Source organism: Binatus sp. (SeqCode), assembly GCF_035272065.1.
Classification (GTDB): Bacteria; Desulfobacterota; Binatia; order Binatales; family Binataceae; genus Binatus.
This window is the reverse complement of the sequence record NZ_DATEQZ010000027.1, coordinates 1-56365: the sequence shown is the minus strand read 5'-3', so window position 1 is coordinate 56365 and position 56365 is coordinate 1. Positions and strand designations below refer to the sequence as shown.

Sequence of the window (56365 nt, the reverse complement as noted above, 5' to 3'; positions counted from 1 at the left end):
TTCTTCGGCGCCTCGCGCGTCGACTCCGAAGTAGAGCATCACATTCACGAATCGCCGGCCGTAATGACTATTCCGCTGATCGTACTGGCTATTCTCGCGACAGTTGGCGGATGGGTAAATCTTCCCGACGGATTGCTGTGGGGAAGCACGTTCGTGCGATTCCTCGCGCCGGCGGTCGGCACCTTCAAACCGGTCATCGAAGCGAGCCCGACCTCCTTGTCGCTCTTCGCGAGCGCCGCTTCGGGCCTCGGAATCTTACTTGCTTACATGTTCTATCTGCGCCTGCCGAGTTTACCGTTCCTCCTCGCGTGGCGGCTGAAGGCTCCTTACGACTTGCTACTCAACAAGTACTACATCGATGAACTATATAACTTCATCGTCACGCGTCCGCTGTTCTGGGTATCGAACAATGTGCTCAACCGCGCGATCGACAGCTTCGTGATCGACGGCGCCGCCGATGGTGCCGGACTCGCCGTTCAGACTGGAGGACAGGTGGCGCGGCGCGCTGAGACCGGCAACGTCCAGCACTACGCATTCGTTTACCTGCTCGGCGCGTTGGGTATCGTGGCTTACTACCTGTTCCTGGTGACTGGCCGATGAACGGCGGCTTGCTCACCGCTTTGATTTTCCTGCCGCTGATCGGCGCGCTCTTCATTCTGATGCAGAGCGAAGAGCGCGCGATTTGGAACTCGGCTTTCATTTTCTCGCTGCTGCCACTTGCGTTGAGTTTCTATGTCCTTGCGAAATTCGATCTGCACATGGCGGATTACCAGTTTGCCGAACAGTATGACTGGATTCCCGCATTCGGGATTACATACCACCTCGGTATCGACGGGATTAGCCTGTTCCTGGTTCTACTGACTACTATCTTGATTACTCTGTCGATCCTCTACTCCGGCGGCGGAGATATCGAGGAGCGTCCGCGTGAGTTCTGCTTTTTCATGCTCGTGCTGGAAACGGGACTGCTCGGCGCGCTGCTCTCGGTCGATCTGTTCCTGTTCTACATGTTCTGGGAAGTGATGCTGATTCCGATGTACTTCCTGATCGGCATCTGGGGGCACGGCCGCAAGATTTACGCCGCCATCAAGTTCGTATTGTTCACGATGGTTGGGTCGCTGCTGATGCTGGCCGCGATCCTGTACCTCGTGTACCAGGCGCACGAGCATTTCAACCGCACCAGCTTCGATTTGCCGTTGCTCTACCAGGTGCCGCTCACCGTGACCGAGGCGCGCTGGCTGTTCGCGGCGTTCGCGCTCGCGTTCGCGATCAAAGTCCCGATGTGGCCGGTGCATACCTGGCTGCCCGACGCTCACACCAACGCGCCCACCGCGGGTTCCGTGATCCTGGCCGGCGTGATGCTCAAGATGGGCACCTACGGCTTCCTGCGTTTCGCGATCCCGCTGTTCCCCACGGTCGCCGTCGAGGCGATTCCGCTGTTCATGGCGCTGGCCGTGATCGGGATCATCTACGGCGCGCTGGTCGCGATGATGCAGCCCGACCTCAAACGCTTGATTGCCTATTCGTCGGTTAGTCACCTGGGGTTCGTGATGCTCGGAATATTCGCGCTCAACCCCGAGGGTATCGACGGCGCGATTTACCAGATGCTTAATCACGGCGTATCGACCGGCGGATTATTTTTGCTGGTCGGGATGCTTTATATGCGCCGCCACACGCGCGAGATTTCCGAGTTTGGCGGCCTGTGGAAGCGCGTGCCCGTTTACGCCGCGGTCTTCATGGTCGTGATGCTCTCGTCGATTGGCCTGCCCGGGCTCAACGGTTTCGTCGGCGAGTTTCTGATCATGCTCGGCGCGTTCTTGAGAATCAGGCTGGCTACAGTTTTCGCAGTCGTGGGCGTGATCCTGGGCGCGCTCTACATGCTCTGGACCTACGAGCGCGTGATGTTCGGGCCGATCACCAAGGCCGTGAACGAAACGATCAGCGATCTGAGCGGTCGCGAGATTGCCGTGATGGTGCCGGTGATCGCGCTGATGCTGTTCATGGGACTCTTCCCGCGTCCGCTGATCAGCCGGATCGAACCGTCGGTGACCGCAATGCTCGCGAGAGCGAATTTCGCGCAGGCTCGTCTGGAGATTGAACGACAACCGAATCTAACGGCTACTCTGCCGAAACTGAACCGCGAACCTGAAATTGCGGCGGCCGCACGATGAGTCCTTTCAACCTCGCCGCGATCAACTTTGTCTGGCTGCCAATCCTGCCGATGGTTGTCGTCGCAGTGGCCGCGATGGTGGTGCTGTTGGCCGGGGTGCGCGTTGACGACAGCGAAAGCGAAGGCCTGGGACTGGTGACCCTCGCGTCGCTGGGCGTTGCGTTCGTGTTCACGCTCGGAATCGTCGGGCAGTACGGCATCGCTTTTGCCGGCGCGATCTCGATCGACAGCTTCTCGGCATTTTTCGAGCTGGTGATTTTGATCGCCGCCATGTTCACCGTGATGATGTCGCTCGACTACGCCGCCGAGAACCATATTCCCGGCGCCGAATACTACTCGCTGCTGCTGCTCTCCGCGCTCGGCATGATGCTGATGGCGACGGCCGGCGACCTGATCGTCGTCTTTCTCGGCCTCGAGACGATGTCGATCCCGGTTTACGTGCTGGCGGGAATCATGCGCCGCAACGCGAAGTCGAATGAGGCGGCGATCAAATATTTTCTACTCGGCGCGTTCTCGACCGGTTTCCTGCTCTACGGAATCGCGCTGGTTTACGGCGCGACCGGTACTATCAAGCTCGGTCCGATTCACAACGCGCTTGCTTCCGGCGCGCTGGGATCGAACCCCCTGCTGCTGCTCGGCATCGGCCTGATGGTGATCGGTTTTGGCTTCAAGGTCGCCGCCGTGCCATTTCATATGTGGACGCCGGACGTCTACGAAGGCGCGCCGACGCCGGTGACCGCCTTCATGGCGGTGGGTGTGAAGCTTGCCGCGTTCGCCGCCTTTGTTCGCGTCTTCCTGGTCGATCTCGAATCCGTCGGTGCACATTGGCAGACTGTGTTGTGGGTAGTTGCGGCACTGACGATGACCGGCGGGAATCTAATCGCCGCCGTCCAGACCAACATCAAGCGGATGCTTGCATACTCCGCCATTGCACACGCGGGCTACCTGTTGCTGGGGATGGCCGCGGGAGTGCGATCGGGCCCGGCGATTCTGTACTACCTACTCGGTTATGCATTCACGAATCTTGGCGCGTTCTCAGTAGTAATTGCGCTCGAACGGCGCGGAGAAGTAGGTAATCAGATTAGCGACTTTCGCGGACTGGCGGCGCGCCAGCCGTTGCTTGCTGGTGCGATGGCCATCTTTCTATTGTCGCTGACCGGGGTTCCTCCGATGGCCGGCTTCGTCGGCAAGTTCTACATCTTCAGCGAGGCGCTGCAGCAGGGCTACGTCGGACTGGTAATAATCGCAGTACTCAATAGTGTAGTCTCTGCATATTACTACTTTTATGTACTAGTCGCGATGTATATGCAGGAGGGCGGAGTCGAAGTCGAGCGACTGAGCAGTCGTCCTGCGCTGGTCGCGGCAATCGGGCTGGCAGCGCTCGCTACAATCTTGATTGGAGTTTATCCGCAGCCGTATATCGCGTCCGCCGCCAACGCTTTTCATTCCGCCGGCGGCGCCGAGGGAATCCACGCCGCCGCGCTCGGCCAGTAGTGCGGATCTTTCGACCGCCGTTACTTGCGGCGCGCGGGATTCTTCGACACGAGCTTCTTTGCGGATTTCTTCGGCTGCTTCGCCGGCGCCCTTGGCTTAGTCGCAGCCTGCTGGCTGGTCACGCCGCCCGCGTAAGCGTCGGCTTCGATCTCGATCATCATGTGTGGATTCGCGAGCCGGCGCACTTCGACAATCGTCGATGCGGGCGGCGAGTCGGCAAAGAATTCCTTGTGCGCGCGCGCCACTTCCGCGAAACGTCCCATGTCTGTGACGAACATCCGAGTGCGAATCACGTGATGCATCGCGAGACCCTCGCGCTCAAGAGCCGTGCGAATATTCGCGAGCGCCTGGCGCGCCTGCGCGTACATCTGGCCCGCGCCGACGATCAGCCCGCGCTCGTCGGTGGCCGTGGTGCCCGAGACCGCGACAACGTCGCCGGCCCGCACGAGGCGCGAATAGCCGGCGATCGGCTCCCACGGCGTGTTGCTCGAGATTCGCGAGATCGCGCTCATCGTAATCTCCCTCTCCGCTAGCGAAGTCGTACGCGCGCGCGAGTCTATTCTTAAGCGTCGCGACCGGGGTAGGCCTCTTCGAGTTCCCGCGCCACCGAGCGCATCGGCGGACCGACCAGCCGTCCCGACGGCATCAGCCAGTTGCGAATTCGCGTGAGCGTCGGCACGCTCGCGGTCGGACGCTCCGCGCTTCGCACCATGTCGAGTTCGTGCTCGACGATTTGAGAATTGTGCCGATTTGCGAGCCCTATGCCCGCGAAAATAACGCGCCGCTCTTCCACCCTGCTACCTCCACCTCATCCGCCCTAAGGCGCCAAATGCTGATCGAATGATACAGATGCCCACGAAATAGTCAAAAAATTTCTTGCACGCGGACTGCGGGCCGCTCGCGCCGACGGACTGTGAATACCCGGCAAAACGCGCGCTTGAAGTTACGCGGCGCCTGTCGTATTCTTGCCCCGTTTCAAATTTCCGCGCTCAAGTGAGCACCGACCAACCAAGGAGAAAGCGATGCGCAAGGTCCTGCTTCTGGCACTAGTTTCGATGTTCTTCGCGACGGCTTGCACTAAAACCGAAGAGACGGCTCCAGCCCCCGAAGCTTCCGCCTCGGCTGCCGCGAGCGAAGCCGCCAGCGCCGCTGCCGCTCCCAGCGCTGCGGAGGCGGCAAGTCCGGCTGCCCCAGCCAGCCCGGCCGCGCCGTAATTCACTTCGTTTCCTGAGCGGGTTCCCGCGCGCCGTTTAGAGCCGTCGGCGCGCGGGAGACTCGCTGACCGCGCTCCCCGGGGAAGAACCTTGACTCGGACCCGCTTGGGTTTCCGCCAGTGCTCGTCAAGCATCATTTCCGAGACTCCAGCAGCTACTGCTCCTCGTCAGGCTCCTTCTCATATCCGCCGCTGCTTTCCACGGATTCTGTTGACGCCTCAGGCGCGGCGTGAGGCTCTTCGCTGCGAATTATCTCGACCGCGCGATGCGCCGCTTCTCCCGCAAGCTTCTTCAGTTCCTCGGATTTCCGCGCCAGTTCCGCCGTTGTGCGCGATAGCTCCGACCTCAGCTCCGCGGACTTCTTCGTGTACTCCGCCTTGAGCTCCGCAATCTTCGCGAGCGCCTGCTGACGGGCCGCGTCGCGCTTGCCGGCGGCGCCCAGCGCCGATTTCAGAGCTGAGGCGAGCTTGCGGCCCTGGTCGCGCAGCGCCGCCATCTGCGACGCGAGTCGCGCGCGAGCTTTTTGCGCCTCGCTCTTGACGCGCGCCTCGATCTTTCGCGCCCTTGTCTCGCGCTCGAGCCTGACCCTCAGACCCTTGACGGTCTTGCGCAGTTGCTCGAGTTGCTTGTGCGCGGGGTTCGCAGCCTTCTTCGTCCGCTTCACCGCCTTTTTCTTTGTCGGCATCCGTCCCTCCGTTGCAAAACGTTTTTTCCCCATTTCCAGCTAAGTCCCGTTCGAACAATAGATCAATGCGGAGTCAAAGTTGGACACTTCGGGTTGGTCTCTCTGCACGACGCTAGTGCTACGATGCGTTCGCAATGGCGACCACCGTCCCCAAACCCGCCGCTCCTTCCGACCAGCTGAAGCCCGGTCTCTCACTTTTCGATTCCGTGACCCTGGTGGCCGGCTCGATGATCGGCTCGGGCATCTTCATCGTCTCTGCCGATATCACGCGCCAGGTCGGCACGCCGGCCGCGTTGCTTCTGGTCTGGCTGGTCGCCGGCGTGATGACGATTGCGGGCGCACTCGCATACGGCGAACTCGCCGCGATGATGCCGGCTGCGGGCGGCCAGTACGTCTATCTGCGCGAGGCCTATGGCGGGATGTGGGCGTTCATGTTCGGCTGGACGCTGCTGCTCGTCATCCAGACCGGCACGATCGCGGCCGTCGCGGTTGCGTTCGCGCGGTTCGCCGGCGTCATGTGGCCGGTGCTCGGCTCGAGCCTCTGGGTCGGCGCCGGCGGCGCGGGACTGTCGGGCGAACGCGCGGGCGCGATCATTGTGATCGCAGTTCTCACCGCCGCCAATCTGCGCGGCCTCGACATGGGCAAGTGGCTGCAGAACTCTTTCACCACCGCCAAAATTCTCTCGCTCGGTTTGATCGTCGTCGTCGGATGCGTGCTGCTCCCTAATCCAGTTGCGACTCATGCAAACTTCGGCGGCTCGACCGCATTCTTCGGCAGCCCGTCGATGTCGATCGCGGGAGCGGGCGTGTTCGGCGCCGCGATGGTCGGTGCGCTGTTCTCGGCCGACGCGTGGGCGAGCGTCACCTTCGCTGCCGCCGAGGTCCGCAATCCGAAACGCGATCTCCCGCTTGCGCTTGCGTTTGGAACGGGCGTCGTCATCGCGCTCTACATCCTCACCAACGTCGCCTACCTCTGCGAGCTGCCGGCGACGGGAACTGCGGACGCGGCCAGCGTGGTGGGACGCGGGATCGCGCACGCATCGAGCGACCGCGTCGCCGCCGCCGCGATGCAAGTAGTGTGGGGCGGCGCGGGCGCGAAGATCACGGCAATCCTCGTGATGATCTCCGGCTTCGGATGCGCCAACGGACTGATCCTCACGGGCGCGCGCGTCATCTACGCGATGTCCCGGGACCGCGTCTTCTTCGCCGCCGCCGGACGCCTCAATCGCGCGAGCGTGCCCGCCGTCGCGCTCGTTATGCAGGGAATCTGGGCCGCCGTTCTCACCTTGTCGGGCACTTATTCCGAACTGCTCGACTACGTGATCTTCGCGCAGTTGATGTTTTACGTGCTGACGGTGTCTGCCGTATTCGTGCTGCGCCGGCGGCTGCCGGGCGCGCCGCGTCCCTACCGCGCGTGGGGCTATCCGATCGTGCCGGCGCTCTACGTCCTCGCGGCCTCGGCCCTGATGATCGATCTGTTGATCCTGAAACCCCGCTTCACCTGGCCGGGACTGCTGATCGCGCTGAGCGGCGTCCCGATCTACTACTGGACAACCCGCTCTCGTTCCGCGCGGCGATAGTTACTGGTTTCGCTGGACGTCGGGACTTGAATTGTCGGGACTTTCTTCCGTCGTGGTAGGGAGCGGCGCGCCCGCCTGCGCGCAGTCGGTCTGCCCCAGCTTGCCGCCGCGGAACTCCTGCACAATCGAAGTCAGGATGTAGGTGCTGCGCTCGGGCGACTGATTGCCGGCGAGCTTGAACAATTCAGCCGCGTTGCGTGCCGCTTCGGTGGCATCGTGGTCGTTCTTCGGCAGTCCGTAGATCTGAAATACCTTGCACAGCGATTCGATCCCGTCCTTTCGGTCGCCCTCGGTAATAGGAGCGTTCGAACCCTGTGCTGACGGCGCGGATTCGCTCGTTGCGCTTGTCCCGGCTAGGTCGCGCACCACTCCGCGAAGAAAGGAAAAAATCAGAAACAACACGACTAGGGCGGCGATCGCCCGTCCTGCCCGCTGACCCGCGGAAAGTTCGCTCCATGGGAGCAGCTCGAATCCGCCCTTGCCCGTGCCGCCCCCGCCAGGAGCGGGCGTGCGAATCGTCGGCGTGCGAATTTCGGGTTTGTACGGCTTAGGCTGCGGCGATGTTGCGCGTGTCTGTGGCGAAGGAGCGGGCTTGCCACTCGGCTTCGGCTGAGGCGACATCGGATCACTTGCCGGCCTCGCCAGCGGAGTCGCGCAGTACCCGCAGAATGCTGTGCCCTCGGGGTTATCTTTGCCGCACTGCCCGCATGCAGGCATCAAATTACCTTGGCCATATCTGCAAATTTTCGCGGAACCAGCGAACCAGCCCCCAGGCAGTTGTTCCCAGCCCCGTCTTTCCCCCTACCGCAAAGTCTTTGGCTGTCCGACGAGGCACAAGCCATAATCGGCGACTCTACAAGTATGAAAGCTACAGCCGCGGCGCCCAAAGTCAATATGGCTGACAAAAATTCACTGCGCGACAAATTTGCTGCTCCTAGCTACTTCATCGCTCCGGCTCTCTGATTTGCTGGACGCCCCAGGCATTTCTGCAACCATTTTTCCGCGGTCGGAACTGACGAAAGATCCAGTTGGATGTACCGCGCAATACTCATAACCGACGCCACGTTCAGATCCGCAATCGTGAATTCTTTGCCTAGCAGGTACTCCGACTTCCGCAGATGATCGTCGAGCACCTTCAGCGGCGCCTTCAGCTTCTCGACCGCCGCAAGCGCCACCTTCTCGTCACGCTGCGCGGCCGGCAGCATGATTCGATGCTCGAAAATTTCGATCAGGCGCGTTTCCACCTCGGTCATGCCCCAAAGGCTCCACTGATAGCATGCGCCATGACCCTCGACGGTTGAGGGCCACAGGGGCGCCTTCCCGCATTTTTCCGCGACGTACAGATTTATTGCCATCGACTCCCACAGGATCGTCCCGTTGTCGTCGAGCGTCGGAACATGCCCGTTCGGATTTACTTTCAGGTACTCCGGTTTTCGCGTCTCGCCCACCAGCACCTGCTCAAATTTGACGCCGGTCTCTTCCAATGCCCACAGGCTTCGCCCCGCGCGCGACATCGAAGATCCGTACAACTTGATCATCCTGGTTCCTCCAGTTTCCCGGTCAATTCACATCGCGCCGCTCGGATGCATTTCCATTCCATGCATGCAACAATCGATCGCGATGTCATTACGCCATGCGAACCGCCCGTTCGCAATTGTTGCGATACTGCTATTCGCGGCAGGCATCGCGCGCGCACAAGAAGGCGCGGTGCCGATCCCCGATTCCTCATACAGCGACGGCGCCAATAGCTATCAGTCACCGACCGACCTGCCGATGCCCGCGCCGGACGATCCGACTAATCCTAACACTGTGACAATTCCAATTCCGGGTGGCGGCCAAATTACGGTTGACGGTCCCGACGCGCCTAGCGACACGTCCCTGCCAATCCTGCCAGGCTCGCAATGGGGCACACAGCAGCAAACCCCATACTCGCACGATGTCGGCCCGATTGGGCCGTAGCGCGGCTCGAACCTTCAATAGGCCGCTTCCAGAATCTTAACCAACTGCTCCGGCATCACGTCCGCCCCGACGGTATTCGCTCGCTTCACTTCTTCGAGGACTGTCCCCGCGATTCGCGAGATCTCCTCGCGCGGCACGCCTACATCACGCAGCCGCGTCGGCACCTCGAACTTGCCGATAAACTTTGCCGTGCGATCGGCGCATTCCATCGCCGATGAGCGCGGACTGCGCGCGTCGAAGCGCACGCCGAATCCGTCCGCGATCGGCGCGAAACGATCCGCGGCGACATCGGCCATAAAGCGCATCACATGCGGCAGCGTGATGCATGACGTGATGCCGTGCGGGACGTTCCACATCGGTCCGATCTGATGCCCCAACGCGTGCGAGATTCCGCCGCGCGTGTTCGACATGCCGAAAATCGAGAGCCACGCCGCGAGCTGGCATTGCACGCGATGCTCGAGTTCGTCATTGCCATGCGTTTGCAACGACGGCAACAAATGCGCATTCAGCAGTGCGATCGCCCGCGTCGCGAGCGTGTCGGTGACAAGCTGATGGCGCGTCGAGTATGAACCCTCGACCGCGTGATCGAGCGCGCGCATCCCCGTCGACGCCCACAGCCATGCCGGCGTCTCCGCAGTCAGCGCCGGATCGAGAATTACCACCCTTGCTTGCAGGCGCGGGTCGGCCACTCCGCCTTTCACTTTGGTGGATTCGTCGGTGACGCCGCCCGCCGGCGTGAACTCGCCCGCCGACAACGTGGTCGGTATCGCGATATGCAGAATCTCGCCGCCGCCCGCATCCGCTGCAGCCGCGCCCGCGAAATCGATGGTGCGCGAGCCGGCGCGGCCGCCCATCAACTGCCACGCCGCGTTCTTCACTGTGTCGATCGGACTGCCGCCGCCGAAAGTCACCATCGCATCGGCGCCGACTCGACGCGCCTCCGCCACCAATTCCGTGACGGTATGCGACGGCACATGCTGCGCCGCGCCTGTGAACACTCCCGCCAGCGGGACGCCGGCCGCGCTCTTGACCTTGTCCAGCAGTTTCGAGCGGCCGAGCGTCTTGCCGGTCACGATCAATGCGCGCTTCGCCCCGCGCCGCGACAATTCGTGTCCGAGCGATTCGACTTTGCCGACACCAAAGACAACCGTCTCGAGCCGCGTGAAATGATACTCGCCCGAAGTCGTGTTCAATTTTTTTCTCCTTACTCCCCAAAATCACATTTTGGTGCTTATCGCTACCGAAAGCACGGCCCCGACGCTTGCGATGCCAATCGAACAGGGCGGACACTGGCACAGCCACTTTCGATTGTTACTCCCGCATTCGATCGCTTTTACAAGGACAGGTTAAACATTGAAACTACGGCACACTGCCGTCGCGCTCGCGCTTCTGGGCTGGTATTTGATGATGCCGCCGCAAACCAAGTTCTGGTGGATCGGCGCGCAACGCTCCGATGATACGGCCCCGCTCAACCGGTGGACGAATACCCAGTCGTTCGACAAGGCGCAACTATGCGAGGCGGCTCGGATGTCTACTCGGGTGCAGTCTGGAGCAATATGCGTTGCCACCGACGATCCTCGCCTCAAAGGCCTTTAGTACTTGAGGAACAACACAAAAAAGTGAGTGGGCTGGTTTTTGTGATACGATCGCAAGTACCCTCACCTACCGGCCGCGATACGACCGGCCGCCGCTCCCGTACGTAACGGGCGCGGTAGGATTAGCTTCGTCAGGACGACACAAAAAAAGTTCTAACCGGACCCTACGAGTACTCAGGGTAAACTCCGCCCGCATCCTTATCTTAATACTGGGTGCAGGGTCACCCCTGCTTACGGATTGATTATCACTAGAGTGCCGGTGGGGAGCAGGCGTTTCAGTTCTTCGACGTCTTCGTCGTCCACTGAGATGCATCCTGTGGTCCAGTTGACGTCGCCGCTGTTCAGCAGTGGATTGTCGGTGCCGTGGATTCCGATTCTGCCGCCCACTCCTACCGGATGGCCGTCTTCATTCGGCACCTCGCCGCCGTCGCGTAGTTGCTCGTAGCGATGGCGGTCAATGTCGTTCGGATAGTTCAGCGTAAGGAACCAATCCCAGCGGCGGCTCGGGTGCCTCCCGATGATTGTGTAAACACCCTCGGGTGTGCGCCGGTCTCCCTCCCACAGTTTTGTGCCGGGCTCGAAGCTGCGCCCGAACACGGCGTGGTAGTCCTTAAACAGCCGGCCCTTGTAGTAGACGACGAGTCGGTGGCGTTTTTTGAAAACATTCACCGACCAACTGAGCGGATCCATAAAAGCGATATCGCGCGTCTTGTCGAAGAGAAGCTGACCCGGAGTCGGCACGCGATCGGTGCGGACTCCGTCGATTTTCACCTGCGGGAGCGGAGTTGGGGTCGCCGTAGGCGTGGCCGTCGGAACCGGGGTGTCCAGGACATCGGGCGGCGGGGGGCCCGGTATCCCCGAATTGACGTACTTCTGGTTTGGACTGTAGTAGGGAGCCGGCGGCTGTACGCCTGCTTTCTCCGCGTCGTCCGCGGTGATCGGCGTGATCGATTGCGCGACCGCCGGGGCGGGTCCGGCGAGCGCGGGCCCGACGGCACACGTCATAGCTATTGTCGCGGCAATCAAGGCGCCGGCAATCGATCCGGCAATCCTGCCCATCAGCTCCAGCAAAGCTCCAGCATCGCGGTCACATTATCCATTTTGTGAACGCTTGGTGCGAAGGTCAATTGTACAGTACCGTCAATCTCCCGGGAGCTACATTCGATGGACAACAATCTTGCGCGCGCGATGGCCGGTTTCACCACCGGAATATACGTTTTGACCACGCAGGAGAATGGGCGATGCCACGGGATGTCGTCGTCGTGGGTGGCGCAGGTCTCGGGCGAGCCGGTGATGTTCACGGCGGCGGTCGATACTGCGCACTTCAGCAACGGCGTGATCGTGAGGACAGGTGCGTTCGGACTGAACGTCGTGGGACACCGCGGGCGGGAGCTCGAAGATTATTTTTATTCACCGCGCGCGCGCCGCAACAACAATCTCGACCGGATCGAATTCGAATCGTCACCGACGCTTGCGGTGCCGTGGCTGAAACTCGCGATGATCGCTCTGGAAGCCCGCGTGATCGACAGCCGGGTCGTGGGCGACCATACGATTTTCGTCGCGTCGCCGGTGAATGTGCGCGTGAGCGCGAACGATCGGCCGTTGACGTCGCTCGATCTCGACTACGTTTATCTCGGCGGCCGGCAAGTCTTTGCTCGCGATCGCTCGGGATGGGACTGACCCGCCTCACGCTAGGCCCGCTCAAGCCCTTCTAACATGGACGAAGTCCCGCTCCCGCGGAGGTGCCGATTTCTTTTTTCTTGATACTGGGTGCAGGGGTCACCCCTGCCTTTGACCGTCGGCAAAATCGTTTGATAGCATCCGCGCGCGGAGAGATTTGGATGCCAATCGAAAAGAACGAACTGCGGCGCGTGATGGGTCATTTCGCGACCGGCGTTACCGTGATCACGTCGATTCGGAGCTCGGGCGAGCTGCACGGCCTGACTGCCAACGCGTTCACGTCAGTCTCGCTGATTCCGCCGCTGGCGCTGGTCTGCGTGGACAAGAAGGCCGAGAGCTATCCGTGTTTCGAGGAGAGTAAAGTCTTTACCGTCAACGTGCTGGCGTCGGACCAGGAAGCGTTGTCGCGCAAGTTCGCGGTCAGCGGCGGCAACAAGTTCGAAGGCGTCAGTTACAAAATCGGCGCGAACGGCGCGCCGATCCTCGACGGCGCGCTCGCCTACCTCGAGTGCAAGGTGACGACCGCGATCGACGGCGGCGACCATACGATTTACCTCGGCGAGATCGAGCAGGCCGAAACTCCGCACGAGGGCAAGCCGCTGCTTTTTTTCCGCGGCGGCTACCGCGAGCTTGGCGACTAGCTCGCATACGCCATCGTGAGCGCTCCGGCACGACTACCCGGAATTAGCGTTTTCCTGCCATCGCATAACGAGGAAGGCAACGTCGAGCGCGTCGTGCGCTCGTGGGTCGCCGAATGCCCGCGCGTCGCGGATGACTTCGAGGTGATAGTGGTTGACGACGGCAGCCGCGATCGCACCGGCGAGATCGCCGAACGACTCGCCGCGGAGGACTCCCGCGTCAAGGTCGTGCGTCATCCGGTCAACCGCGGCTACGGCGGCGCGGTGATCTCGGGAATCCGCGCGGCGACCCAGCCCTACGTGCTGCTATGCGACGGCGACGGGCAGTTCGATCCGTCAGATCTGGAGCGTCTGACCCCGTTTGTCCCCGGATACGACGTAGTTGCCGGGCATCGGGTGCGCCGCGCCGACCCTCTGATGCGCAGAATCAACGGCAAGGCGTGGACGACGCTGGTCCGGGTTCTGCTCGGCATCACGATCAGCGACATCGATTGCGGCTTCAAGTTGTTCAAGCGCGAAAAGCTCGACGGGATGGAATTGCGCGCGCATGGCGCGATGATCTCGACCGAGCTGATGGCGCGGCTGGCGGGCCGTAACGCAAAGGTAAAAGAGGTGGACGTGCAGCATCTGCCGCGCCTGACCGGCGAGCAATCGGGCGCGAATCTCAAGGTGGTTGCACGGGCGTTTAAGGAGCTCATAGCGCTATATCGCGAGCTTAGAGCCGAGCGGGAAGGGCGGACGCAGGACGGTTCCGCGCAGCCGTGAAGAGGGACCAACGCATACGCAAAGCGGATAGACGATAGACCGATTGCGTCATCGCGGCGTGCTCTCCCGAGAAATTATGGCATTGTTCCCTCAACATCTTGCCGTCACCCCGATGGCACAGGTATAGCAATAGCCTAGTCACATTGCGGCCCATTAAGGGACCGCCCAGATCAAGGAGATCCACGAGTATGAAGCGCACCCTTTCAGTTCTTTCCGCAGCTTTCTTCGCCGCCGCGTTGGCGATGCCGGCTTTTGCCCAAGCCCCGGCTGCGGCACCTGCGGCGCCCGCAGCGGCAGCCCCGGCGCCCGAGGCGAGCATGGCAGCCCCGGCTGCGGAATCATCGCCGGCGGCGACCCCCAAACATCATCACCGCCATCACCACAAGGCAGCCGCCGCGAGCAGCGAAGGCGCGATGGCGTCACCGGCGGCGGAAGCATCGCCGGCCATGGCTCCTCCAGCCAATCCGTAACAGCTTGACGGATAATTCGACAGGGCGACCGCACGCAGCGGCCGCCCTGTTTCGAATCGCCTGAGGAACTTCGATCCATTAAGGGTCGGGGGGGCACAGTTTGGCTTTGCCTCCGGCGTTCGGTCGGTCGCGCGAACCCGGATTTATCCGGAGCGCGGCAGGCACGACGCCTTTTCTTGAGCGCGCAGCGTTGCAAAACGCGCTGCGCGTTTTTTTGTGGCGAAGATTCCTGCTACCATCAAATTTCTTCCCGCGGGAATCACGGGTCCGCGAGGGGATAATAAGTTGTTGGGCTTTCGGCGTTCGAGCATTTGTCTTGTCGCTCTGATCGCGCTGGTATTCCAGTCGCCGATCAGCGCGCGCGCGAGCGCCAAAGACAGTTCTTACGATGAGCAGGTTTGCGATCCGCTGGCTGACTATTTTCTGGGCATGGAAGATTATCCTGAAGCAATCCGCCGTCATCGCGTAGTGATCGACGACGATCCCGGCAACGCGCTCGCACACTATCATTTGGGTTTCGCGTACGGCGTCGTCGGCGAGCATCGCCAGGAACTCGCCGAGTATCAGAAAGCGATCAGCCTCGGCCTCGACGATTGGCAGTTGTTCCTGAACCTCGGCCTGCTCTATCTCGAAGGCGGACAGACGCGAGACGCGACTCAAGTGCTGCGGCTGGCCGCCCTGCTCGGACCGGAGCGACCCGAGACGCATTTCAACCTAGCGCTCGCGTATGAGCGGCGCGGGGCACTCGCACAAGCCGAGCAGGAAGCGCTACTGTCGCTACAGATCGATCCGAGTCAACCGGACGCGCGCAACACGCTCGGCGCAATTTACGCCGAGGAAGGCAACTACGTCAGAGCGAGCCAGGAATGGAACGAGCTGGTTGGTGAGATTCCCGATTACACGCCCGCGCGGACCAACCTCGCGATTCTGCAACACGTCGAGAGCGGCGGCGGCTCGAAGGGCGCGGTCGACTCCCGCGGTTTCATTCGCGTTCCCTAAGCGCGGCGAATCGGATCACGACAGACGACAAGGGCACGTGATGGATTTGGGGAAGTGGTGGAATTTGTCGGGGTGGCGTCAGGCGGTCGCTAGTCTGAAATTGGTATCATCGTTCGGCCTGGCAGTAATATTGAGCGCGGTCGTCGTGCTGGCGGCGTCGCCGGCGGACGCGACTGCGCAATGGCGCCGGGTGCATAAGCCGGTTCATTCGAAGCGGGCTGCCAGGGCGGCCACTTCCCGCGGACCTCTCTACAAAGGCGCGCTGCTCGAGGATGCGGACAGCGGCCGCGTGCTGATGGCCTACAACGCCGACATGGAGTGGCCGCCGGCCTCGATGGCCAAGATGATGAACCTGCTGGTGGCGCAGGAGCAGATCAATGTGGGCCGTTTCAGCGGCAACGATCTCGTGAGAATTTCCGAACGCGCCGCGCATACCGGCGGCTCGCGCGTCGGCCTGAAGGAGGGCGACGTCTATCCGCTGCGCGAACTGATGAAGGCGGCGCTGGTCAAATCGGCCAACGACGCCGCGGTCGCAGTCGCGGAAAAGATCGGAGGATCCGTCGAGGCGATGGTCCGCATGATGAACGCGCGGGCGCTGCAACTCGGGATGACCCATACGGAGTATCAGACTGTCGATGGGCTGCCGCCGCGTCCGACCCATGATGCGGACCGCACGACGGCTTACGACCTCGCGATCGTGGGCCGCGCGATCATCCGCGAAACCAACCTGCTGATGTGGTCGAGCCAGGAGAAGATGGATTTCGATAACGGCGTCTGCATGCTGAACAACACCAATCATCTGATCGGGCATTTCGAAGGATGCGACGGGCTCAAGACCGGCTTCACGTTCCAGGCGGGCTTCAACGTCACCACCACGGCCAAGCGCGGCGACATGCGGCTGATCGCAGTGATTCTTGGCGCGCCATCGAATGCGCAGCGCTTTGCGCAAGCGGCGAAGCTGATGGAATGGGGCTTCGATCAATTCACCGCGGTGTCGCTGCTAAAGTCCGGGCAGCCGCTGCCGGTCCATGTGCAGGTTCATGAGGGTCCGCTCATTCAGCCAGTCGCGTCGAGCGAACTCAAACTCGTGGTGCCGAAGGCCGACGCCTCGGCAGTGAGGCTTGTGTACGATATACCGCCCGCGGTCGACGGGCCGGTCACGACGGGTGAGCCGCTTGGGCGAGTGATCGCGCAGGACGAAGGAACAGTAGCAACCGAAGTGATGGCGATAAGCCCGATCGCGTTCACCGCCCCACATACATTATCGGGCGAGGCGTACAACGCGTCCGCGCCGCCGTCGACTAATCCGAACCAGGAGAACCAATGAAGGTAGCCTCGAAACAGCGAAACCGGCGCAATCGCAAACTAGCGCGCAAGAAAAAGAGCGACCCGCATCAGGCAAAGTCCCGCCTGCGCAAAATGCGCCGCACCAGAATCCGCGGCAAGTAGTTCGCAAGCGCGTCGCGATGTCTTTCGATGGGCGGTCCTTGTCGGGCCGCCCGTTCATTTGTGACGCAGGAAAAAATGGCAACTGAAAGACGCCAGTGCATCGGGTACGTCGCGCTCGTCGTTCGTGACTACGATGACGCAATCGACTACTACACGAAATCGCTCGGATTTAAGGCCGTCGAGGACACCGCGCTTGGCGGTGGCAAGCGTTGGGTACTCCTTGCGGCGCCGGGATCGGTCGAGACGCGATTGTTGCTGGCCAAGGCGTCAACGCAGGAGCAAATGGCGCGAGTTGGCGATCAAACCGGCGGCCGGGTTTTCCTCTTCCTTCACACCGACAATTTCCAGCGGGATTACCGCGAGATGATCGCTCGCGGCGTTAAGTTCTGTGAAGCTCCTCGCGACGAATCGTACGGCACCGTCGCGGTGTTTGAGGACCTCTACGGCAATCGATGGGATTTGCTGCAACTGCGACGCTAGGCACCCGTTATTTTCACGCATTTGTTGGCAATCGTGCCGCGCGAAATTGACAAAGGTTGCGGCGGTCGGTTACCAATGTATGTGCCCCTCGGATCGACAACCTCGTATAGCGGAGAAAGTTTCTGGCCGATGTCTCGGTGATTGCCGTCGTACCGGCGCGGTACGGATCTTCCCGCCTGCCCGCAAAGGCGCTGGCGGAGATCGCGGGTGTGCCGATGGTGGTGCGGGTGTGGCGGCAGGCGTCGAAAGCGAAATCCATTGCGCGCGTGATCGTCGCGACTGACGACGAACGAATCGCGGCGCCCGTACGCGCGGTGGGCGGCGAGGCGATGATGACCTCGCCGGCGCATCAGAGCGGCACCGATCGAATCGCCGAGGTCGCATCGAAGATCAGCGGCGACGTGTTTCTGAGCGTGCAAGGCGATCAACCGTTCATCTCACCGGCCGACCTCGACGCGCTTGCCGAGGCGATGTGCTCCGACGCGTCGATTCAAATGGCAACGTTAGCCACGCCGATCATCGACCTGCTCGAATGGACTGATCCGAACAAGGTGAAGGTCGTGTGCGGTGCTGACGGGAACGCGCTATACTTTTCGCGAAGCCCGATTCCACATGCGCGTGACGGCGGGATGCCCAAAGAGGCGCTCCGCCATATCGGTGTTTATGCGTACCGGCGCGACTTCCTCATGAAATTCGCCGCCCTTCCGATGGGTGTGCTGGAGCGAATCGAAAAGCTCGAGCAGTTGCGTGCGCTGGAGCATGGTTACGTTATCAGAGTGATTAAGTCGGTGGCGCCGTCGCTTGAAGTAGATACCGCGGACGACCTTAAACGCGCCCGCGAGGCGGCCTCGGATTCAACTCGTTGAGGATGGGGAGGGAATCAGCGTGGAGAGGGGAAAGACGAAATTTATTTTTGTAACGGGCGGCGTGGTCTCGTCGCTCGGCAAGGGCCTGGCCGCCGCCTCGTTGGGCGCGCTGCTCGAGGCGCGCGGGCTAAAGGTCACGATGCTCAAGATGGATCCATACATCAACGTGGATCCCGGCACGATGAGTCCCACGCAGCATGGCGAAGTTTTCGTAACCGACGACGGCGCCGAGACCGATCTCGACCTCGGCCATTACGAGCGCTTCGTGCAAACGCCGATGGGGAAGCGCAACAACTGCACCACCGGCCAAATCTACGATACCGTCATTCAGAAAGAACGGCGCGGCGATTACCTCGGCGCGACCGTGCAGGTGATTCCACATATCACCGACGAGATAAAAAGGCGCATCCTCGCCGCCGCTGAGGGCTCGGACCTGATCATCGTCGAGATTGGCGGCACGGTCGGCGATATCGAGAGCCTGCCGTTCCTGGAAGCGGTGCGCGAGTTCCGCTGGGACCTCGGCCGCGAAAACGTATTGTACGTGCATCTGACCCTGGTCCCGTACATTCCGACCGCCGGCGAGCTCAAGACCAAGCCCACGCAGCACAGTGTGAAAGAGCTGACCGGCCTCGGGATCCAGCCCGACATCCTGCTCTGCCGATCCGATCGTCAGCTCGAAAAGAAGTTCAAGGCTAAGATCGCGCATTTCTGTAACGTCGAGGAGAACTGCGTGATCTCGGCGCCGGACGTGCCGACGATCTACGAAGTGCCGATCCGCTTTCACGACGAGGGTTTCGATCAGCGCGTGTGCGAGAAGCTCAACATCTGGACCGGCGCGCCTAACCTCTCGAAGTGGCGGCGAATCGTCAAGACCGCGCAGAATCCGAAGGTCACCGTCAACGTCGCGGTGGTCGGCAAGTACGTCAACCTGCAGGATTCGTACAAGAGCCTGCACGAGGCGATCGCGCACGGCGCGATCAGCAATGAGGCGCGGGTCAATATCGATTACGTCGATTCCGAAGAGCTGGAAAAGCAAAACGTCGAGGAGCGGCTGGCGGATGCTCACGCGATAATCGTCCCCGGCGGCTTCGGCGAGCGCGGCACCGAGGGCATGATTCGCGCCGTCCGCTACGCGCGCGAGAACGGCGTGCCGATTCTCGGCATCTGCTACGGCCTGCACATGATGGTGATCGAGGCGGCGCGCGACCTGCTCGGCCTCAAGCGGGCGAACACTTCGGAGAACGCGCCCGACTCGCCCGACCGCGTCATCGACATCATGGAATCGCAGAAGGACGTCTCGAAAAAGGGCGGCACGATGCGCCTCGGCGCGTACCCGGCCGTGCTCACGTCGGGCTCGCTGGCGGCGTCACTCTATCGCAAGGCGCGGATCTCGGAGCGCCATCGCCATCGCTGGGAAGTGAACAACTCGTATCGCGAGCGGCTCGAGAAAGTGGGCCTCGTCGCGACCGGCACTTCGCCCGACAACAGCCTGGTCGAGATAATGGAGCTGAAAGGGCATCCCTGGTTTCTCGGCTGCCAGTTCCATCCCGAGCTGAAGTCACGGCCGCTTGATTGTCATCCGCTGTTTCGCGGCTTGATTCGCGCAGCCGTGCAGCGCCGCTCGGAGCTTGGAGTTAAGCGCCCGAAGGTGCGAGAGCTGAGATCCGTTTCGTGAGCGTGGCGCAGGTCAAAGCCGGCGACGCCGTCTTTGGCGGGCCGGAACTCGTGCTGATCGCGGGCCCGTGCGTGATTGAGAGCTACGATTCGTGCATTAGGCATGCGACGCGGTTGGCTGATATCGCGCGTCGCGCCAAGCTGCCCTTCGTTTTCAAATCTTCATTCGACAAGGCCAATCGCAGCAGTCACAGCTCGTTTCGTGGTCCCGGCTTGAAAGATGGACTCGAGATTCTCGCGCGCGTGAAGCGCGAGGCGGGCGTCGCCCTGCTGACCGACATTCATGAGCCGTCGCAGGCGGCGGTGGCGGCGGATGTAGTCGACGTGATTCAGATTCCCGCGCTGCTCTCCCGCCAGACCGATCTGATCGACGCGGCCGCGAAAACCGGATGCGCCATCAACATCAAGAAGGGGCAGTTCCTGGCGCCGTGGGACATGAAGGCGGTGGTCGCGAAGGCCGAGCAGGCCGGCACGCGCCGAATCATTCTGACCGAGCGCGGATTTTCGTTCGGCTACAACAATCTCATCTCCGATATGCGCTCGCTCGTGATCATGCGCGGTTTCGGTTACCCCGTCGTCTTCGATGCGACCCATTCGGCGCAGCTTCCGGGAGCGGGCGCGGGCGGCGAGGCCTCGGGCGGTCAGCGCGAGTTCATTGCGCCGCTTGCGCGCGCGGCGGCGGCGGTCGGAATCGACGGAATCTTCATGGAAGTGCACGAGGACCCCGACCGCGCACTCAGCGATGGCCCCAATTCATATCGGCTCGACGACCTGCCGGCGCTGCTCGAAACGCTCAAGCGAATCCATCACGTGTCCCGCGAAGCGGACTGACTCGCGCTAGCCATTTTTGGCGAGGTTAGGCGCGAGAGTTACGAAATTGTGATCGCGAGTTCGCGACAGATTGCAAGCGTGTGCAAGTATGGTGCCGAACTCCGGTTCGGTTTACTCTAAAAAAAGCACTTGATACCGTGCATGATTGGAGAGATTGAAGTCGGAGTGATTGGAACTTGAGTCCCCGGAGAATCGCTAAGGCGCTGGCGGGTTTCGGCGCGATCGCGTTGGTTGTCCTGCTGATTGCGACGGTATGGATCGTGCGCCATCGCTCGGCCACCCAAGTGCTGCAGACGGCGGCCGGGCTAGTGCCGGGAACTCTCCTTCGTGCGCATAATTTCCACTGGACGCAAATGAAAGCCGGGGAGCGCCAGTGGGTGCTGACCGCGGGCGAGGCGGACTACTCGGCCGACAAGACCACGCTGAAGCTGACCGACGCAGTCGTCACGATGGTCTCGTCGGATGGCAAGCCGGTGGTCGTCAACTCGCCGCATGCGGATTTGACCTTGAATGGGAATCATGTGACGCGCGCGCACCTGACCGGCGGCACGATCATCCACTTAGGGGACTATGTGCTGACCACGGATTCGGCGACCTTTATGCCGGATGACGACCAAGTCGATGCGCCCGGTCTCGTGACGATCGTGGGCGACGGATTAAAAGTGACTGGGGTCGGGCTGAGCGGTCATCCTAAGACGCGCGTGTTCGAGCTTCATACGCAGGTTCAGACTGAAGTCACGCCGAAGAAAGAGAGTGAAAAATCCAAGCAAAGTTAGTCGAGCGTCGCGGATCGTCGCGGCTGCGATATTCGCAATCGCGCTCGCGTCGCCGCTGTGGGCGCAAAATGGCGCCAACGCGCCGATGGGATCGCCGGATTCGGGAACGATCGGCGATTCGATTCGCAACGCGCCGGCGAATACGGCGCCGCCGGCCGGGACCGCTCCGCAACCGGCTAGCAGCGACGAATCAAGCGACGATTCGATCAGCGTGACCGGCGGCGTGCCGGGCGCGCCGCCCGTCGCGCCATCGTCGGACACGACGCAAGCTCAACCGGCGGTTGCGACCGCTCCCGCAGCGGCAGAAGCGCCGGCCGCCGTGACGGCGCCCGCCGTCGCGACCGCGCCCGCTCCGGTACCGCCCTCGATGCCGGACGTGCCCGTGACCGCCGCGGACGTCGCGCCTGCCGCAGCGCCATCGATGGCAGTCGTGCCCATCGAGCCGATACCTTCGGCAGCGGCTCCAGCAGTCGCAATCGCGCCTGCTCCGGCACCGCCCTCAGCGCCGGACGTTCCGGTGACCGCGGCAGACGTCGCACCGGCCGCGGCGCCTTCGATTGCCACGACCACCGCGACCGCTCCAGCAGCGGTTGCGCCCGATTCAACACCGGTTACGACCGCCGCAACAGTGCCGCCGGCGGGCGCGATCGCGCCGCCGATGACGCTCGCGCCGATGCCAGCTGACGCCGCCAATCCTGAACCGCTCTCTGCTCCTGCCGCAGCGACGGCTCCAGCAGTTGCCAGTGCGCCGACCGAGGCTGCTGCACCGCACAAGGCGCACAAGACGGCGTCCGGCACGGCGGTCGGCGGCGAGACCAAGCTCGCATCGAATCCGCCTGACCAGGGCAATGCGTTCGGCGGGATGCAATTCGGTAACAGCAAGGCGCCGATCTATATCAAGTCCACGTCGATGTCGCTCGACTACCAGAATCATTCGGTCCTGTGGATCGGAAACGTGCACGCTACCCAGGCGGATTCGCAACTCACCAGCGACCAGCTGCGCGTGAACTATTTCGACAAGGACTTCAAGCAGATGAAGGATATGGTCGCGGACGGCAACGTGCGTCTCAGCCAGGGCACGCGATGGGCGACCGGCAAGCATGGGGTCATGGACCAGACCAAGCGCACTGTGGTCTTGACCGGCAGCCCGGTCGCGCATGACGGCAACGATCAGATCACCGGCTGCAAGATCACGGTGTATCTAAACACGAGCCAAAGCGTGGTCGATTGCGCTCATGCGGTGCTGTTTCCTCATACCGACGCATCGCCGGGTGCGAGCGCGACGGCGAGCGCTGCGACAGACTAGCAAGCAATTCTTCGATGGCGCTGGAAGTAAAACTCGGGCAGGATCTGCGGCTTCGCCAGCAACTGGTGATGACGCCGCAGCTGCAGCAGGCGATCAAAATCCTTCAGCTTTCGCTGCCGGAACTGGAAGCGATCGTGCAGTCGGAACTCGAGCAGAATCCGATGCTCGAACCGCTCGACCAAAGTCCCGCCGAAGCCGCTTCCGAATCCGAGATGTCTGATCCCGAGGCCGCTGTCCAGGCCGACGGAGAACCGCTGCCACCCGAGGCTGACGGCCTTAACGGCGCCAACTCCGACGACGACTGGGAAACCGGCTCGCGCGAGGAGAAACCCGCGCCGACGGTCGAGGTCGAAGCGCGCGACGCCGCACTCGAAATCAAGGAACTGAACAGTCTCGAAAAGCTCGACTGGCGCGAGTATCTCGAGACCTACTCGAACAACTGGCAGGAAAGCACGCCGTCGGACAACGACGACGACCATCGCAGCGCGCTCGAAAACACGCCGCTGCGCCGCAGTTCGCTCGAAGACCACATGATGTGGCAGTTGCGGCTTTCGAACCTCAGCGAATCCGACCAGCAGATTGGCGCGACCATCATCTACAATCTCAACGAAGACGGATATCTCGAAACTCCCATCGAGGAGCTCGCGGCGCAGCTCGAAGTCGCGCCCGCCGAAGTCGAGCGCGTGCTCGCTCGCGTGCAGCGCTTCGATCCGCCCGGCGTCGCCGCGCGCGATCTGCGCGAATGCCTGCTCGCTCAGCTGCAGAATCTCGGGATGGAAGAATCGCTGGCGGCGCGAATCGTCAATGGCCACCTGGACCTCCTCGAAAAGCATCGCTACGCGGAAATCGCCAAGGTGCTCAGCGTGCCTGTCGAGACCGTCGGGCAGGCGGCGAAGATAATTTCGCTGCTCGAGCCCAAGCCGGGACGCGATTACGGCGGCGACGAGCCGACCTACGTGGTGCCCGACGTTTATATCCACAAGGTCGGCGAGGACTACGTTGTCACGCTCAATCGCGACGCGGTGCCGCGCCTGCGCCTGGCCGGTTACTACCAGCGCGTGCTCAACGACGTGGACGTCGCGCCCGAGACGCGTGAGTACCTGGCGGAGCGGCTGCGCTCGGCGCGATGGCTGGTGAAATCGATCTACCAGCGCCAGCAAACGATCTTCAAAGTCGCGACCTCGATCGTGAAATTTCAGCGCGCGTTCTTCGACCACGGCATCAGCCTGCTCAAGCCGCTGGTGCTCAAGGATGTTGCCGAAGACATCGGGATGCATGAATCAACCATCAGCCGCGCGACCGCCAACAAGTACGCGCATACTCCGCAAGGAATCTACGAGCTGAAATTTTTCTTTACCTCGGGAGTGAAGGGCGCCGGCGGCGAGGACGTTAGCGCCGAGACCGTCAAGGAACAGATCCGCGGGATGGTGACGGCGGAGACTCCGCAGAATCCGCTCTCGGATCAGGCAATCGCCGAGATGCTGCGGGCCAAGCAGATCAATATCGCGCGGCGCACGGTCGCCAAGTATCGGCAGGCGATGGGAATTCCCCCGTCGGCAAATCGCAAGCAGATCGGATGACCGCTGCGGGCGCGTGAACGAAAAAAAACAAGATGAGTAAAATCGACAAGCAGGGCAAGCGCGGCCGGGCGACAATCCGAAAAGTGCGGCGCGCCGCACGGATCGCAAACGCGCCTGTGACTGAAGTGACGGTGACATTTCGACACGTCGAGCCGACCGATGCGATCCGGTTGTACGCGGAACGAAAATTCGCGCACGTTGGTAAGTTGATCAAGCGCACCTGCCAGGCTCATCTGATTCTCACGGTTGACAAATATCGGCAGCACGGCGAAGTTACTGTCAAATCAGGGCGCCTGTCGGTGAGCGCGCAGGAAGAAACCAAGGATCTTTATTCGGTGATCGACCTGCTCGCGGACAAGGTCGGACGCCAACTGAAGAAGCATCTGGAAAAATTCAAGGCGAAAAAAGTCAGATCGCCCTCGACCGGCGAGGTCTTGAGCGCCAGCGAGGAAATTTGATTCGCGGCGTTCTCCCGGCCGCGAGTTTCGCCGATCCGCATTTGATCTATTTTGATTTTTGACTGGATGTAGACGACGAGATGAAAATTACCGATATCCTCAGCCCTGACATGGTCGTTGCCGACTTGAAGGGCGCCACCAAACCCGACGTCTTGAATGAACTCGCGAAAGCGCTGTCCGCCAAGTACACGGAGATCAAGCTCGCCGACCTGACCGCGGTCCTGGCCGAGCGCGAGCGGCTCGGCTCGACGGCGATCGGCGACGGGATCGCAATCCCGCACGGCAAGTTGCGCGGGGTGACGAAGATTATCGGAGCGTTCGGCCGCCACGCGCAGGGAGTCGATTTCGATTCGCTCGACGGCGAACCGTCGCAAATATTTTTTGTACTGGTCGCGCCGGAGGATTCCGCCAGCCTGCATTTGAAAGCACTCGCCCGCGTCTCGCGATTGCTCAAGGAAGCGTCTTTTCGAAGCCATCTGCTCGCGGCCAAGGACGGCGCCGAACTGTATTCCCTGATCAAGGAAGAAGACAGCAAGTACTGAGACAGCCAATCGCGTCCGATGAGCTCGCCTCAGCCACCCCGCCTGATAATCGTCACCGGCGTCTCGGGTTCGGGGCGCGCCTCCGCGATGCGCGTGCTCGAGGATCTCGGTTTCTACTGCGTCGATAATCTCCCGGTCGCGCTCGCGCCCAATGTCGCGATGCTCGCGGCAGGACGCGATCCCGCGCTCCAGGGCGTCGCGCTTGGGGTGGACCCTCGCGAGCGCCTGTTCTTCCCGCAGTGGCCGCGGATATTCGCGGAGCTCGACGCTGCGGGAATCCATCCCGAAGTAATTTTTCTCGACGCCTCCGACGACGTGCTCGCGCGCCGCTACTCTGAGAGCCGCCGGCCGCATCCGATGGCCGCGAGCGGAGCGACCGTCGCCGAGAGTATTCGCGTCGAACGCCTGGCGCTGGCCGAGATGCGCGAGCGGGCCAATCGCGTGATCGACACGACCACGCTCACGGTCCACGAACTGCGCGAGGTGGTTACGGCGGCCGTGCTGGGCGCGGGTGCGGGATCGCGGATGTCGGTATCGATCGTCTCTTTTGGTTACAAGTACGGCCTGCCGGTCGGGATGGACGTCGTGCTCGACGTGCGGTTTATCCCGAATCCGTTTTTTGTCCCCGAGCTGCGGCCGCTCACGGGGAATGACCCGCGCGTGCACGAGTACGTGATGGCACAGCCGGAGTCGCAGCGCTTCATCGACGAGGTCGGCCGCCTCTTCGATTTTCTGATTCCGCTCTATCAGCGCGAAGGCAAGAGTTACCTGACGGTCGGCCTCGGATGCACCGGCGGACGCCATCGCTCGCCCGTGCTCGCGCGCGAGTTAATGAAACGCCTAGAGAGCGGCGGTTTCGCCAGCAGCGTGCGCGACCACGATATCTCGCGCTAGATCCGTCGCAAGAAGCGCTCAGTTCATGATGCTGCCGCAGTCGACATTGATCGTCTGACCGGTCATCCCCGCCGACGTGTCGAGCGCGAGGAACAGCGCGACGCGCGCGACTTCCTCCTCCGTCGCCATCCTGGCCATCGCCGCCTGCGACAGGAAGCCGGCCTTGATTTGCTCGTACGGTTGCTTCAGCGCCTCGGCCCGCGCACGCATCACGCGTTCAATTCGTTCGCCCTCGATCGCGCCTGGGCAAATGCAGTTGCAACGGATGCCGCGCTGACCCCATTCGCCGGCTATCGTTTGCGTCAGCCCGATCATTGCCCACTTTGCCGCCGCGTATGGCGAGCGCAACGGAAAACCGCGCCGGCCCGCGCCGGACGAAATGTTGATGATGTTGCCGGAGCGCTGCTTGTCCATCACCGGCAGCACCGCGCGAGTCGCGAGCCAGGTCCCGGTCAGGTCGATATCGATCGTCTCCTGCCATTCGGCGAGCGACATGTCGGTGATGCGCTTGGTCGGCCCCGAGATGCCCGCGTTGTTGACGAGAATGTCGATGCGGCCGAACGCCTTCATCGTCTCGCCGGCCATCTTTGCGCAGTCGGCTTCCTTTGACACGTCGCTGCTCACGTGAATCGCGCGCGCTCCGAGGCGCTCGAGCTCGGCGCAGGTCTGCTTCATCGGTTCAAGCGAACGCGCGGCGATCACAATCTTCGCGCCGGCGGCGCCGTACTTCAGCGCGATCTGTTTGCCGATTCCGTAGCCGCCGCCCGTGATGATTGCGACTTTATCTGCGAGTTCGTTCATGGAGGTGATTTCCTTGGCGATTTTGAGCGTTGAGCACTGCGCCGACTTTAGTAGCATCGCGATTCGCCGACAACGCGCGCGCGAAGCCTTGTCTCAAAGCGTTGCCGCCCAATATCATCGAAGGATCGTGGCAGCCGTCAATCCAATCGGAACCCAGCCGGACAAGCGGAGCGCAAACGGCTCGTGGCTGATGAACTTCCTGAAGGTCGCTATAATCGCGATCATCGTCGTCGGCTCAATCTGGCTTCTCGTCGAGCACTGGAACTGGTTCACCGATCCCACGATCGTCAAGGCCCAGGTGGTCCAGTGGGGCGCGTGGGGCCCCGTCGTCTACATGCTGCTGTACGCGGTGGGGCCGTCGTTCCTGGTCCCTGGCGCAGTGATGACGATCGCAGGCGGGCTGGCATTCGGCGCCAAATGGGGCTCGGTGTACTCGCTGATCGGCGGCGATGTCGGCGCGGTCGTCGCGTTCGCAGCGGGAAGATTTCTCGGCAAGTCGTTCGTCGAGCGGATCGTCGGCGAACGTTTCCATGCGGTGCTGCAGCGAATCGCGAAGCACGGCTTCCAGATAGTCCTCTACCTCCGGATGGTTCCCGTGATTCCGTACAACGCGCTGAACCTGCTGGCGGGCGCGTCTCCGATCACATTTCACGATTACTTCTGGGCGACGATGATCGGCATGATACCGGGGACGATCCTCTACGCTTTTCTGGGCGACGCGTTATGGCATCCGCTGTCGCCGAAGTTCGTCCTCGCGCTGTTGCTGATCGGTGCGTCGGTCGGATGCGGCGAGATCTACCGCCGCTGGTCGCGCGTCAAGATCGACGAGTAACGATCACGCGGCGACTTGCTTACGACAGATCTACCGGTAGTTCGAGGTAGTTCTTGAAGATGAAATCGCGATGCTCGATCAGGATCGGCTTGGTTGCGGCGACTATCGTTGGTTCGGTCGTCGTGAACATCTCGCGAATCATCTCCGGCATCGGGCACAGCTCGGGCGCGAGCGGTTTCATCGCGTTCGAGAAGGCGGCCCAGTAGACGTCCATCGCCGAGAGATTGTCGCCGATAAAGTATCGGCTGCCGCGGGACTTCTGCGCCTGGAGCCGCTCTGCGAGCGCGGTCAGGCCCGCCGCGACTCGTTCCACTGCGCGTTTTCCGATTTCCGGCGTGTAGCCGTATTTCTTGCCCAGGTATGCCGAGACGCCTGCCGGATCACCGCCGGGTTTCGTGACTTGTTCATGCACGCCGCGCAGCCGCTCGGTCCATCCGATGCCGTTCTCGCCGCATAGCTCGTTGCTGTAGCCGAACATCAAGATGCGATCCTCGAGGCGCTCCGGGATGAGGCGCGGCGTCGGCGCCAGCCTCTCGGCGAGATAGAGCTGCTCGATCCACGTGGTGCGCGGACGTTCGTCGTTCCATGCCATGACGGGGAAGCTGTCCTGCGCGGTCCATTCCTGAAGCGTTGTGGTCGGCGAGCCGAAGACGTGGCCGACCCGCGCGTGAGGTAGCTGCTTGATATGCAGGATGCCCTTGAGCGCTTCACCCCATGGGCTGGGAACGTACGCGAGCGTGACGATTCGGAGTCCGCTGGCGCGTCGAGCTTGTTCGATGTCGATTCTTTTTGGCTTCATTGTAGGAACGTCGAAACGTGTGCTGTTCCCGCTTTGGGAACGATGCTACAGTCTCCTGGAATGCGAGTAATGGCACGACGAAGTTTGCTGCAGTTCGCGGAGTCGCTCAAGGGCCAGCAAAGTCAAAAGGCGGTGAGAGCAGCGCTCGACGCCTGGTTTCGCGAAGTGCATCGTGCCAAGTGGCGTAGTCCAACCGACGTGAAGCGGGACTATGGCGCGGTCAGCATAGTCGGCAGCAACCGTGTGGTTTTCAACATCAAGGGGAACGACTACAAACTCGTTACCGGAATCAACTATCGTCGTCAGATCGTCTTCATCAAATGGATTGGATCGCACCGGGACTACGATAAAATCGACGCAAGGACCCTCAAATATGGAGATTAAGCCGATACGTACTGAGCTGGACTACGAGCGGACGCTGCGAGAGGTCGAGCGTCTGATGGACGCCAAGCCAGGAACTGCAGGAGAAGACAGGCTCGATGTGCTCGCGACGCTGGTCGAAGCCTACGAGAGCAAACATTTTCCGATAGATCCGCCCGACCCGATAGAGGCGATTCGGTTCCGGCTTGAGCAACAAGGACTCGACCCGAGCGCGTTAGTCGGGGTGATCGGCGGGCGCAGCCGAGTGTACGAGGTGATGCAGCGCAAGCGTGCGCTGTCGCTGGCGATGATCCGCCGCCTGCACGAGCGCTTTGGAATACCTGTGGAAGTGCTGATTCGCCCGATCCGTGGCGGGCGTCGCCGTAGCGCCGCGTAGCGGCTAGGTGCCGGATTCCCAGCTGGCCAGGTATTTGCGCTGCTCGGCGGTCAGGGTGTCGATCTTGATGCTCATCGCGGCGAGCTTCACGGCGGCGATTTCTTCTTCGATCTCGACAGGCACTTCGTGGACCTTTACCGCCAGCTGATTGCTCTTTGCGGCCCACTCCGACGCCATAGCCTGAGTTGCGAAGCTCATGTCCATGACTTGCGCGGGGTGGCCTTCGGCGCATGCGAGGTTTACCAAGCGGCCCTCGCCCAGCAGATAGACAATGCGGCCATTGGAGAGATGGTAGGCGTCGATGTGGCGGGTGACGTCGCGTTCGACTTTCTTTGCCGCGTCGTTCAGGTAAGCGACGTCGATCTCGATATCGAAGTGGCCCGAGTTGCTCAGGAACGCGCCGTCTTTCATCTGGCTGAAATGCGCGGATGTGAGAACGTGCTTGTCGCCCGTCGCGGTGATGAAAATGTCGCCGACCTTAGCAGCCTCGATCATTTTCATCACGCGGAACCCGTCCATCGCGGCTTCGAGCGCGCGAATCGGGTCGACTTCCGTCACGATCACGTCGGCGCCAAGGCCGCGCGCGCGTGAAGCGATGCCGCGGCCACAATAGCCGTAGCCGGCGACGACCACGACCGAGCCCGCGATGAGGACACCGGTGGCACGGATGATGCCGTCGAGCGTGGACTGTCCCGTACCGTAGCGATTGTCGAACAGATGCTTGGTCTGCGCGTCGTTGACGGCTACGACCGGAATTTTCAGTGCGCCATCTTTGGCCATGGCGCGGAGCCGGATCACGCCCGTCGTCGTTTCTTCCATGCTGGCCTTCACGTCGTCGGCCTGGTTGGCGTACTCGGTGTGGAGGAGGCTGACGAGGTCGGCACCGTCGTCCATTGTGATAGTAGGACGGCGCTCGAGCACGGCGCGCAGATGGCTGTAGTAGGTGTCGCGATCCTCCCCGTGGATGGCGAAGGTGGCAATGCCGTATTGATCGACGAGCGCGGCCGCGACGTCATCCTGAGTCGACAGCGGATTCGACGCGCACGCGAGCACTTCCGCGCCGCCCGCTTTTAGCGTGCGGAGCAGGTTGGCGGTCTCGCAGGTGATATGCAGGCACGCGCCCATGCGCTGGCCCTTGAGCGGCAGCTCCTTGGCGAATCGCTCGCGCAGGCGGCGCAGCACGGGCATTTGTTTGTCGGCCCATTCGATTCGCTTGCGGCCGGCCTCGGCGAGTCCGAGGTCATGCACGTCGAACTCGCGGCCGTCGCCGTTGGTGCGGGATTTGGAAAGAGCTTTGAGCTTCCTTGCCGTCGTGGCCATCGTGATCAATCTCCGAAAGTTCTTTCTTCAGTTTAATGAAGCGGCCGCGATCAGCTGCGGCCGTTGAGGCGGAACGCGTTGCGCAGAGTCTCGGCCATGTCGACGCGCTCCCACGGGAACAGGCCGTCGTGGGGTTTGCGGCCGAAATGCCCGTAGGCTGCGGTCGGCTGATAGATCGGGCGCTTCAAGTTGAGGGTCTTGATGATTCCGGCGGGCCGGAAATCGAACAGCTCGCGCAGGGTTGCGGAGAGTTTGTTCTCGGGCACGATGGTTGTGTCGAAAGTATCGACGAGCAGGGAGACCGGCTCGGCTACGCCGATCGCGTAGGCGACCTGGATTTCGCATTTAGTGGCGAGCCCCGCCGCGACGACATTTTTTGCGACATGACGCGCCATGTAGCAGGCCGAGCGATCGACCTTGCTCGGGTCCTTGCCCGAGAACGCGCCGCCGCCGTGGCGGCCGTAGCCGCCGTAGGTGTCGACGATGATCTTGCGGCCGGTGAGTCCGCAATCGCCATGCGGTCCGCCGATGATAAAGCTGCCGGTGGGATTGACGTGATAGACCGTCGAGCGGGTGAGGTACTGCGCGGGAATAGTTTTCTTGATCAGTTCCTCGATGATCGACTCGCGGATTTTTTCGTATTTGACGTCGGGCGAATGCTGCGTCGAGATGACGACAGCCGTCACTTCGACCGGCCGGCTATCAGCGTAGCGCACCGTGACCTGGCTCTTGGCGTCGGGCCGCAGAAAATCAAGCTGACGGGTTTTGCGGAGCTTGGTGAGATTTTCCATCAGCCGATGCGCCATCGCGATCGGCAGCGGCATAATCTCCGGCGTCTCGTCGCAAGCGAATCCGAACATCAGGCCTTGGTCGCCGGCCCCTTGTTCCTTGTGGAGGCCTTCGCCTTCGGTGACGCCTTGCGAGATATCGGCCGACTGCGGTTCGATCGCGGTCAGCACGGCGCACATGTTGCCGTCGAAGCCGACCTCGTTGCTGTTGTAACCGATGTCGAGGGCGGTCTGCCGCGCGATTTTCACGTAGTCGGGGCGCGCCTTGCTGGTTATCTCGCCGGCGAGCACGATGAGCCCTGTCTTGGCGAGCGACTCGAGCGCGACGCGCGAGTTGGGGTCCTCGGTGAGGAGCGCGTCGAGGACGGCGTCCGAAATCTGGTCGCACATTTTGTCCGGATGGCCTTCGGAGACCGACTCGGAGGTGAACAGGAAATCCTTAAGCGGCATTGTTCGCGATTGCTCCTTGAGAAGCGCCTTTTGAGGTAGCCCGTCGCGGACCGGAACTCAACTTGTACGGGCGGCGCGCGCGACTGACGGGTTCAATTGTGTTCTGTTCCAGAGGATTCAGTATAGCGCCTGTGACAAAGCGAAACGCGAAAAATCGGCAGCGCGCCTCAAGATTTTCAGAGTAGTGAAGGTATAACTGACCAATCGGACAGAATCAAGATAGGGACGCTGCATGATTGGGCAGGACGCCTCGAAACGGCCTCCTATTCCTCGCCGAAGCGGGCGTCGAACAGGGCTTGGACGGCTTTGAGAGCTTCGCGCGCGTCTGTTCCTTCAGTGCGCACCTTTAGCTTGGAGCCTTGGGCGGCGCCGAGCATCATCAGGCTCGTCATGCTCTTGGCGTTGACGAGGTCCTTGCCGGGACCGATCATGATCTTCGAGGTAAATTGCGCGGCCGTTTGCGCGAGCGCGGATGCGGCCCGCAGATGAAGTCCGAGCCGGTTCTTAACCTCCACAGTCGCCTCCGCCACGTTCACGGGAATTACGATAAAGGTATCGGCGGTCTCGGTAAACGAGTGCGCGCGATCAATCCGCTTCCGTGATTGTCTGGGGCGTGCGGGAAAGCTCGACGCTGCGCTGGCACCCGCTCACCTCGTCGCCGGCGTGATATTCGAGCGGAAGGAAGAGCAGCGATGACAGCAGCGCGAGAACTCCCATCACGAGGAAGGCCGGCGTGAAATCATGCGTTGTCAGATGAGCGAAGCCGCTCGCCTTCAGGCTCATGTGCAGCAGCATCGCGCCGAGTGCCACGCCGAGGCTCAGAAACAGTTGCTGCGCCATGCTCGACAGAGTGCTCGCACCGCTCATCGACGAATTGGGCACGTCGGCATAGGCCAGGGTTCCCAGCGCGGTGAACTGCAACGAGCGGAAGAATCCTCCCGAGAGGAGAGCCACCACGATCAGGAAGTGAGGCGTCGTGGGACGGAACAGTGCGTAGCTCATCATGATGAAGGCGCTGAGCACGCCATTGGAAATCAGCACCGAGCGAAAACCCAGGCGGCGAATGATAGGCGTCGCCGTCGCCTTCATGAAGAGGGCGCCTGCCGCGCTGGCGAATGTCAGCATTCCCGAAGCGAACGGAGAAAGGCCGAAGACCACCTGCAGCAGCATCGCCAGTAGAAACGGCAACGCGCCGATGCCCATGCGAAAAAGTCCTCCGCCCAGCGTTGCGACCAGGAAGGTCGGGATTCTCAACAACCCCATGTCGATGATCGGGTAGTTGATACGATTGGCGTGAAGGATATAGAGCGCCATGCAGATTCCGCCGGCCGCCATCACGCACATGATGATGCTCGCGGGAATAACGCCGCGGCCGATCGACTCGAAGCCGGAAACCAGGCCCGCCAGCCCCAGGCCGGTTAGCAGAAAGCCGCGGAGGTCGAGCGGGAAAACCTCATCCTCGCGGATGTTCGGGATGTACCAGGTGACTAGGGTGATGCCGATCATGCCGATCGGCACGTTGATGAAAAAAATCCAGCGCCACGAATAATACGTCACGATGAACCCGCCGACCGGCGGTCCGACCACCGGACCCAACACGGCCGGCACCGTCAGATACGACATCGCGGTGACCAGCTCGGACTTGGCGATGGTTTTCAGAACGATCAGGCGGCCGACGGGGACCATCATGGCGCCGCCGAAGCCCTGCAAAATACGCGAGGCGACCAACTCCGGCAGCGAGTTCGAGAAGCCGCAAAATACAGAGCCGGTTGTGAAGATGATGATCGCGGTGCGGAAGACAGTGCGCGCGCCGAATCGATCCGCCATCCAGCCGCTGATCGGAATGAAAACGGCGAGGCTCAGCAGGTAGGAAGTGATCGCGAGATTGAGCTTGATCGGATCTTCACCGAGCGACTTCGCCATCGCGGGCAGCGCGGTCGAGATGACCGTCGCGTCCAGCATCTCCATGAACAGCGCGCAGCCGACGATCATCGGCGCCAGGAACTCGAGCGGGGAGATTCTGGAGGGTCTCGGACTCATCGCAACAGATCAAACATGAATGCCAACCACGATATGGAAATCGGCAAAACCGGTAAACGGGCGATTGGACTCGGCGCGCGGGGCGAGTCAGTTGCCATTGCGTACTGGTGCGCGAACCGCGGCGGCTTGGGCCTTGATGCATGCGCTGAATAGCTCGCGCAGGCGCGCTTCGATTTGCGAGTCGCGGGTTGTGCCCTCGCGCCGGCGCCATGCCCGCAGGGGAATTACAGCCTTGGACATATTGCGATGGCCGCCGGCGCTGCCGATATCCGCGAACAGGCTCTTTACCGCTTCGCCGGCGTTGTGCCCGCTCATGCCGTGGTTGCGCACGCTGATCACGAGCTTGCCGGCTAGCTTGCCCGCGACCGCGACCCACGACACGCCCTCGAACTGCAGGCAGAAGTCCGCCATCTGCACGATCAGGTCGTCGCGCTTGACCCGGCCGAGATTGAGCACGACCAGGTGATCCTTGACGACCATCCGCTTCATCGCGCGCGCCAGGATATGCGCGAAACTGAGCGGCAACTCGGGGCGATCGATCTGCCGGAGCACGCTGTAGTTGGCGAGCGGGACGAGATACGTGAACGCTTGCAGGTCGTCGTCGGTCACGCGGCGCGATAATGCCAGCGTGTCACTGCGAATTCCGTAGAGCAGTGCAGTCGCCAGGCGCTCGCTGATTTTTTCATCGGCGGTGAGCAGGTACTCGGTCATGATCGTCGAGGTCGCGCCATATTTCACCCGCACGTCCTCAAACGGGGCGGCGCCGCCGGGGTAGCCGGGATGATGATCGATCGCGATATCCGCGCGCGGGATTTTCTCGCCGAAGTACGGCGGTTGAACATCGACCATCGCTATCTTGTCGAACGCGCGCAGGTCCTCGGTCGCGGCCGGCTGAATTTCGATCTCAAGCAGATGCTCCATCGTGCGGTTTTCCGGGCGCGTGACGGGCTTGAACGCAAAGAACGGCGTGGTCTGCTTGTTGCGCCCGAGCAGGGTGCGCAGCGCCATCGCGCTCGCCATCGCGTCGGGATCGGGATCGTCCTGCAAGACGATTGCCACGCGGTCGCCCTCGCTGACCATCGCGCGCAACTCCTTGATTTTCTGCTTCGTGAACGCCTGATCCATAAAATGAAATAAGCCCGGCCTGCCTCGAGAGACGGCGGGTGAACTTCCGCGGTTTATTTGCGGATGTTGCGAGAGCAGGCGCTTCGGGCGAAATCGAGCCGAATAACGGGACCCGCAGTCCGAAAATGCGAGCGGCAGCCCCAATGCTGGCGAACCGTCTTGGAATTCATCAGTGGAAGGGGAATACCACAGCGCAAAGAGTTGAAGCAATGATATAGAATAACAGCTAGCCATGGGTTCCCCGGATTCACAATCGAATAAATTTCATTGCGTAATCTGCCGCCGCGAATTCGCCGAGTGGTTCCTGCGCATTTCGGTCGAAGATACCGCGGGCTTTCGCCAGCAGGCCTTTATCTGCGGCAACTGCGCGGTTAAACTGCGGCTCGCCTCGGAGAAAAATCGCGACCTGCAAATCGATCCGTGGATACACGAGGCGGTCGCGAGCGTACTACGCGGCAAAAATCCCGACGAAGAGTAAAGCTGAGGAAGAATTCAACCGATGGCGGGCGCATCGAGATCCGATTCGCAACCGGGCAACTCAATTGTCGCGGAACTATGGCCTCGTGAAGAAGCTCGGCGGCTCGCAGAGCGCATCTCAGCGTACGAGCCCGCTCGTCCCGTAATTTTCCAGAGCGGTTTCGGACCGTCGGGACTGCCGCATCTGGGCACGATGGCGGAAATTCTGCGCCCGTCGTTCGTGCGCAAGGCATTTCATCTGCTCGAGCCGTCGCGCCGGTCGCGGCTGATCGTTTTCATCGACGACCTCGACGGACTCCGCAAAGTGCCGGAAAACGTGCCGGATCGCGAGGATGTCGAGCAGTATCTCGGCATTCCCGTCTCGAAGATTCCCGACCCGTTCGGATGCTGCGCCAGCTTCGCCGATCATATGATCGGACTGCTCGGCGGATTTCTGGCGCCGGTCGAAGTCGAGTACGAACTGGTACGCTCGGCCGAAATGTACTCGTCGGGGCGTTTCGACGAGGGACTAAAGCTGATCCTCGAGAAGCACGCCGAGATCATCGCGATCATCGCGCCGACACTGCGCGAGGAAAATCGCGCGGGATGGTCGCCGTTCATGCCGATTTGTCCGAAGTGCGGGCAGGTCGTCGAACGCGCGGTGACGGCCTATCATCCTGAGCGCACCTCGATCGAGTTCACCTGCGAAAAGAGCGCGGGCGGTACGTCGGGTTGCGGTTTCAGCGGCGAGCAATCGGTGCTTGGCGGGATGGCGAAGGTGCAATGGAAAGTAGATTGGGCGCTGCGATGGTACGTGCTCAAAGTCGATTACGAATTGTACGGCAAGGATCTCACCGACTCGGCGCGGCTCTCGGGACAAATTCTGCGCGTGCTGGGTGCGAAGCCGCCGCTCGGATTTCCGTTCGAGATGTTCCTCGACGAGGACGGCCGCAAGGTCTCCAAGTCGGTCGGCCGCGGCGTGTCGGTGGATCAGTGGACGCGCTACGCGCCGATCGAAGTGCTCAAATTTTTCCTGCTGCTCAATCCGCGCCGCGCGCGCAAGTTGTTTCTCGAGGCGATTCCGCAATACGTCGACGAATATCTCGACGCGGTGCGCCAATACGCGGCGGAGTCGGAGGAGCAGCGGCGCGAATCGGTGCTCGAATTTGTCATGCAGAGTACGACGCCGAGACGATTCAACTCGACGCTCACCTTGGGGTTAATGATGAATGCGGTGGCGGCGCTGGGTAGCTCGGATCGCGATTTCATCTGGAACTATATCGTGCGCTACGACTCCTCGATCGCAGGTGATCCCGAAACCGAGGCGATGGGCCGCGCGCTTATGGAATGCGCGCTCAATTTCTACCGCGATTTCATCGAGCCGACGAAAAAGCTCTACACACCGTCGGATGCGGAACGCGCGCAACTAAAGAGCCTCGACGCGTACCTGCGCGAAAATCAGGGTGCAAGCGCCGAAGAGATCGAGAAGAAGATTTACGATCTCGGCCGAGCAAATTACGACAAGCCCGGCAAGATTTTTCCGCTGCTCTACCGCTCGATTCTCGGCCAGGAGCGCGGCCCGCGCCTCGGCGCATTCATCAGGCTCGCTACGCCCGCGCGTATCGTCGAGCTGCTCGACGCAACGATCGCGCGCTCCGCCTAGACGAATTCGGCGAACACCGAGTCGGCCATCTCGAGCCCGCGATCGGTCAGCTTGATTCGGCCGCGATCGAGCGTCAGCAACCCGTGGTTGAACAGCGGGGTCGCGATGCGGCCGAAGATGCATTCGAAGTTGCGGCCGAAGCGCTCGTGAAAATCGGCCAGCGCGAAGCCTTCGCGCAGCCGTAGATTCAGGAACACGAATTCACTCTGCGCGGTGGCTTCATCGATCGTCTCGGCGCCGGTCTCTGCGTTCGCGCGCTCTTCGATCGCGGCGATATAACACGCCGGGAGTTTTTCGTTCCAGCATCGACGTCCGCCGCGCCCGTCGCCGGCATAGCTGTGAGCGCCCGCGCCGATTCCGAGGTATGTCTGGCCACGCCAGTATGTCAGATTGTGGCGCGCCTCGTGGCCGGGCGCCGCGTAGTTCGAAATTTCATACATCGCGTAGCCGCGCCGCGGAATTTCCTCGCGCACCGTTTGATACATCGCGGCCTGCTTATCGGTCGCGAGCTGTTTGATTCGTCCGCGCTTCAGCTCCGTGAAAAACGCGGTGCCTTCCTCGAAGGTCAGGTTGTAAGCCGAGATGTGATCCGGTTCGAGCGCGGCCACCGATTCGATGTCGAAAAGAACATCCGCCACCGTCTGTCCCGGAACCGCGAAGATCAAATCGAGATTGAGCCGATCGAAGCCGGCGCGATGCGCCATCCTCGCAGCCGCGCGGGTTTCGTCGGCGCTGTGGATGCGGCCGAGAAATTTGAGCGTGGCCTGATTGAACGACTGGGCTCCGAAACTGATTCGATTCACGCCCGCCGCGCGCATCCCGGCGAGTTTCGCAAAGTCCACGGTGCCAGGATTCGCTTCGAGCGTTATCTCCGCATCGTCTTCGGTTCCGCAAACGCGATTGACGGCCTCGATGATCTCGCCGATTGATTTGGGCTGGAATAGCGACGGCGTTCCGCCTCCAAAAAAGATCGTCTTGATGCGTTGGCCCGAAAACAACGGGGTGCGCGCCCTGTATTCAAGCTCTGAAATCAGCGCGCGAGTGTATTGCTCTTCCGGCCACGACGACGCCGCGTGCGAATTGAAGTCGCAGTACGGGCACTTCGATTGGCACCACGGAATGTGGATGTAAAGCGAAAAGCTCACGCGTCAATTGTAGCGCGCCTACGACGCCTGCTACTACGCGCCTGACACGGTCGCTATACTCCCTGCGTCAGAGGCCAATTTGTCCGAAGTCGCACCCAATCAGGATCGCATCGAACCGCTCGCGAAGCCGCGTCCCGGCCTTGGCGGATCCGGCGCGAGCCAGGCAGGCACGATCGCCGCAGGCGTCTTGCTCAGCCGCATCGCAGGTCTCGTCCGCGACAGCATCTTCGCGCATTTCCTCGGCGACTCGGCCACCGCCGACGCGTTCAAGGCGGGCTTTCGCATCCCGAACATTCTGCAGAACCTGTTCGGCGAAGGCGTTCTCTCCGCGTCGTTCATCCCCGTTTACGGAAAACTGCTGGGCGAGGGCGACCAGGAAACCGCCGACATGGTCGCCTGGGGCGTCGGCGCTATCATGACGCTCGGCGTATCGGTGCTGGTGGCGATCGGCGTGCTGGTGACGCCGTATCTTATCGACGTTATCGCACCAGGCTTCGAGGGTGACAAGCGCGAGTTGACGATTCAGATTGTGCGCATCCTGTTTCCCGGCGCCGGATTGCTCGTGATGTCGGCGTGGTTTCTCGGCGTGCTCAACAGCCATCACAAATTTTTCGTCTCGTACACCGCGCCGGTGGCGTGGAACGTCGCGATGATCGCGGCGCTGCTCTACTACGGCCCGCGCCGCTCGCAGGACGGCCTCGCGATCGCAATCTCGTGGGGCTCCGTCGTCGGCTCCGCGCTGCAAATCGCCGTGCAGGTTCCGCAAACGCTGGCCCTGCTCAGAAAGCATCGCATTGACTTCGCGCGCGTGGCCGCGCCACTACGCTCCGTCTTTCACAATCTCACACCCGTGGTCGTCAGCCGCGGCGTCGTCAATCTCAGTACTTACGTGGACAACATCCTGGCGAGCCTCTTGCCGACCGGCGCTGTCGCCGCGCTCAACTACGGCCAGTTGCTCTACATGGTGCCGATCAGCCTCTTCGGATATTCGGTCGCCGCCTCGGAATTGCCCGCGATGTCGCGCGCGGCGGGTGCGATGCCCGAGCAGATGAGCGCGATTCTGCGCACGCGACTCAACCGCGGTCTGCGCCAAATCGCATTCCTCGTCGTCCCGTCGTCCGCCGCCTTCCTGATTCTCGGCGACGTGATCGTCGCTATGATCTATCAATCCGGCGCGTTCACCCGGGCCGACGCGATTTACGTATGGGCCGTGCTCGCGGGCTCCGGGGTAGGGCTGCTCGCGGCCACGATGGGCCGGTTGTACAACTCGGCGTTCTACGCGCTGTTCGACACTCGCACGCCGCTTCGATTCGCAATAGTCCGCGTCGTGCTCACTCTCGTGCTCGGCTATCTGTGCGCGATTCCGCTCCCGCCCATGCTTGGAATCGCGCAGAAGTGGGGCGTCGCCGGATTGACGGTGTCGGCGGGCGTCTCCGGATGGGTCGAGTTCGCGCTGCTGAGATGGGCGCTGAACGGGCGCATCGGATGGACCGGGCTGGAGCGTTCGTTTCTGGCGAAGCTATGGGCACTGGCTCTGGGAGCGGCCGCCCTCGGTTTCTTCATGAAGCTTCAGATGGCGGGATTCGGGCCGCGTATCCAGGGGTTGGCGATCCTTTCGACCTACGGCGGACTTTATTTCTTCGGTGCCTGGATGCTCGCATTGCCGGAACTGAGGCAGTTCACCGATCAGATCACGCGCCGTTTTTCTCCGCGCGCGCCCTCGAACTCATCCGATCGATAGTCGCGCTGGTCGAGCGTCCGCCCAGAATCGGCGCCAGCGCTACTCTTCCTCCGCGTGACTCGACGAACGCCTGGCCGTCTACCTGTTTGCCGCGCCAGTCTTCGCCCTTGATCAGAACGTCGGGCTTGACCGCACGGATGATTTTCTCGGCGCGCGTTTCCTCGAATACAACTACGTAATCGACGGCCTCCAGCGCCGCCAAAATTCGCGCGCGCTCCGCCGCGGGATAGATCGGACGCCCAGCGCCCTTGAGCTGCCGCACGCTGCGATCGCTGTTGAGTCCGACCACCAGCACGTCGGCTTGCGCGCGCGCGAACGCGAGACTCTGGATATGGCCGGCGTGCAGCAGGTCGAAGCATCCGTTGGTGAATGCTATGCGCCGGCCGGCGCGACGCTCGTGATCCAGCGCCGCCTTGAGTTCGTCCGCCGAATGAATTTTGCGCTCGTAGCTGGCGTGCGCCGGACTCAGAGCGCGCGCCAGATCTTCGCGGGTGATCACTTCGGTGCCGATTCGCGTCACCTCGATACTCGCGGCCAGGTTCGCGATTGTCGCGGCCGACGAGAAGCCCAGTCCTGCGATCGAAAACATCCCGAACACGCTCAGCACCACGTCGCCCGCTCCCGTCACGTCGTAAACTTCGCGCGGCGCTGTCGAGACGTAGGTGTCTTTGCCGCCGCGCTCCGCCAGGTACATCCCGTCGCGATCGAGCGTTATCAGGCATGCTTCAAGGCCGAGCTTGCGCACGAGAGTCTCGGCCGCTTTGCGCCACGCGCCGCGGTCGGTGAGTCGCATCCCGGTCGCGACTTCGGTCTCGTGGCGATTCGGCGTAAGTGCGGTGGCGCCGCGATAGATCGAAAAGTCTTCCGTCCGGCGCGGATCGACTATCACCGGAATTCCGCGCGCCCGGCCGCCGTCGATCAGCGCCCTCAGCACGGCGGGCGTCAGCATCCCCTTGTCGATGTCCGAGATCAGCACGCCGTCGCAGTTGCGAAGTTCCGCCTTGAGGTGCGCGATCAGCTCGCGTTCGCGCTGCGGTTTGAGAGGGCTCGGGTCTTCCTCATCGACGCGCAGGAGTTGCTGGGTCGCGCGATGTGCCGCCTGCACCGAACCGAGCATTCGATCCTTGACGATAGTGGGGCGGTCAGGATCGATCAAAATCGAGCGCGTATCGATTCCGAGATCGGCAAAAATCTCGCGCAGCAGGCTGCCGTTGCGATCAGCGCCGACCACGCTGAGCGCGCTCACGTCCGCGCCGAGCGCGCGCAGGTTGGCCATCACGAAGCCCGCATTACCAGGTTTCTCCTCGCGCCGCTGCACGCGAAGAATCGGAATCGGCGCCTCTGGCGAGATCCGTGAGACGTCGCCCCAGATGTAGCGATCGAGGATCACTTCGCCCGCGACGAGCACGCGCAACGGCTTGAGCGCCGGCAGGCCGTGCTCGTGACGCGCTGACTCAGGATGCGCGGAAGAAGAGGGCGTTTTGCGTCGAGCCATGATGCGGCATCTTACGCCGCGACGCCGCCTGCGTTAAACCGCCTGTTCGAGTCGCTGGTCCAGTTCCGCGAGGCTCGCCAGGAACCACACTTCATTGCCGCGATTCGACTCGTTCACAAACGCTCGCAGAGCGGAGCTTCCAGCCAGGTGCCGGGAGATGTCGCCGACGATTGCGAGGCGCCGCCGATATTGAACAAATTTCTGGATCAGCTCGCCGGCGATGCGCGTCTTCAATCGGAAGAAGTCGTCGTCAAGGCACTCGACCGGAACCACGATCAGTGTGGCGCGATTCTCAAATGCCTTGCCGATCAGCTCGACAGCGTCGCTATAGGTTTGCAGCTTCGTTCCATCCGCCGCGCATTCGAGCACGCGCACGCCGCGCAGTTCGTAGAGTTTCGTCGATGGCATTGTTTCTCACCTGATCGCGTAGCCGCCGTCGACGAATACGGTCGAGCCAGTTACGAAGTCCGACGCGTGCGAGGCAAGAAATATCGCCGCACCCGCCATTTCCTCGGGCTTGCCGAAGCGGCCGGCCGGCGTGCGCATGATTATTTCCTGGAACATCGGTCCGCTCTGCGCGCCGACCGTCATGTCGGTATCGATCCATCCCGGCACGATCGCGTTGACCTGGATGTTGTGCGGCGCGAGTTCGATCGCCATCGTTTTGGTCGTTTGCACCAGCGCGCCTTTCGCCGCCGCGTAGGGAATTCCGCTCTGCGCGCCGAACCGCGAATACTCGCTCGCGATGTTGATAATCTTGCCGTGCTTGCGCGTGACCATCGACTGCGCCGCGATCTGCGACAGGAAAAAGCACGAGTTCAGGTTGGTCTCGATCACGCGATCCCAGTCCTCGGCACTGAACTTCAACGCGCTGCGCATGACCGCGATACCGGCGTTGTTGACGAGAATCGAGATCGGTCCCAGCTTGCGCTCGACTTCCTCCATTGCGGGGCGCAGGTCGTCGCGCCGCGTCACGTCGAGCTGAACAGCTATGGCAGGCACACCCGCCTTCGCGAGTTCGTCCACGACTGCGTGATTCTTTTTTTCGTTGCGCGCGAGTATCGCGACCGACGCGCCGGCCTCGGCAAATCCAAGCGCGATTCCACGCCCGATTCCGCCGTTGCCGCCCGTGACGACGGCGACCTCACCCTTCAAATCGAACATCTTTGGACTCGCCATTGCGCTTCTCCAATGCGAGCAGTTGGACAGCGAACGCTCACCGCTTCTATATTGGCGTTTCGCATGCGTCGCAACTGAACGCCATCAGCAGCGCGATTACCGACGAGGAAAAATCACGATGGGACTACGGACGGCTGAACAATATAAAAGCTCGCTGCGCGACGGCCGCGCGGTGTTTTTCAGGGGCGAAAAAGTCGCGGACGTAACGACGCATCCCGTTATCGGAATCGCGGTCGAGCACGCGGCGCTCGACTACCGGATGGCGCACGATCCCAAGTATCGCGAACTCGCCGTCGTCAAAGAGGGCGCCGACGAGTACAGCCGCTACTACCATATCCCGCAAAATGGCGACGACCTGCTCAAGCGCAGCGCGCTGATCGCGGCTGCTACGCGCGAGGGTGCCACGCTGGTCGTGCTGATCAAGGAAATCGGCACCGACGCTCTGCTCGCGCTGCACATTATCGGCGAGCGGCTCGCGGCCGCCGGCAAACCCGAGTATCGCGAGCGCATCCGCAAGTACTACCGTGAATGCCGCGACAACGATCTCGCTGTCGCCGTGGCGCAAACCGACGTCAAGGGCGATCGCGCGCTAGGCCCGACGCAGCAGAATCATCCGGACTACTACGTGCGAATCGTCGAGGAGCGTCCCGACGGCATCGTCGTGCGCGGCGCGAAGGTCCACACAAGCGTCTCGACCAATACTAATGAGGTGATAGTCCTGCCGACCCGCGCGATGCGCACCGAGGACAAGGCTTACGCGGTCGCGTTTGCGTTGCCGATCAACACGCCGGGGCTGAAGCTGCTCGCGTCGCCGCACGGAAGCTCGCACAAAAATGATTTCGAGCATCCGATCAGCGCGCGCCACAAAATGATGGAGACGCTGACGGTGTTCGACGACGTGTTCGTGCCCAGGGAGCGCGTGTTCATGCAAGGCGAGATCGATTTCGCCGGATTGCTCGCATTGACCTTTGTGCGATTCCATCGCTTCACCGCGGTGTCGTACAAACTGCCGCTGCTCGAGCTGATGGCGGGCGCGGGCCACGCGATCGCGGAGGCCAACGGGATCTCGCGCGCGGGTCATGTGCGCGACAAGCTTACGCATCTGGCGGCGTATCACACCACCGTGCGCGGACTGATAGAGCATGCCGCGCGCACTTGCACGCTCGAGGACGGCGTCGCGGTGCCGAACACGCTGCTAACCAACGTCGCCAAGTATCACTTCGCGCACAACTACCATCAGGCGGTGCAAATCGTGCAGGACCTCGCGGGCGGTCTGCTGGTGACCGGGCCGGCGGTTGAAGATCTCACGAGCGAGGCGACCCGCGCCTACGTGCTGAAATACATGGGTGGCGCGAAGGGCTTCGACTCCGAGAAACGTCTGCGGCTGCTGAACCTGATTGGCGATCTGACGTCGTCGGATTTCGGCGGCTACCAGGAAGTGCTCGCGGTACACGCCGAAGGCGGCTTCGAAGCCGAGAAGCTCCAAGCCTACCGCGAGTACGACTTCAAGACGGTCGCCGCCTACGCGCGCAAGCTCGCAGGAATCTGAGACCGGTGGAGGCGCTATCCCATGAGTTTCGCCGCGAACTCCACCAGGAGCTGTGTGAACAGCTTCGGGTCCTCGCCGTGCATCGAGTGCGGCATGTGCGGGAATGACCGGTAGTCGATCGGCTGGCCGGCCAGCTTGACCAGCTCGCATACACGCCTCGCCTGCACGTCCGAGGCGGCGCCCAGCAGGTAGCCGGCATCGTCATCGACGCGGCGGAAATGGTGCGTGTACAACACCGGGCATTTGACGCTTGCCAACATCCGCGCGTGATCGCACCTCGCGAATACGGAACCTTCCCAAAAGGCGCGCGCCCACTCAGGATCGTATTCCTTCATCCGCTGCGGAATTTGGCCGTCGGCACTGAACATCATCGGCACGATCGCGCGCGACAGCCAATCGGGCAGCTCCGTGTTGGCAGCTTCGAGCATTCCGGACCAATCGCCCACGCTCCATTGGTCGCCAAGGTATTTGCTCATCAGCGCAAAAATCGGTCCGATCGACTGACGGATGGATGGTCCACAAGAAGTGTTGACCTCCGAGGAGAACAGCGGCGGGTCTTCGTAGACTGCGCCGCGGATCGTGCCGGGCATTGCGTGCGCTGAAAGCCACGCGGAGATCACGCCTCCCGACGAGAGCCCGCTGACGATCACGGGTCGCCCGATTGCCAGCGCGATGAACCGCACCAAGTCGTTGCCGAAGTTGTCGACGGTGTAACGTCCCGGCGTCCTGCTCGATCTTCCCTGCCCCCGCAGGTCGACCGCGAACGCCTGGAAATGCTCGCGCAGCAGGCCTAGCGCCTGCTCATAGCCCCACCACGATTCTGTCTGCCCCGGGATCAGCAACAACGCCGGCTTGTCGGACTCGCCCGCCACTGCGTAGTTGATTACCGCCTCGCCGGTGTCGATCGTCTTTTCAGTAAGGGCGTGACTGACATAGGTCTCCGCCGGGTGGTCGGGGCCGAAGCGAAGCAAGCTCATGGTTTGCTCTTTATCTCTCGCAGTCTTGGAGAGAGCGCTTACTTTTCGGTGCGCAGCTCGACGGTGTTGCCGTCGGGATCTACGATCCAGAGTTGACGGCCGGCGCCCATGTTCGGGCCTTCGAGAAACTCGATTCCCATTTCCTTGAGCGTGCGCTTGGTTTCGTCGAAGTCTTCGACATCGAACGCGACGTGCGCGCCGAGTGGGTCGGGCTTCTGACCACGGTTCTCGCTCGAGATGATATGCAGCGCGTTGTTGCCGATCCCGTACCACGCGCCGCCGAAGCCGAAGTTCGGCCGCGGAATCCGCTTCAAGCCGACCACGTTTTCGTAAAATGCCGTCGCCTTCTCGACATCGCTGACGCGAAATGCCGCATGATTGAACGCCTTCAACTTGATCATGGTGGGTTCTCCATCGCCTGGAAATTTCTAATGCAGTTCGCCGCCGCCCGCGACGTTGATCGTCTCGCCGGTAATGTTTTCCGCGCGGCACAGATAGACCACCGCGTCGCCGATATCGGCCGGCGTCTGCTCGCGCTTCAAGAACGTGTTGCGCGCGATATATTCGTCGAACGCCGCTTCGCGATTCACCCCGTACTGAACGCCGATCATCGGATCGAGCACGTCAGTCCACATCGCAGTGCGCAGAAATCCGGGGCATACCGCGTTGACGCGGATGTTCACCGGGCCGAGTTCTTCCGCGAGCGCTTGCGTGAAGCCGACCACCGCGAACTTGCTCGCGCAATACGCAGACGCGCCGCCGTGACCGGTCTTGCCCGCCACCGACGCGATATTCACGATCGCGCCTTCGCTACGCGTTGCCATGTGCGGGATACAAGCCTTCGCGCACAGGAACGGACCCTTGGCATTCACCGCCATCACGCGGTCCCACGCGGCTTCGGCGAAATCGCTCACGGGACCGACCGCGATGATGCCGGCGTTGTTCACGAGGATGTCGATCGCGCCAAGTTTCGCGACGACTTCCGACGCCATCCGTTCCAGATCCGCCAACCGCGTCACGTCCGCCAGGATCGGAATCGCTTTCACGCCCAATCCCTTCACCTCTTCGACCGTGCGATTCAGTTCGTTTTGCGCGGCGAGATTGTAGGTCAGCGCGGGGTCGGCCGGACTGCCGAGATCGACCAGCGCGACGTTTGCGCCGGCAGCCGCCAGCTTCAGCGCAATTCCGCGCCCGATTCCCCGCGCGGCGCCTGTGACGATTGCGTTCTTGCCCTTAAGTTCCATTCGATTCTCTCTAGCACGACCAGCGACGACGGCGGTAAGCGCCTACTCGAACGCGTTCTCGCCGGTGATGTCGCGGCCGAGGATCAACGTATGCACGTCGAACGTCCCCTCGTAGGTGTTCACCGTCTCCAGGTTCAGCATGTGGCGGATGACGGGATACTCGTTCACTATCCCGTTGGCGCCCAGCATGTCGCGAGCATCACGCGCGATTTTAAGCGCCTCGTTGACGTTATTTCTCTTGGCGAAAGATACGTGCTCCGGGCGCATCTTGCCCGCGTCCTTCAGATGCGCGAGGCGCAGGCAAACCATCTGAGCCTTGGTGATCTCGGTCAGCATCTTCACCAGCTTCGCCTGCACCAGTTGATAGCCTGCCAACGGCCGCGAAAATTGTTTGCGCGATTTCGTGTAATCCAACGCGCAATGGAAGCACGAACGCGCCGCGCCGATCGCGCCCCAAGCGATTCCGTAGCGCGCCTGCGTCAGGCATCCGAGCGGACCCTTCAGCCCGCGCGCTTTTTCCAGATGAGCCGTTTTCGGAATTCGCACATCTTCCAAAATCAGTTCCGACGTGATCGACGCGCGCATCGAAAATTTTCCGTGGATGTCGCGGGTCGAGAATCCCGGCGTCCCCTTCTCGACCAGGAACCCGGTTATGCCTTCATCGACCTTCGCCCACACGATCGCGACGTCGGCGATCGAGCCGTTTGTGATCCATCGTTTGGTCCCGTTGAGAATCCATCCGTCGCCGTCACGCCGCGCCCGCGTTTCCATCCCGCCTGGGTCCGAGCCGTGGTCCGGCTCGGTCAGCCCGAAGCATCCGATCAATTTTCCCTTGGCCATTTCCGGCAAGTAGCGTTGCTTCTGTTCCTCATTGCCGTTTGCATAAATCGCGTACATCGAAAGCGCGCTTTGCACCGACGCGAACGACCGCAAGCCCGAGTCTCCGGCCTCCAGCTCCTGCATGATCAGGCCGTAGGCTACGTTATTCATGCCCGCGCATCCGTAGCCCTTCAGATTAGCTCCGAACATCCCAAGCTCGGCCATTTGCGGTACAAGATGCATTGGGAAGGTTTCACTCGCAAAATTGCGCTCGATCAGCGGCAGAATCTCGCGGTCGACGAAACGTTTAGCCGTGTCGCGGGCCATCCGCTCTTCGTCGGTCAGCAGCTCGTCCAGGTGAAAAAAGTCGAGGTCTCTTAATAAATCCGACATCTTGCACTCCGTGCGATTTCTGAAGGGGCGTCTTAGTCTGAGTCCGAGGCGGCCACCGTCGAGATTCCGTCCAAGTTGATTGTTCTTTCTATGACCAAAGCTGTATTCCCGGTACTCCCCCCTCTTGACCGGCGTGCGTTTGTTCCGCAGGCTCATTTGGGGCCGGAAATTTTCTTATCACAGCTACTAGTTGCCTCAGATTCCGGTATCACGTAGCCTTATACGTCAAGCCAACAATATGCACATCGAAACGCTAAAGGTCTTCTGCGACATAATCGAGAGCGGAAGCTTTTCTTATGCCGCGTCGCAAAACTTCGTCACTCAATCGGCGGTCAGCCAGCAGGTCCGAAGCCTGGAAGAGAAGTACGACTGCCGATTGATAGAACGCGGACGAGCCGGAGTCAAACCCACGCCGGCCGGGCAGATTCTGTACACCGCGAGCAAGGAAATCGTGCGCCGATTTTTAGAGCTGGAAAACCGGCTGCGCGAGATTGGCTCGGTGGTTGCGGGCTCGATTCGCGTCGGCACCGTTTACAGCGTCGGCCTGCACGAATTGCCGCCGTACCTGACCGAATTTCTGCGCAACTATCCGGCCGTCAACGTGCATCTCGAGTATCTGCGCTCGAACAAAATCTACGAAGACCTGATCGAAGGTAAAGTCGATCTCGGCGTCGTTGCCTATCCGGCCAAGCGCAGTCAGATCGTCTCGGTCCCGTTTCGCCACGACGAACTCGTGCTCGCGGTGCCGCCCGACAATCCGCTCGCCAAGCACACGAAGGTGAGTGTCGGACAGTTGGCGGGTCAGAAATTCGTCGGCTACGAGCGCGACATCCCGACCCGCAAGGCTTCCGATAAAATCCTGCGCGAGCACGGCGTCAAGCCGACCTACGCGCTCGAATTCGACAACATCGAGACTATCAAGCGCGCCGTCGAGATTGGGCTCGGATGCGCGATTGTGCCGCGGATGACGGTCGAGAACGAGGTCGCGCGCGGCACGCTGCGGATGCTCGAGTTTCAGGAAGGCACCTTTCTCCGTCCGCTCGCGATTATCTACAAGCGCGGCCGCGAGCTTTCGCCCGCAGTGCGCAAGTTTATCGAGGTGCTGACGACCAGCAACATCGTGCCTCGGGCTCGCGGGGACAAGACGGGCGACAAGCCCGAGCGCCCGGCCCGCGGAGAGCGCGCTGAACGCAGCAGCGACTCGAGCAGCGAGAAGGCGGAGAAGACGGCGTAGCCGGGCTCGATAGCATTGACAAAGACGGCCGGGTTGTAAGACTCGGCCGTTTTTGTTTTCCAGATATGTGCTACAGAGAAGCGCTATGACCCCGGAAGCGAAGACCATTCTCGATTCGATTCGCGATCTCGCGCCGTCCATCAGCAAACGCAGCGCGGAGCTCGACGCCGGCCGCCGGCTTCCGCTCGATCTGCTCGCGCAACTTACCGCCGCCGGATGCTTCCGGATGTTCGTGCCGAAAAGTCACGCTGGTCTCGACATCGACGTGCCCGCCAGCATGGAGATCATCGAGACGATTGCCACCGCCGACGGTTCCACCGGATGGGTCGTGATGATCGGGTCGGAGACCCCGATGCTGCTGGCGCTCCTCTCCCGCAAGCACTTCGATCGCCTCTACGCCAACGGCCCCGACGTGATAATCGCGGGCGCTTTCGCGCCTCGGGGGCAGGCCGAGGTGATCGACGGCGGCTATCGCGTCAGCGGTCGATGGGGATTCGCCAGCGGATGCCAGCATAGCCAGTGGCTGTTCGGTAACTGCGTCGTGACGGAAAATGGACGTCCGCGTCCGGGCCTGATACCCGGATCACCCGAGGTGCGCGCGATGATGTTCGCGCCGGCGAAAGCGCAAATCATCGACACCTGGTCGGTGAACGGTTTGCGCGGGACCGGCAGCCACGACATCGCGGTGGAAAATGTCGTGGTACCGGCGGACGACAGCTTCGATATCTTCCTTGGCCAGTCGTCGATTCCGGGTCCCTCGATGGCGGAGCCGCTGCTCTACGCCGCGTTGCACATCGGCGCGGTAGCGATCGGGATTGCGCAGCGCGCGATTACCGAGGTCGTCGCATTGGCGAACACCAACAAGCGCCGCCTCTATGCGAGCGCGTCGCTGGCCGAGAGTCCGCTCTTTCAGTATCGAGTAGGACACGCCGACGCGAGTCTGCGCGCCGCCCGCAACCTTCTGCGCAACCAGGCGGACGCCGTGTGGAATTCCGCAGTTAGCGGGAATCCAGTTTCACTGGAAAACCGCGCGCCGGTGATGGCCGCGATCACGTGGGCCGTCGCGACGTGCGCCGCCGCCGTCGTCGATTCCTGCTACAAGGCGGGCGGCGGGACGTCGCCGTACGACAGTTCCCCGCTCCAACGATGCATGCGCGACATTCAAACGCTGACGCAGCACGCCGCAGTCGCGGAGTCATGGCTGACGACAGCCGGCGCAACAATCCTGGGCCGCCCAAGCGGTTTCAGCGTCTAGCCGCTTAACACTGGGTGCAGGGGTCACCCCCTGCCCAAGAAACGTGAAACCCACGGTGGGTTTCACATTAGATTGAATTCTTCCCTTGACGCAGACGATCACATCGGCGGCTTCTGATATCCGCCGAGCGCGGTCTCCGCCGCTTTGGCGACCGCGAGCACGGTCTCCTCGCCGAATGCGCGCCCGACTATCTGCAAGCCGATCGGCAGCCCCTCGCGATCTTTTCCGCATGGCACGACGACGCCCGGCAGTCCCGCGCAGTTGACCCACCCGACGGGCCAGCTCGCAAGGATGTACGGATATTTCTTTCCGTCGATTTCGACCTCGTTTGCGCCATGCTTGAACGCAGTCACGCAGAACGTCGGGCCGAGAATGATCGGGTAGCGTTCCATGAACTCCGCGAGCTGCACGCGCCACGCGTCGCGTGCCATTGCGATCTTGAAGAACTCGGCCGCCGACTTTCCTTCACCCGCGACAAGGAAATTTCGCAGCCGCTCGCGCGCGAGTTTCAGGCCTTCGCCAAGCGCCTCCGCCACCAGCTGATTTCCGTCGGCGCCATTGTATTCCCAAAACAGGCGCTCGCCGTCGTCGATCGGCGGCTTCACGGCTTCGACGACGATTCCCATCTTCTGCAGCTCGCGGCCGGCGCGCTCGATCGCGGCGCGAATATCGGACGCGACCGGAGCGTCGCATGCGTCGGTAAAGATCGCGCATCGAATCTTTTTCAGATCGACTTTCTCCGGGTGCGCGTCCACGGTCGGCACCGTGTACGGCCAACTCGGATGCGGCCCTTTCACGATATTGTAGGCGAGCGTGAGGTCGTCCACGTAGCGCGCCATCGGACCGATCGTCCCCATGTGCGCGATCGGTGGCGGCTGAGCAACGCTCGGAGGCATGTGGCCACTGACGGGAATCGTACCCCACGTCGGCTTGAGCCCGACGATTCCGCAGAAATGCGCCGGCACGCGGATCGATCCGCGCAGATCGGAGCCAAGCCCAAGCGGCGACATTCCGGTCGCGAGCGCTGCCGCCTCGCCGCCGCTCGAGCCGCCCGGGACGCGCTCCCGATTCCACGGATTGTTGGTCTGTCCGAAAACCGGATTGTCGCAGTCGTAATTCATCGTCATCTCGGGCGTATTGGTTTTCCCGATGACGATCGCGCCGGCCGCGCGCAGCCGCGCGACCGTGGGCGCATCCTGCTTCGCCACATGATGCTCGAACATTTTCATGCCCCAGGTCGAGCGCACGCCCGCGGTGATTATCGAATCCTTGATAGTGATCGGCAGCCCTTCGAGCGGGCGAACCTCCCCTTTCCCTGACAAACGCCGATCGGACTCCTCGGCCTCACGCCCCGCGCGGTCCTCGACAAGAGTGACGACGGCATTGAGCCCGTGGTTCACCGTCTCGATCCGCTCGATAAAAGCGTCAACCATTTCGACCGAAGAAACGTCGCGCGCCCGCAGCATCGCGGCCAGCCGCTGAGCCGGAGCGAAAAAGAGCTCGTCAGAAAATGCCATGAAAGATTACCTCGCCTGACTCAGGAAATAGCATCGCGCCCGCGCTATTGCACGTGCGGGCACCCTTCGTACCCACGCGCGGCGCGAGTTTGCATCGATGCCAGAATGCCACTTATGCGTAGAGACGCGGTGCGTCGGTCGTGTACGGATTATTCGCGCTTTTGGGGCTATAGGGGCTGCCATAGCGGCCGTAGGGGTTGTTGACGCTGTTGGGATTGTAAGGGCTGCCCGCTCCGTAGGGGTTGCTGGTGGAGTCCGGCCCGTACGTCTGCGTATCGAGGGCAGTGAATAGATAGTTGCCGCTCCGCTCGCTTCGCTCTTTGACTATGGTAACATTTATGTTACCATAGCGTACGGCTGACGTTCGAGAATATCTTGATTCTCGAGGCCGCAGTCCGTACGCGCAATGGTTCGACAGCGTCAACGCCGCGGCGGCCGCAAGAATAGCGACGGCGTTGACGCGCATCGCAGCGGGAAATTTCTCGAACGTCCGGGGTGTCGGCCCCGGGGTCTTCGAATACAATCTCGATTTTGGTCCCGGCTATCGGATTTATTTCGGTAGAGACCGCGAAACGCTTGTCATCCTGTTGGGTGGCGGTACGAAGAAGCGCCAACAGCGCGACGTCAATACTGCTCTTGCCAACTGGCAGGATTACAAGAGAAGAAAATAGGAGAAGCAGCCATGCCTTTGACTCGCGATTTTAAAGAAACGATTTGCGCTCGCGTCCAGCGTGATCCGAAGTTCCGAAAGGAACTTCTTCGCGAAGGCGTCGAAGCAATGCTCGCCGGCGACGTAACCACGGCGAAGACCATCCTGCGCGATTACATCAACGCGACCATGGGATTCACGGATCTGGCCGAAGCGGCGCGCATCCCTTCCAAGAGCCTTATGCGGATGCTCGGACCGGCAGGCAACCCACGCGCCGACAATCTCTTCGAGATAGTCAGCTTCCTCCAGCGCCGCGAAGGTGTGCGCTTCGAGATCAAGGCCGCGCGCGCTGCATCGCGGCGAGCCGGTGAGACCGGAGCGAAGAAGAGATCGCCGGAAAGTGGCGTGAGATTAAAACGGCCGCCCGCAACGCCGTCTGCTTAAGTCGCGGCAAATTTCTGAGCCGCGCGCTTAGGTATGCGCAGGGGCGCTACTTCAACGCGGCGCGCAGCCGGTCGCGATCGAATCCCGCGATCATCTCTTTGCCCGCGATCACTATCGGACGCTTGATTAGATTCGGCTCTTTCGCCATCAGAGCTAACGCCTGCTGGGGCGTGAGCGATTTGCCCGCGAGCCCCATCGTCTTGAATGCGGGGCTGCGCGGGTTGAGAAAATCGCGCGGGTCGCGGCCTGCGAATAGTTCCTTCAGTTCCGATGCACTGAGAGGAACCTTCGCGTAGTCGCGCTCGTCAAGCTCGACGCCGAGATCCTTACGCAAGAAACTTCTTGCGTCGCGGCAAGTCGTTCAGGTCGATTTCCAAATAAAACGGATCTTCTTCATGCGCGACTCTCCATATCGCGCTGACCTTACACTATTACTCGACATTCGAGCCTGATGCCGATCCGGGCGCGGGCCCGGCGCCATGATCGAGCGGCTGGCCGCTAGCCGACGATGACGATGCAGTCGCGGACGAGCCTGTGCCCGACGGCGGTAGCGGCGTTATCGGCGCTATGCCACCCGAGCTCGCGGTCGTGGTCGTCATCGTGCCCGACGATGAACTCGTCGCGGGCGGCGGCACGTTGGGCGGAGTGTCGGTCGGCCCGCTGAAATTGATCGGCTGCTGGCCCGAGAGCATTTGCGGGGTCACGACGTAATCGCCGCCAAGCGAGCTGCGCCACACCGTGTTCGCCGCCTGCGAATTGCCGGCAGTTATCAGGTATGTTCCGCCGCCAACCACGCCGCCGACCACCGCGTAAACCAGCTTGGCCGGGATATAGAGAACATTGCAGAGCAGGGCGCCCGCGCCGTAGCCCGCGCCAGGCCAGTTGACGCTATTGTCCGGCGGTTGCGGGACTTGCGTCTGCGTCGCGGCGCCTGCGGGTTGGGTCTGAGCCGCGGCGTATTCAGCGAGCGGACCGGCCGGCATCGCGAGCATCACCGACAATCCAAGTGCGACCACTGCGAATCTGAAACTTCCTTTCTTCATGATTACCTCCACCACCACCTCGGGCGTAAATTGCTACTCCGTCCTGACCACCGCCTCGGCCGGCAGCAGTCCCATCAGATGACGAAACGCGCGCTCGAGGTAGTCAGCGTTCTTCGACTCGAGCGTTAACTTCACGCGGTAATCGGGATCTCCGATCCGCGGATACGAACCCAGCATCAACTCCGGAAAATTGCGCATGCAGTCGTTCAGGTACTCGGCGATTACGCCTTCGTGCGCGCTCAGGTAGATTGCGCGCATGAAAAATGGGTCGGTCGCAAAGCGGCTGCTCAGCGCGCGCAGCTTGGCCTCGAATAGTTGCGGAATACCCGGCAGCACATACACGTTTTCGATTTGCACGGTCGGAAACCGGATGTCACCCGCGTCGTTGAGCACCGCGCCCTCCGGCACTTGGGCCATTCTCAGGCCCGCGTCGAGCGAGCGCTCCCGGAAATGCTCGCGGACGAGGGTCTCGAGCGCGGGATTCATCACGAGGCGCCGTTTGAACGCGCGCGCGACCCCTTCCATCGTGAGATCGTCATGCGTCGGGCCGACGCCGCCCGACGTGATCACGAAATCGAAGTTGCGCGAGCAGTACGCGACTTCGCCGGCAATCACATCGAGTTCATCGGGAATGGTTGCGATGCGCGCGAGCGCGACGCCAATCTTGCGCAGCTCGCGAGCCGCGAAGTACGCGTTCGAGTCCTGAACCTTGCCGGAAAGGATTTCGTTTCCCACCACCACCAGCGCGCAACTGCGTTCTCGCATTCGACTTGCAGTCTCCTTGCGCGATCCGCCTCAACCGCCATTATCGCAAGCGGCGCCTATCAGCGGCAATGGGGTAGATAAAGAATACTTACGACGGGCCGACGTCGGGCGCCGACGCCTCGATAAACTCCTTCAGCCGCCGCTTGAGCCGCGTTTCGATCTGGCGGACGCGCTCGCGGCTGATTCCGAAGCGCGCGCCGATCACCTGCAGCGTCTCGGGATCCTCGGCCAGCAGCCGCGCCTTGAAAATCTCCAGCTCCTTGCCCGCGAGCGTCGCCGCGAACTGCTCGACCTTGTCGTGGGCGAAGTCGCGCCATTCGCGGTCAGCAGTTTCGGTCTCCGGGTTGTGCCCCGCGTCGGGAATCACGTCGAGCAGCCGCGTATCGTTGTCGTCGCCGGCCCCAGTCGGCTGATCGAGCGACACCTCGCTCTGCCCCATCCGCTCCTGCATCTCGCGCACGTCGCTTTCCCGCACGCCCATCCGATGCGCCAGTAGCAGCGGCTGCGGCTTGAAGCCTTCGCGCTCGAGCCGTTCGGTCTCCTTGCGCAGATTGAAGAACAGTTTGCGCTGCGCCTGCGTCGTGCCGATTTTCACCAGCCGCCAGTTGTTGATCAGGTAGCGGTAGATGTACGCGCGCACCCACCACACCGCGTACGACGGAAAGCGGATTCCATGTTCGGGGTCGAAATTCTTGACCGCTTCCATCAGGCCGACGTTGCCCTCCTGTATAAGGTCGAGCACGTTTTTGGTCGCGCGCGCGAACTCGAACGCCAGTTTAACGACCAGGCGCAGGTTGGCGGTGACCAACCGGTAAGCGTCCTCCGGATCCTTGTCCCTGACGTAGCGCCGCGCGATCACCGCCTCCTCCTCGCGCGACAGCAGCGGGAAGCGCCGAATCTCGGTGAGATAGCGGCCGAGAGGGTCGGTGGCAACAAGCGCGCTGCTTTCTTTGGCGGCCTTAGCCTCGGCGATATCCTGCTCGGATTCCGCCGCCGCTTCTTCATCGGTGCTTTCTACTGGACGAAACTCGGAGACTTCGATTGCCGCGTCCTCGGGCGCAACTTCACCGCCGATGCCGGCTTCAGCGCCGAGCTCCAACTCGGAGTCTTCAGCTACGAGCGGCTCGGCGATCGCGCGCCCGCGACGAGCCTCGCCGCCGGCTTTGCCAGCGCGCTTAGCTTTCGTCGCGCGCTTGGGACGTATCGGTTTACCGGGTTTGCGCGCCACAGTATGGCTCCAGCTTCACCACATGCTGGCACGTGATGCGGACACCAGTGCTCGAGCCGTCGGCGGCGAGGAGCGGTGTCGGTTCTTGTCGGCTCGATCGCGCCTGGTCAGGCGTCGGGTTCTTCGATCGTGACCTTTCCGGCGGCGATTTCGCGCAACGCCGTCACTACTTCCTTGTTGTCCGATTCCACCAGTGGCCGCGCGCCCTTGAGCAGTTGTTTGGCGCGCCGCGCCGCGCCGAGCACGAGCTCGAAGCGGTTGGGGATGTTTTCCAGGCAATCTTCAACGGTAATTCGTGCCATTAGGCATCAATTGTCCGGTGCGCCGCCTCTCTTGTCAACGCAGCAGTTGGTGACCCCCGCACGCAGTATCAAGATAAGAAAGGTTTGGCCCTTTCTTACCTCGCCCGTTACTTACGGGAGAGCGACTGTGGTTGGAGTCAAGATAGGCGCGCTATCCAACCCACCCTCATCAAGGGGTTGAGAGGGTAGGTTGGATAGCGCTGTAGGTTTCAGGTGTGACATGGAGGACTCCATGGGGTTTGGGTTTTGAGCA

General features: G+C 61.8%; 58 protein-coding genes and 2 pseudogenes (1 of these 60 cut by a window edge). 32 read left to right on the top strand and 28 right to left on the bottom strand.

The genetic code is table 11. The features are described from left to right. The 3 genes in view from nuoL to VJX68_RS04485 are tightly spaced (each overlapping or abutting the next) and all read left to right on the top strand, a layout consistent with a single transcriptional unit that may run on beyond the window. Nucleotides 1-600, top strand: partial view of an NADH-quinone oxidoreductase subunit L gene (nuoL, locus tag VJX68_RS04495; protein WP_324094461.1) — the end only. It extends 1326 nt beyond the left edge of the window; the window shows 600 of its 1926 coding nt (coding positions 1327-1926); its start codon lies off the left edge, out of view; it ends in the stop codon at nt 598-600. Beyond that, complete coding sequence (locus VJX68_RS04490; protein ID WP_324094460.1) at nt 597-2168, top strand: NADH-quinone oxidoreductase subunit M; 1572 nt, start codon at nt 597-599, stop codon at nt 2166-2168. Before nuoL ends, VJX68_RS04490 begins: the two co-directional genes overlap by 4 nt. Continuing rightward, nucleotides 2165-3661 carry an NADH-quinone oxidoreductase subunit N gene (locus VJX68_RS04485; protein WP_324094459.1) on the top strand — a complete coding sequence of 499 codons (1497 nt, stop codon included), beginning with the start codon at nt 2165-2167 and terminating at the stop codon, nt 3659-3661. The genes VJX68_RS04490 and VJX68_RS04485 overlap by 4 nt, the downstream gene beginning before the upstream one ends. A gap of 20 nt (nt 3662-3681) precedes the next feature. On the opposite strand, the gene VJX68_RS04480 is transcribed toward VJX68_RS04485, so the two are convergent. From VJX68_RS04480 to VJX68_RS04470, 3 genes are all read right to left on the bottom strand, one after another. Then, nucleotides 3682-4173 carry a RidA family protein gene (locus VJX68_RS04480; RefSeq protein WP_324094458.1) on the bottom strand — a complete coding sequence of 164 codons (492 nt, stop codon included), beginning with the start codon at nt 4171-4173 and terminating at the stop codon, nt 3682-3684. Between the two features lie 50 nt (nt 4174-4223). Next, nucleotides 4224-4454 (bottom strand): hypothetical protein, encoded by a 231-nt coding sequence (locus VJX68_RS04475; protein ID WP_324094457.1) that lies wholly within the window; start codon nt 4452-4454, stop codon nt 4224-4226. A 575-nt stretch (nt 4455-5029) separates the two neighbouring features. Continuing rightward, nucleotides 5030-5560: a hypothetical protein gene (locus VJX68_RS04470; protein ID WP_324094456.1), complete on the bottom strand. Its 531-nt coding sequence runs from the start codon at nt 5558-5560 to the stop codon at nt 5030-5032. A gap of 134 nt (nt 5561-5694) precedes the next feature. On the opposite strand from VJX68_RS04470, the gene VJX68_RS04465 reads away from it, so the two are divergent. Continuing rightward, nucleotides 5695-7140, top strand: coding sequence for an APC family permease (locus tag VJX68_RS04465; protein ID WP_324094455.1), 1446 nt, complete (start codon nt 5695-5697; stop codon nt 7138-7140). On the opposite strand, the gene VJX68_RS04460 is transcribed toward VJX68_RS04465, so the two are convergent. After that, nucleotides 7141-7761, bottom strand: coding sequence for a hypothetical protein (locus tag VJX68_RS04460; protein ID WP_324094454.1), 621 nt, complete (start codon nt 7759-7761; stop codon nt 7141-7143). A gap of 317 nt (nt 7762-8078) precedes the next feature. Next, nucleotides 8079-8678, bottom strand: coding sequence for a glutathione S-transferase family protein (locus VJX68_RS04455; RefSeq protein WP_324094453.1), 600 nt, complete (start codon nt 8676-8678; stop codon nt 8079-8081). 82 nt (nt 8679-8760) lie between these two features. Between VJX68_RS04455 and VJX68_RS04450 the strand changes: the two genes are divergently transcribed. Then, on the top strand, nt 8761-9099 hold the full coding sequence (locus VJX68_RS04450; RefSeq protein ID WP_324094452.1) for a hypothetical protein: 339 nt from the start codon (nt 8761-8763) through the stop codon (nt 9097-9099). 14 nt (nt 9100-9113) lie between these two features. Here the strand turns inward: VJX68_RS04450 and VJX68_RS04445 are convergent, their stop codons facing one another. Next, entirely contained in the window at nt 9114-10292 is a 1179-nt protein-coding gene (locus VJX68_RS04445; RefSeq protein ID WP_324094451.1) for an iron-containing alcohol dehydrogenase, read from the bottom strand. A 633-nt stretch (nt 10293-10925) separates the two neighbouring features. Beyond that, the gene (locus VJX68_RS04440; protein ID WP_324094450.1) at nt 10926-11753 is read right to left on the bottom strand and encodes a L,D-transpeptidase family protein; all 828 of its coding nucleotides are present in this window, start codon (nt 11751-11753) and stop codon (nt 10926-10928) included. 105 nt (nt 11754-11858) lie between these two features. Between VJX68_RS04440 and VJX68_RS04435 the strand changes: the two genes are divergently transcribed. The 16 genes from VJX68_RS04435 (at nt 11859) to rapZ (ending at nt 26102) form a co-directional block, all read left to right on the top strand. Further along, the gene (locus VJX68_RS04435) at nt 11859-12374 is read left to right on the top strand and encodes a flavin reductase family protein (RefSeq protein WP_324094449.1); all 516 of its coding nucleotides are present in this window, start codon (nt 11859-11861) and stop codon (nt 12372-12374) included. 161 nt (nt 12375-12535) lie between these two features. Beyond that, nucleotides 12536-13015 carry a flavin reductase family protein gene (locus VJX68_RS04430; protein WP_324094448.1) on the top strand — a complete coding sequence of 160 codons (480 nt, stop codon included), beginning with the start codon at nt 12536-12538 and terminating at the stop codon, nt 13013-13015. A 15-nt stretch (nt 13016-13030) separates the two neighbouring features. After that, complete coding sequence (locus tag VJX68_RS04425; protein WP_324094447.1) at nt 13031-13777, top strand: glycosyltransferase family 2 protein; 747 nt, start codon at nt 13031-13033, stop codon at nt 13775-13777. A 188-nt stretch (nt 13778-13965) separates the two neighbouring features. Next, nucleotides 13966-14247, top strand: coding sequence for a hypothetical protein (locus VJX68_RS04420; RefSeq protein WP_324094446.1), 282 nt, complete (start codon nt 13966-13968; stop codon nt 14245-14247). A 288-nt stretch (nt 14248-14535) separates the two neighbouring features. Then, nucleotides 14536-15246: a tetratricopeptide repeat protein gene (locus VJX68_RS04415; protein ID WP_324094445.1), complete on the top strand. Its 711-nt coding sequence runs from the start codon at nt 14536-14538 to the stop codon at nt 15244-15246. Nucleotides 15247-15286: 40 nt separating this feature from the next. Then, nucleotides 15287-16573, top strand: coding sequence for a D-alanyl-D-alanine carboxypeptidase family protein (locus VJX68_RS04410; RefSeq protein ID WP_324094444.1), 1287 nt, complete (start codon nt 15287-15289; stop codon nt 16571-16573). Nucleotides 16574-16770: 197 nt separating this feature from the next. Then, entirely contained in the window at nt 16771-17175 is a 405-nt protein-coding gene (locus VJX68_RS04405; protein ID WP_324094443.1) for a VOC family protein, read from the top strand. A gap of 137 nt (nt 17176-17312) precedes the next feature. Next, nucleotides 17313-18041, top strand: a complete 729-nt coding sequence (gene kdsB, locus VJX68_RS04400; protein WP_324094442.1) for a 3-deoxy-manno-octulosonate cytidylyltransferase — start codon at nt 17313-17315, stop codon at nt 18039-18041. 19 nt (nt 18042-18060) lie between these two features. After that, nucleotides 18061-19716, top strand: coding sequence for a CTP synthase (locus VJX68_RS04395; protein ID WP_324094441.1), 1656 nt, complete (start codon nt 18061-18063; stop codon nt 19714-19716). Beyond that, nucleotides 19704-20546, top strand: a complete 843-nt coding sequence (gene kdsA, locus VJX68_RS04390; RefSeq protein WP_414643456.1) for a 3-deoxy-8-phosphooctulonate synthase — start codon at nt 19704-19706, stop codon at nt 20544-20546. Before VJX68_RS04395 ends, kdsA begins: the two co-directional genes overlap by 13 nt. 176 nt (nt 20547-20722) lie before the next feature. Beyond that, the gene (gene lptC, locus VJX68_RS04385) at nt 20723-21322 is read left to right on the top strand and encodes an LPS export ABC transporter periplasmic protein LptC (protein WP_324094439.1); all 600 of its coding nucleotides are present in this window, start codon (nt 20723-20725) and stop codon (nt 21320-21322) included. Beyond that, complete coding sequence (locus tag VJX68_RS04380) at nt 21300-22628, top strand: LptA/OstA family protein (RefSeq protein ID WP_324094438.1); 1329 nt, start codon at nt 21300-21302, stop codon at nt 22626-22628. Before lptC ends, VJX68_RS04380 begins: the two co-directional genes overlap by 23 nt. Nucleotides 22629-22642: 14 nt before the next feature. Continuing rightward, a complete protein-coding gene (gene rpoN / locus VJX68_RS04375) occupies nt 22643-24208 on the top strand; it encodes an RNA polymerase factor sigma-54 (RefSeq protein WP_324094437.1) in 1566 nt (521 codons plus the stop codon). A gap of 32 nt (nt 24209-24240) precedes the next feature. Next, nucleotides 24241-24666: a ribosome hibernation-promoting factor, HPF/YfiA family gene (hpf, locus tag VJX68_RS04370; RefSeq protein WP_324094436.1), complete on the top strand. Its 426-nt coding sequence runs from the start codon at nt 24241-24243 to the stop codon at nt 24664-24666. Nucleotides 24667-24746: 80 nt separating this feature from the next. After that, nucleotides 24747-25208: a PTS sugar transporter subunit IIA gene (locus VJX68_RS04365; protein WP_324094435.1), complete on the top strand. Its 462-nt coding sequence runs from the start codon at nt 24747-24749 to the stop codon at nt 25206-25208. A gap of 18 nt (nt 25209-25226) precedes the next feature. After that, nucleotides 25227-26102, top strand: coding sequence for an RNase adapter RapZ (gene rapZ / locus VJX68_RS04360; protein WP_324094434.1), 876 nt, complete (start codon nt 25227-25229; stop codon nt 26100-26102). 18 nt (nt 26103-26120) lie between these two features. On the opposite strand, the gene VJX68_RS04355 is transcribed toward rapZ, so the two are convergent. After that, nucleotides 26121-26903, bottom strand: a complete 783-nt coding sequence (locus VJX68_RS04355; protein ID WP_324094433.1) for an SDR family NAD(P)-dependent oxidoreductase — start codon at nt 26901-26903, stop codon at nt 26121-26123. 127 nt (nt 26904-27030) lie between these two features. Here VJX68_RS04355 and VJX68_RS04350 point away from each other — a divergent pair, with 127 nt between their 5' ends. Further along, a complete protein-coding gene (locus tag VJX68_RS04350) occupies nt 27031-27735 on the top strand; it encodes a TVP38/TMEM64 family protein (RefSeq protein ID WP_324094432.1) in 705 nt (234 codons plus the stop codon). A gap of 19 nt (nt 27736-27754) precedes the next feature. On the opposite strand, the gene VJX68_RS04345 is transcribed toward VJX68_RS04350, so the two are convergent. After that, entirely contained in the window at nt 27755-28534 is a 780-nt protein-coding gene (locus tag VJX68_RS04345) for a hypothetical protein (RefSeq protein ID WP_324094431.1), read from the bottom strand. Nucleotides 28535-28603: 69 nt separating this feature from the next. On the opposite strand from VJX68_RS04345, the gene VJX68_RS04340 reads away from it, so the two are divergent. Both VJX68_RS04340 and VJX68_RS04335 read left to right on the top strand, forming a co-directional pair. Continuing rightward, the gene (locus VJX68_RS04340) at nt 28604-28918 is read left to right on the top strand and encodes a type II toxin-antitoxin system HigB family toxin (protein ID WP_324094430.1); all 315 of its coding nucleotides are present in this window, start codon (nt 28604-28606) and stop codon (nt 28916-28918) included. Then, nucleotides 28908-29291 carry a helix-turn-helix domain-containing protein gene (locus VJX68_RS04335; RefSeq protein ID WP_324094429.1) on the top strand — a complete coding sequence of 128 codons (384 nt, stop codon included), beginning with the start codon at nt 28908-28910 and terminating at the stop codon, nt 29289-29291. The genes VJX68_RS04340 and VJX68_RS04335 overlap by 11 nt, the downstream gene beginning before the upstream one ends. Nucleotides 29292-29294: 3 nt before the next feature. On the opposite strand, the gene ahcY is transcribed toward VJX68_RS04335, so the two are convergent. The 5 genes from ahcY to VJX68_RS04310 all read right to left on the bottom strand — a co-directional run bounded on the left by ahcY (nt 29295) and on the right by VJX68_RS04310 (nt 35014). Beyond that, on the bottom strand, nt 29295-30611 hold the full coding sequence (gene ahcY / locus VJX68_RS04330; RefSeq protein ID WP_324094428.1) for an adenosylhomocysteinase: 1317 nt from the start codon (nt 30609-30611) through the stop codon (nt 29295-29297). A 50-nt stretch (nt 30612-30661) separates the two neighbouring features. Further along, on the bottom strand, nt 30662-31849 hold the full coding sequence (gene metK / locus VJX68_RS04325; RefSeq protein WP_324094427.1) for a methionine adenosyltransferase: 1188 nt from the start codon (nt 31847-31849) through the stop codon (nt 30662-30664). Between the two features lie 263 nt (nt 31850-32112). Then, nucleotides 32113-32364, bottom strand: a complete 252-nt coding sequence (locus tag VJX68_RS04320; protein WP_324094426.1) for an HPr family phosphocarrier protein — start codon at nt 32362-32364, stop codon at nt 32113-32115. Between the two features lie 70 nt (nt 32365-32434). Beyond that, a complete protein-coding gene (locus VJX68_RS04315; RefSeq protein WP_324094425.1) occupies nt 32435-33889 on the bottom strand; it encodes an MFS transporter in 1455 nt (484 codons plus the stop codon). An 87-nt stretch (nt 33890-33976) separates the two neighbouring features. Then, nucleotides 33977-35014: a DHH family phosphoesterase gene (locus VJX68_RS04310; protein WP_324094424.1), complete on the bottom strand. Its 1038-nt coding sequence runs from the start codon at nt 35012-35014 to the stop codon at nt 33977-33979. 232 nt (nt 35015-35246) lie between these two features. On the opposite strand from VJX68_RS04310, the gene VJX68_RS04305 reads away from it, so the two are divergent. Together VJX68_RS04305 and lysS are read left to right on the top strand one after the other, a co-directional pair. After that, nucleotides 35247-35492: a hypothetical protein gene (locus VJX68_RS04305; RefSeq protein ID WP_324094423.1), complete on the top strand. Its 246-nt coding sequence runs from the start codon at nt 35247-35249 to the stop codon at nt 35490-35492. A 21-nt stretch (nt 35493-35513) separates the two neighbouring features. Beyond that, complete coding sequence (gene lysS / locus VJX68_RS04300) at nt 35514-37133, top strand: lysine--tRNA ligase (RefSeq protein WP_324094422.1); 1620 nt, start codon at nt 35514-35516, stop codon at nt 37131-37133. Here the strand turns inward: lysS and hemW are convergent. Further along, complete coding sequence (gene hemW, locus VJX68_RS04295) at nt 37130-38278, bottom strand: radical SAM family heme chaperone HemW (protein ID WP_324094421.1); 1149 nt, start codon at nt 38276-38278, stop codon at nt 37130-37132. The two genes, lysS and hemW, sit on opposite strands and share 4 nt — an antisense overlap. Before the next feature lie 79 nt (nt 38279-38357). Between hemW and murJ the strand changes: the two genes are divergently transcribed. Further along, nucleotides 38358-40019 (top strand): murein biosynthesis integral membrane protein MurJ, encoded by a 1662-nt coding sequence (gene murJ / locus VJX68_RS04290; protein ID WP_324094420.1) that lies wholly within the window; start codon nt 38358-38360, stop codon nt 40017-40019. Here the strand turns inward: murJ and VJX68_RS04285 are convergent. From VJX68_RS04285 to VJX68_RS04275, 3 genes are read right to left on the bottom strand one after another with little or no spacing between them, the layout of a single operon-like run. After that, nucleotides 39970-41514, bottom strand: coding sequence for a bifunctional heptose 7-phosphate kinase/heptose 1-phosphate adenyltransferase (locus VJX68_RS04285; RefSeq protein WP_324094419.1), 1545 nt, complete (start codon nt 41512-41514; stop codon nt 39970-39972). The two genes, murJ and VJX68_RS04285, sit on opposite strands and share 50 nt — an antisense overlap. Nucleotides 41515-41547: 33 nt before the next feature. Beyond that, the gene (locus VJX68_RS04280; protein ID WP_324094418.1) at nt 41548-41922 is read right to left on the bottom strand and encodes a DUF4180 domain-containing protein; all 375 of its coding nucleotides are present in this window, start codon (nt 41920-41922) and stop codon (nt 41548-41550) included. A 6-nt stretch (nt 41923-41928) separates the two neighbouring features. Beyond that, on the bottom strand, nt 41929-42693 hold the full coding sequence (locus VJX68_RS04275; protein WP_324094417.1) for an SDR family NAD(P)-dependent oxidoreductase: 765 nt from the start codon (nt 42691-42693) through the stop codon (nt 41929-41931). A 118-nt stretch (nt 42694-42811) separates the two neighbouring features. Between VJX68_RS04275 and VJX68_RS04270 the strand changes: the two genes are divergently transcribed. Then, complete coding sequence (locus VJX68_RS04270) at nt 42812-44242, top strand: 4-hydroxyphenylacetate 3-hydroxylase N-terminal domain-containing protein (protein ID WP_324094416.1); 1431 nt, start codon at nt 42812-42814, stop codon at nt 44240-44242. 14 nt (nt 44243-44256) lie between these two features. On the opposite strand, the gene VJX68_RS04265 is transcribed toward VJX68_RS04270, so the two are convergent. Genes VJX68_RS04265 through VJX68_RS04250 form a run of 4 tightly spaced genes read right to left on the bottom strand, consistent with a single transcriptional unit; the run spans nt 44257 to nt 47675 of the window. Then, the gene (locus tag VJX68_RS04265; protein ID WP_324094415.1) at nt 44257-45219 is read right to left on the bottom strand and encodes an alpha/beta fold hydrolase; all 963 of its coding nucleotides are present in this window, start codon (nt 45217-45219) and stop codon (nt 44257-44259) included. 38 nt (nt 45220-45257) lie between these two features. Next, nucleotides 45258-45620: a VOC family protein gene (locus tag VJX68_RS04260; RefSeq protein ID WP_324094414.1), complete on the bottom strand. Its 363-nt coding sequence runs from the start codon at nt 45618-45620 to the stop codon at nt 45258-45260. 27 nt (nt 45621-45647) lie between these two features. After that, a complete protein-coding gene (locus VJX68_RS04255; protein WP_324094413.1) occupies nt 45648-46463 on the bottom strand; it encodes an SDR family NAD(P)-dependent oxidoreductase in 816 nt (271 codons plus the stop codon). A gap of 42 nt (nt 46464-46505) precedes the next feature. Continuing rightward, nucleotides 46506-47675 carry an acyl-CoA dehydrogenase gene (locus VJX68_RS04250; RefSeq protein ID WP_324094412.1) on the bottom strand — a complete coding sequence of 390 codons (1170 nt, stop codon included), beginning with the start codon at nt 47673-47675 and terminating at the stop codon, nt 46506-46508. Between the two features lie 238 nt (nt 47676-47913). On the opposite strand from VJX68_RS04250, the gene VJX68_RS04245 reads away from it, so the two are divergent. Then, the gene (locus tag VJX68_RS04245) at nt 47914-48909 is read left to right on the top strand and encodes a LysR family transcriptional regulator (protein ID WP_324094411.1); all 996 of its coding nucleotides are present in this window, start codon (nt 47914-47916) and stop codon (nt 48907-48909) included. Nucleotides 48910-48994: 85 nt separating this feature from the next. Further along, entirely contained in the window at nt 48995-50164 is a 1170-nt protein-coding gene (locus VJX68_RS04240) for an acyl-CoA dehydrogenase family protein (RefSeq protein WP_324094410.1), read from the top strand. Nucleotides 50165-50262: 98 nt separating this feature from the next. On the opposite strand, the gene VJX68_RS04235 is transcribed toward VJX68_RS04240, so the two are convergent. After that, a complete protein-coding gene (locus VJX68_RS04235) occupies nt 50263-51681 on the bottom strand; it encodes an amidase (protein WP_324094409.1) in 1419 nt (472 codons plus the stop codon). Between the two features lie 359 nt (nt 51682-52040). Here VJX68_RS04235 and VJX68_RS04230 point away from each other — a divergent pair. Together VJX68_RS04230 and VJX68_RS04225 are read left to right on the top strand one after the other, a co-directional pair. Next, nucleotides 52041-52352, top strand: a pseudogene (locus tag VJX68_RS04230) (type II toxin-antitoxin system RelE/ParE family toxin); the annotation flags it as partial. 11 nt (nt 52353-52363) lie between these two features. Further along, nucleotides 52364-52774, top strand: coding sequence for a helix-turn-helix domain-containing transcriptional regulator (locus VJX68_RS04225; protein WP_324094408.1), 411 nt, complete (start codon nt 52364-52366; stop codon nt 52772-52774). Nucleotides 52775-52820: 46 nt separating this feature from the next. On the opposite strand, the pseudogene VJX68_RS04220 reads toward VJX68_RS04225, so the two are convergent. The 5 genes and pseudogenes from VJX68_RS04220 to rpoZ all read right to left on the bottom strand — a co-directional run. Further along, a pseudogene (locus VJX68_RS04220) lies at nt 52821-53123 on the bottom strand (arsenate reductase family protein); the annotation flags it as partial. A gap of 82 nt (nt 53124-53205) precedes the next feature. Beyond that, entirely contained in the window at nt 53206-53817 is a 612-nt protein-coding gene (locus VJX68_RS04215) for a hypothetical protein (protein WP_324094407.1), read from the bottom strand. Nucleotides 53818-53850: 33 nt separating this feature from the next. Further along, nucleotides 53851-54582: a competence/damage-inducible protein A gene (locus tag VJX68_RS04210; RefSeq protein ID WP_324094406.1), complete on the bottom strand. Its 732-nt coding sequence runs from the start codon at nt 54580-54582 to the stop codon at nt 53851-53853. 88 nt (nt 54583-54670) lie between these two features. Then, nucleotides 54671-55810: an RNA polymerase factor sigma-32 gene (locus tag VJX68_RS04205; protein WP_324094405.1), complete on the bottom strand. Its 1140-nt coding sequence runs from the start codon at nt 55808-55810 to the stop codon at nt 54671-54673. Nucleotides 55811-55917: 107 nt separating this feature from the next. Further along, the gene (gene rpoZ, locus VJX68_RS04200; RefSeq protein WP_324094404.1) at nt 55918-56112 is read right to left on the bottom strand and encodes a DNA-directed RNA polymerase subunit omega; all 195 of its coding nucleotides are present in this window, start codon (nt 56110-56112) and stop codon (nt 55918-55920) included. Nucleotides 56113-56365 lie beyond the last annotated feature (253 nt).

Bases quoted from the DNA above. Each gene is read 5' to 3' on its own strand.
- VJX68_RS04490 (WP_324094460.1), top strand. From the start codon at position 597: ATGAACGGCGGCTTGCTCACCGCTTTGATTTTCCTGCCGCTGATCGGC.
- VJX68_RS04485 (WP_324094459.1), top strand. From the start codon at position 2,165: ATGAGTCCTTTCAACCTCGCCGCGATCAACTTTGTCTGGCTGCCAATC.
- VJX68_RS04480 (WP_324094458.1), bottom strand. From the start codon at position 4,173: ATGAGCGCGATCTCGCGAATCTCGAGCAACACGCCGTGGGAGCCGATC.
- VJX68_RS04470 (WP_324094456.1), bottom strand. From the start codon at position 5,560: ATGCCGACAAAGAAAAAGGCGGTGAAGCGGACGAAGAAGGCTGCGAAC.
- VJX68_RS04465 (WP_324094455.1), top strand. From the start codon at position 5,695: ATGGCGACCACCGTCCCCAAACCCGCCGCTCCTTCCGACCAGCTGAAG.
- VJX68_RS04460 (WP_324094454.1), bottom strand. From the start codon at position 7,761: ATGTCGCCTCAGCCGAAGCCGAGTGGCAAGCCCGCTCCTTCGCCACAG.
- VJX68_RS04455 (WP_324094453.1), bottom strand. From the start codon at position 8,678: ATGATCAAGTTGTACGGATCTTCGATGTCGCGCGCGGGGCGAAGCCTG.
- VJX68_RS04450 (WP_324094452.1), top strand. From the start codon at position 8,761: ATGTCATTACGCCATGCGAACCGCCCGTTCGCAATTGTTGCGATACTG.
- VJX68_RS04440 (WP_324094450.1), bottom strand. From the start codon at position 11,753: ATGGGCAGGATTGCCGGATCGATTGCCGGCGCCTTGATTGCCGCGACA.
- VJX68_RS04435 (WP_324094449.1), top strand. From the start codon at position 11,859: ATGGACAACAATCTTGCGCGCGCGATGGCCGGTTTCACCACCGGAATA.
- VJX68_RS04430 (WP_324094448.1), top strand. From the start codon at position 12,536: ATGCCAATCGAAAAGAACGAACTGCGGCGCGTGATGGGTCATTTCGCG.
- VJX68_RS04420 (WP_324094446.1), top strand. From the start codon at position 13,966: ATGAAGCGCACCCTTTCAGTTCTTTCCGCAGCTTTCTTCGCCGCCGCG.
- VJX68_RS04410 (WP_324094444.1), top strand. From the start codon at position 15,287: ATGGATTTGGGGAAGTGGTGGAATTTGTCGGGGTGGCGTCAGGCGGTC.
- VJX68_RS04405 (WP_324094443.1), top strand. From the start codon at position 16,771: ATGGCAACTGAAAGACGCCAGTGCATCGGGTACGTCGCGCTCGTCGTT.
- rpoN (WP_324094437.1), top strand. From the start codon at position 22,643: ATGGCGCTGGAAGTAAAACTCGGGCAGGATCTGCGGCTTCGCCAGCAA.
- hpf (WP_324094436.1), top strand. From the start codon at position 24,241: ATGAGTAAAATCGACAAGCAGGGCAAGCGCGGCCGGGCGACAATCCGA.
- VJX68_RS04365 (WP_324094435.1), top strand. From the start codon at position 24,747: ATGAAAATTACCGATATCCTCAGCCCTGACATGGTCGTTGCCGACTTG.
- rapZ (WP_324094434.1), top strand. From the start codon at position 25,227: ATGAGCTCGCCTCAGCCACCCCGCCTGATAATCGTCACCGGCGTCTCG.
- VJX68_RS04355 (WP_324094433.1), bottom strand. From the start codon at position 26,903: ATGAACGAACTCGCAGATAAAGTCGCAATCATCACGGGCGGCGGCTAC.
- VJX68_RS04345 (WP_324094431.1), bottom strand. From the start codon at position 28,534: ATGAAGCCAAAAAGAATCGACATCGAACAAGCTCGACGCGCCAGCGGA.
- VJX68_RS04340 (WP_324094430.1), top strand. From the start codon at position 28,604: ATGGCACGACGAAGTTTGCTGCAGTTCGCGGAGTCGCTCAAGGGCCAG.
- VJX68_RS04335 (WP_324094429.1), top strand. From the start codon at position 28,908: ATGGAGATTAAGCCGATACGTACTGAGCTGGACTACGAGCGGACGCTG.
- ahcY (WP_324094428.1), bottom strand. From the start codon at position 30,611: ATGGCCACGACGGCAAGGAAGCTCAAAGCTCTTTCCAAATCCCGCACC.
- metK (WP_324094427.1), bottom strand. From the start codon at position 31,849: ATGCCGCTTAAGGATTTCCTGTTCACCTCCGAGTCGGTCTCCGAAGGC.
- VJX68_RS04315 (WP_324094425.1), bottom strand. From the start codon at position 33,889: ATGAGTCCGAGACCCTCCAGAATCTCCCCGCTCGAGTTCCTGGCGCCG.
- VJX68_RS04310 (WP_324094424.1), bottom strand. From the start codon at position 35,014: ATGGATCAGGCGTTCACGAAGCAGAAAATCAAGGAGTTGCGCGCGATG.
- VJX68_RS04305 (WP_324094423.1), top strand. From the start codon at position 35,247: ATGGGTTCCCCGGATTCACAATCGAATAAATTTCATTGCGTAATCTGC.
- lysS (WP_324094422.1), top strand. From the start codon at position 35,514: ATGGCGGGCGCATCGAGATCCGATTCGCAACCGGGCAACTCAATTGTC.
- VJX68_RS04285 (WP_324094419.1), bottom strand. From the start codon at position 41,514: ATGGCTCGACGCAAAACGCCCTCTTCTTCCGCGCATCCTGAGTCAGCG.
- VJX68_RS04280 (WP_324094418.1), bottom strand. From the start codon at position 41,922: ATGCCATCGACGAAACTCTACGAACTGCGCGGCGTGCGCGTGCTCGAA.
- VJX68_RS04275 (WP_324094417.1), bottom strand. From the start codon at position 42,693: ATGGCGAGTCCAAAGATGTTCGATTTGAAGGGTGAGGTCGCCGTCGTC.
- VJX68_RS04270 (WP_324094416.1), top strand. From the start codon at position 42,812: ATGGGACTACGGACGGCTGAACAATATAAAAGCTCGCTGCGCGACGGC.
- VJX68_RS04265 (WP_324094415.1), bottom strand. From the start codon at position 45,219: ATGAGCTTGCTTCGCTTCGGCCCCGACCACCCGGCGGAGACCTATGTC.
- VJX68_RS04260 (WP_324094414.1), bottom strand. From the start codon at position 45,620: ATGATCAAGTTGAAGGCGTTCAATCATGCGGCATTTCGCGTCAGCGAT.
- VJX68_RS04255 (WP_324094413.1), bottom strand. From the start codon at position 46,463: ATGGAACTTAAGGGCAAGAACGCAATCGTCACAGGCGCCGCGCGGGGA.
- VJX68_RS04250 (WP_324094412.1), bottom strand. From the start codon at position 47,675: ATGTCGGATTTATTAAGAGACCTCGACTTTTTTCACCTGGACGAGCTG.
- VJX68_RS04245 (WP_324094411.1), top strand. From the start codon at position 47,914: ATGCACATCGAAACGCTAAAGGTCTTCTGCGACATAATCGAGAGCGGA.
- VJX68_RS04240 (WP_324094410.1), top strand. From the start codon at position 48,995: ATGACCCCGGAAGCGAAGACCATTCTCGATTCGATTCGCGATCTCGCG.
- VJX68_RS04235 (WP_324094409.1), bottom strand. From the start codon at position 51,681: ATGGCATTTTCTGACGAGCTCTTTTTCGCTCCGGCTCAGCGGCTGGCC.
- VJX68_RS04225 (WP_324094408.1), top strand. From the start codon at position 52,364: ATGCCTTTGACTCGCGATTTTAAAGAAACGATTTGCGCTCGCGTCCAG.
- VJX68_RS04215 (WP_324094407.1), bottom strand. From the start codon at position 53,817: ATGAAGAAAGGAAGTTTCAGATTCGCAGTGGTCGCACTTGGATTGTCG.
- VJX68_RS04210 (WP_324094406.1), bottom strand. From the start codon at position 54,582: ATGCGAGAACGCAGTTGCGCGCTGGTGGTGGTGGGAAACGAAATCCTT.
- rpoZ (WP_324094404.1), bottom strand. From the start codon at position 56,112: ATGGCACGAATTACCGTTGAAGATTGCCTGGAAAACATCCCCAACCGC.